This is a genomic window from Gemmatimonadaceae bacterium, from assembly GCA_035533755.1.
Taxonomy (GTDB): domain Bacteria; phylum Gemmatimonadota; class Gemmatimonadetes; order Gemmatimonadales; family Gemmatimonadaceae; genus JAGWRI01.
Map to the genome: position 1 here is coordinate 1 of DATLTC010000064.1, position 44,298 is coordinate 44,298.

36 protein-coding genes are annotated in these 44,298 nt (G+C 70.5%); 10 read left to right on the plus strand and 26 right to left on the minus strand.

The annotated features are described in order from the left end of the window. Positions 1 to 87: 87 nt before the first annotated feature. The 6 genes from VNE60_10100 to VNE60_10125 all read right to left on the minus strand — a co-directional run bounded on the left by VNE60_10100 (position 88) and on the right by VNE60_10125 (position 3,426). Positions 88 to 531, minus strand: coding sequence for a cytochrome c maturation protein CcmE (locus tag VNE60_10100; protein HVB31864.1), 444 nt, complete (start codon positions 529 to 531; stop codon positions 88 to 90). Then, on the minus strand, positions 528 to 686 hold the full coding sequence (locus VNE60_10105; GenBank protein ID HVB31865.1) for a CcmD family protein: 159 nt from the start codon (positions 684 to 686) through the stop codon (positions 528 to 530). Before VNE60_10105 ends, VNE60_10100 begins: the two co-directional genes overlap by 4 nt. Then, on the minus strand, positions 686 to 1,396 hold the full coding sequence (gene ccsA, locus VNE60_10110; protein HVB31866.1) for a cytochrome c biogenesis protein CcsA: 711 nt from the start codon (positions 1,394 to 1,396) through the stop codon (positions 686 to 688). Before ccsA ends, VNE60_10105 begins: the two co-directional genes overlap by 1 nt. Before the next feature lie 9 nt (positions 1,397 to 1,405). Continuing rightward, on the minus strand, positions 1,406 to 2,092 hold the full coding sequence (locus VNE60_10115; GenBank protein HVB31867.1) for a heme exporter protein CcmB: 687 nt from the start codon (positions 2,090 to 2,092) through the stop codon (positions 1,406 to 1,408). Then, positions 2,092 to 2,793 (minus strand): heme ABC exporter ATP-binding protein CcmA, encoded by a 702-nt coding sequence (gene ccmA / locus VNE60_10120; protein HVB31868.1) that lies wholly within the window; start codon positions 2,791 to 2,793, stop codon positions 2,092 to 2,094. The genes VNE60_10115 and ccmA overlap by 1 nt, the downstream gene beginning before the upstream one ends. Positions 2,794 to 2,994: 201 nt before the next feature. Next, positions 2,995 to 3,426, minus strand: a complete 432-nt coding sequence (locus VNE60_10125; GenBank protein HVB31869.1) for a fasciclin domain-containing protein — start codon at positions 3,424 to 3,426, stop codon at positions 2,995 to 2,997. 161 nt (positions 3,427 to 3,587) lie between these two features. Here VNE60_10125 and VNE60_10130 point away from each other — a divergent pair, with 161 nt between their 5' ends. Further along, on the plus strand, positions 3,588 to 4,475 hold the full coding sequence (locus tag VNE60_10130; GenBank protein ID HVB31870.1) for a cobalamin-dependent protein: 888 nt from the start codon (positions 3,588 to 3,590) through the stop codon (positions 4,473 to 4,475). Here VNE60_10130 and VNE60_10135 read toward each other — a convergent pair. Beyond that, a complete protein-coding gene (locus VNE60_10135; protein HVB31871.1) occupies positions 4,472 to 7,117 on the minus strand; it encodes an HAD-IC family P-type ATPase in 2,646 nt (881 codons plus the stop codon). The two genes, VNE60_10130 and VNE60_10135, sit on opposite strands and share 4 nt — an antisense overlap. A 258-nt stretch (positions 7,118 to 7,375) precedes the next feature. Here VNE60_10135 and ligA point away from each other — a divergent pair, with 258 nt between their 5' ends. Then, positions 7,376 to 9,403 carry an NAD-dependent DNA ligase LigA gene (gene ligA, locus VNE60_10140; protein HVB31872.1) on the plus strand — a complete coding sequence of 676 codons (2,028 nt, stop codon included), beginning with the start codon at positions 7,376 to 7,378 and terminating at the stop codon, positions 9,401 to 9,403. Positions 9,404 to 9,420: 17 nt separating this feature from the next. Here the strand turns inward: ligA and polX are convergent, their stop codons facing one another. The 16 genes from polX to VNE60_10220 all read right to left on the minus strand — a co-directional run bounded on the left by polX (position 9,421) and on the right by VNE60_10220 (position 28,012). Then, on the minus strand, positions 9,421 to 11,142 hold the full coding sequence (polX, locus tag VNE60_10145; protein HVB31873.1) for a DNA polymerase/3'-5' exonuclease PolX: 1,722 nt from the start codon (positions 11,140 to 11,142) through the stop codon (positions 9,421 to 9,423). Between the two features lie 4 nt (positions 11,143 to 11,146). Then, positions 11,147 to 11,479, minus strand: a complete 333-nt coding sequence (locus VNE60_10150) for a metalloregulator ArsR/SmtB family transcription factor (protein ID HVB31874.1) — start codon at positions 11,477 to 11,479, stop codon at positions 11,147 to 11,149. 88 nt (positions 11,480 to 11,567) lie between these two features. Then, positions 11,568 to 11,768, minus strand: coding sequence for a DUF2892 domain-containing protein (locus VNE60_10155; GenBank protein ID HVB31875.1), 201 nt, complete (start codon positions 11,766 to 11,768; stop codon positions 11,568 to 11,570). A 57-nt stretch (positions 11,769 to 11,825) separates the two neighbouring features. After that, on the minus strand, positions 11,826 to 12,116 hold the full coding sequence (locus VNE60_10160; protein HVB31876.1) for a hypothetical protein: 291 nt from the start codon (positions 12,114 to 12,116) through the stop codon (positions 11,826 to 11,828). Further along, entirely contained in the window at positions 12,113 to 15,286 is a 3,174-nt protein-coding gene (locus tag VNE60_10165) for an efflux RND transporter permease subunit (protein ID HVB31877.1), read from the minus strand. The genes VNE60_10160 and VNE60_10165 overlap by 4 nt, the downstream gene beginning before the upstream one ends. Before the next feature lie 2 nt (positions 15,287 to 15,288). Further along, complete coding sequence (locus VNE60_10170; GenBank protein ID HVB31878.1) at positions 15,289 to 16,320, minus strand: efflux RND transporter periplasmic adaptor subunit; 1,032 nt, start codon at positions 16,318 to 16,320, stop codon at positions 15,289 to 15,291. 19 nt (positions 16,321 to 16,339) lie between these two features. Further along, positions 16,340 to 17,707 (minus strand): TolC family protein, encoded by a 1,368-nt coding sequence (locus tag VNE60_10175; GenBank protein HVB31879.1) that lies wholly within the window; start codon positions 17,705 to 17,707, stop codon positions 16,340 to 16,342. A gap of 108 nt (positions 17,708 to 17,815) precedes the next feature. Then, on the minus strand, positions 17,816 to 18,289 hold the full coding sequence (gene trxA, locus VNE60_10180; protein ID HVB31880.1) for a thioredoxin: 474 nt from the start codon (positions 18,287 to 18,289) through the stop codon (positions 17,816 to 17,818). Positions 18,290 to 18,589: 300 nt separating this feature from the next. Continuing rightward, positions 18,590 to 21,709, minus strand: a complete 3,120-nt coding sequence (locus VNE60_10185; protein ID HVB31881.1) for an efflux RND transporter permease subunit — start codon at positions 21,707 to 21,709, stop codon at positions 18,590 to 18,592. After that, entirely contained in the window at positions 21,706 to 22,848 is a 1,143-nt protein-coding gene (locus VNE60_10190) for an efflux RND transporter periplasmic adaptor subunit (GenBank protein HVB31882.1), read from the minus strand. The genes VNE60_10185 and VNE60_10190 overlap by 4 nt, the downstream gene beginning before the upstream one ends. Beyond that, positions 22,845 to 24,314 (minus strand): TolC family protein, encoded by a 1,470-nt coding sequence (locus tag VNE60_10195; protein ID HVB31883.1) that lies wholly within the window; start codon positions 24,312 to 24,314, stop codon positions 22,845 to 22,847. Before VNE60_10195 ends, VNE60_10190 begins: the two co-directional genes overlap by 4 nt. Then, positions 24,311 to 24,727 (minus strand): hypothetical protein, encoded by a 417-nt coding sequence (locus VNE60_10200; protein HVB31884.1) that lies wholly within the window; start codon positions 24,725 to 24,727, stop codon positions 24,311 to 24,313. The genes VNE60_10195 and VNE60_10200 overlap by 4 nt, the downstream gene beginning before the upstream one ends. 26 nt (positions 24,728 to 24,753) lie before the next feature. After that, positions 24,754 to 25,158: a hypothetical protein gene (locus tag VNE60_10205; GenBank protein ID HVB31885.1), complete on the minus strand. Its 405-nt coding sequence runs from the start codon at positions 25,156 to 25,158 to the stop codon at positions 24,754 to 24,756. After that, positions 25,155 to 25,823 carry a sigma-70 family RNA polymerase sigma factor gene (locus VNE60_10210; GenBank protein HVB31886.1) on the minus strand — a complete coding sequence of 223 codons (669 nt, stop codon included), beginning with the start codon at positions 25,821 to 25,823 and terminating at the stop codon, positions 25,155 to 25,157. Before VNE60_10210 ends, VNE60_10205 begins: the two co-directional genes overlap by 4 nt. Positions 25,824 to 26,099: 276 nt before the next feature. Next, positions 26,100 to 27,383, minus strand: coding sequence for an MFS transporter (locus VNE60_10215; protein HVB31887.1), 1,284 nt, complete (start codon positions 27,381 to 27,383; stop codon positions 26,100 to 26,102). Continuing rightward, on the minus strand, positions 27,380 to 28,012 hold the full coding sequence (locus tag VNE60_10220; GenBank protein HVB31888.1) for a hydrolase: 633 nt from the start codon (positions 28,010 to 28,012) through the stop codon (positions 27,380 to 27,382). Before VNE60_10220 ends, VNE60_10215 begins: the two co-directional genes overlap by 4 nt. 227 nt (positions 28,013 to 28,239) lie before the next feature. On the opposite strand from VNE60_10220, the gene VNE60_10225 reads away from it, so the two are divergent. Then, positions 28,240 to 29,097, plus strand: a complete 858-nt coding sequence (locus tag VNE60_10225; GenBank protein ID HVB31889.1) for a glycosyltransferase — start codon at positions 28,240 to 28,242, stop codon at positions 29,095 to 29,097. A 4-nt stretch (positions 29,098 to 29,101) separates the two neighbouring features. Then, positions 29,102 to 29,935 (plus strand): ChbG/HpnK family deacetylase, encoded by an 834-nt coding sequence (locus VNE60_10230; GenBank protein HVB31890.1) that lies wholly within the window; start codon positions 29,102 to 29,104, stop codon positions 29,933 to 29,935. On the opposite strand, the gene VNE60_10235 is transcribed toward VNE60_10230, so the two are convergent. Then, complete coding sequence (locus tag VNE60_10235) at positions 29,879 to 31,063, minus strand: glycosyltransferase family 87 protein (protein ID HVB31891.1); 1,185 nt, start codon at positions 31,061 to 31,063, stop codon at positions 29,879 to 29,881. The two genes, VNE60_10230 and VNE60_10235, sit on opposite strands and share 57 nt — an antisense overlap. A gap of 100 nt (positions 31,064 to 31,163) precedes the next feature. Here VNE60_10235 and VNE60_10240 point away from each other — a divergent pair, with 100 nt between their 5' ends. Continuing rightward, positions 31,164 to 33,929 carry an insulinase family protein gene (locus VNE60_10240; protein HVB31892.1) on the plus strand — a complete coding sequence of 922 codons (2,766 nt, stop codon included), beginning with the start codon at positions 31,164 to 31,166 and terminating at the stop codon, positions 33,927 to 33,929. Here VNE60_10240 and VNE60_10245 read toward each other — a convergent pair. Beyond that, on the minus strand, positions 33,926 to 36,979 hold the full coding sequence (locus VNE60_10245) for a fused MFS/spermidine synthase (protein HVB31893.1): 3,054 nt from the start codon (positions 36,977 to 36,979) through the stop codon (positions 33,926 to 33,928). The two genes, VNE60_10240 and VNE60_10245, sit on opposite strands and share 4 nt — an antisense overlap. A gap of 84 nt (positions 36,980 to 37,063) precedes the next feature. After that, complete coding sequence (locus VNE60_10250) at positions 37,064 to 37,987, minus strand: serine hydrolase (protein ID HVB31894.1); 924 nt, start codon at positions 37,985 to 37,987, stop codon at positions 37,064 to 37,066. Positions 37,988 to 38,098: 111 nt separating this feature from the next. Between VNE60_10250 and VNE60_10255 the strand changes: the two genes are divergently transcribed. From VNE60_10255 to VNE60_10275, 5 genes are all read left to right on the plus strand, one after another. Continuing rightward, positions 38,099 to 38,599, plus strand: a complete 501-nt coding sequence (locus tag VNE60_10255; GenBank protein HVB31895.1) for a DUF2127 domain-containing protein — start codon at positions 38,099 to 38,101, stop codon at positions 38,597 to 38,599. Between the two features lie 294 nt (positions 38,600 to 38,893). Beyond that, positions 38,894 to 39,880, plus strand: coding sequence for a hypothetical protein (locus VNE60_10260; GenBank protein ID HVB31896.1), 987 nt, complete (start codon positions 38,894 to 38,896; stop codon positions 39,878 to 39,880). Between the two features lie 9 nt (positions 39,881 to 39,889). Next, the gene (locus VNE60_10265; protein HVB31897.1) at positions 39,890 to 41,320 is read left to right on the plus strand and encodes an NAD(P)-binding domain-containing protein; all 1,431 of its coding nucleotides are present in this window, start codon (positions 39,890 to 39,892) and stop codon (positions 41,318 to 41,320) included. Beyond that, a complete protein-coding gene (locus VNE60_10270; GenBank protein ID HVB31898.1) occupies positions 41,321 to 43,330 on the plus strand; it encodes a cytochrome c3 family protein in 2,010 nt (669 codons plus the stop codon). Further along, positions 43,327 to 44,298, plus strand: a 972-nt coding sequence (locus VNE60_10275; GenBank protein ID HVB31899.1) for a hypothetical protein, incomplete at its 3' end; no start/stop codon positions are given. The genes VNE60_10270 and VNE60_10275, both read left to right, overlap by 4 nt.

Here is a 44,298-nt window from a genome sequence, read left to right on the forward strand (position 1 = left end):
GGCCGCGAATGCCCAGCGTTCCGATGATGGCGCCGAACAGCACCGCCACCATCGCCACGAGCAGCGCGTCATGCGCGAGAAGCCCGGTCATGGCGTGGATCCCTTGATCAGGGTCTTGTACATCTCCTCCGGCTTCTCGCCCGGCTTGGGCGGATGATACTCGTTGGAGTGCTTGACCATCAGGTTGGTGGCCTGGAACACGTTGTCGCGGCCGAATTTCCCTTCGACCACGACGCCCATCCCGGGCTGGAACATCTGCGGTGGCGCGCCCACTTCGTGCACCGCCACCGTGCCCGAATCGTCGCTGACCTCGAACTGCAGGTGCATGGTCTTCTCGTCCCACTTCACCGACCCCGGCTTGACCATCCCGCCCAGCCGCACCGGCATGTCGTAGCCGTCGGCGCCCTTGGCCAGCAGCTCCTTGGGGGTGAGGAAGAACACCACGTTCTTGTTCAGGCCGCCGTAGAGCAGCCAGCCGAACGTGGCCACCAACACCACCGCGGCGAGGATTCCCCAGTTGCGCTTGCTCATGCCGCCCCTCCGGCTTCCGGCCGATGTCCCGTGACCCGCTCGTACTCCGCGCGCGCCTGCTGGACCGCCCGATGCACGTGCAGCAGATAGCCCAGGATCACGACCCACGTGATGACGTACGATGCCGTCACGAATGCCCAGTTGGATGCTACCATCACTCCAGTCCTCCAAGTGCCGTCGCCTGCGCCGCGTGTTCCGCGGCCCGGATGAGGCACGCTGCTTCATACCGTCGACGAATGAAATAGATCATGATCAACAGGAACGCGACGGCGTTGGTCCACAACCCCGCCAGATACGCCGGCGCCATGGTCTGCGCGCTCGACGGCGTCTGATGGAGCGTGCGCCACCACGTCACCGACATCCACACGATCGGCACGTTGATCGCGCCGAGGATGCCGACCGCGGCGCTCCACTGGCCGCGCCGCTGGGGATCGTCCACGAACGCCCGCAGCGCCAGATACCCCACGAACACCAGAAAGAGCACGAGCGTGGACGTCAGCCGCGCGTCCCAGGCCCACCAGACCCCCCATGCCGGCTTGCCCCAGAGCATGCCCAGGACCAGCGTGAGCCCATTGAATGTAGCGCCCACCTCGGCCGCGGCGGCCGCGAGCAGGTCGTCCTCCTCGCGCCCCTTCCAGAGGAAGCGGAGGCTGTACACCATCACGATCACGAAACACACGAACATGATCCACGCCGCCGGCACGTGGACGTACATGATCTTCTCCAGCTGCCCCATGTTGGCATCGGGCGGCGAGGTGACGAAAGCGAACACCTGCGTGAAGATCAGGACGGCGAAGGCCACGACGCCGAACAGGGTCCAGCGGCCGGAGCGGGGCACGTCGATGGGATGAGCGACAGCGGTCATAGGGTAACCTCAGACCTCGATCACGTATTCGAACGCGAGTAGAGTGGCGATCAGGAAGATCACGTCGTACGCCGTGAGCAGCTTCACCCACGCGCCCGCCTCGTGCATCATGTCACCGTTCAGGAGTGCCTTGGACGCCGACATCGCGGCCAGCAGCACCGGGACGAGCATCGGGAATAGCAGCAGCGGCAGCAACACCTCGCGGGCCCGGCTCCGGCTCGCCATCGCGGCGTAGAACGTGCCGAGCACCACCAGCCCCACCGCGCCCAGCACCAGCACGCCGATCAGCGACGGCCAGGCGGCCGGGATCCGGATCTGGAACAGCGCGATGCCGGCCGTGACCACGATCACCAGCATCAACCCCACGAAGATGGAGTTGGCGGCCAGCTTGCCCACGTAGATCACCCAGCGCGAGCCCGGATACTGCAGCAGCTGATCCAGCGCGCCGCTCTCGAGCTCCACCTGGTACGAGCGATTGAACGCCAGCACGCCGGCGAACAGCGCCGACAGCCAGAGGGCGCCGGGCGCCGCTTCGCGCAGGGCCTGCGCGTCGGGGCCCAGCGCGAACCCGAACAGCACCAGAATCGTGACCCCGAGAGCGGCCACGCTGTTGAACCCGGCCTTGGAGCGTCGCTCCGTGGTCAGATCCTTCCAGGCGATGGCGCGAATGCGCCGCACGTCGTCGCGGAATGCCATCAGCCCGCTCCCGCCACGATGCGCACGCGCGGCGCGGGCGCCGGCGCGGACTCGGCCACGCGGCCGTTCACGATCGTGATCGTGCGGTCGAGCACTCCCGCCGCCGGCGCCAGTTCGTGGAGCACCACGAGCGCCCCGCCGCCCGCATGGCCGGCTTCGACGATGATGGAATTCATGAGCGCGATGCCCGCCGAGTCGAGGTTGCTGTACGGTTCGTCGAGCAGCAGCAGCCGTGGGCGGCGCAGCAGCAGCCGCGCCAGCGCCAGCCGGCGCTGCATGCCTGCCGAGAATCCGCGCACGCGTTCGTTGGTCACGTGGGTGAGCCCCACGCGCTCCAGCGCCGCATCCAGATTGGCGCCCACCGGCTGCCCGAGCATCTCGGCGGCGAAGCGGAGATTCTCGCGCGCCGTGAGATCGTCGTACAGTCCCGGCGTGTGGGCGAGGAATCCCAGGTCTTCCCGCACGTCATTCGGCTCGCGCACGATGTCGTGGCCGTAGATGCGGGCGGTGCCGGCGCTGGGCTTGAGCAGCGTGCCGAAGATGCGGAGGAGCGTGGTCTTGCCGCTTCCGTTGGAGCCCAGCAGCCCCACGATCTCCCCGGGTCTCAGCTCGAGTGTTATGCCCCGAAGCACCCATCGCGCGCCGAACCGGCGCGCCACACCATGGGCCTCGATCGCCAACTCAGATTGAACAGTTGCCATGGGTTCGGGATGCGTTGATTGCCCACCAGGGATAGGCTGAGGCTAAGGCTCGACCCGCAGCCTCGCCATCAGCAAGCACCCGAGCCCGTGTGGGGGAATCACCGACTAAAAGACTGGGGGTAGGGGCGGCGTCGTTAGCCAGAACCCCCACCCCCGTATTCTATAGGAAGAGGCGCGGCGGCCCCACCCCCGACCACCGACTTACGCCTTGGGCATCACCACGGCGTCGATCACGTGGATCACCCCGTTGGAGGCCGGAATGTCGGCCCGCACCACCCGGGTGCCGTTCACGTATACCCGCCCGTGGCGGGCTTCGATGTCCAACTCCTGTCCGGTCAGGCTGGTCGCGCGCGAGCGGCCGGCCGCCACCATCTGGGCCGCCAGCACCGTGCGCGGCAGCACGTGGTAGCCGAGCACGCGCGACAGTCGCGTCTTGTCGGCGAGCAGCGCTTCGAGCGCCCGTTTGGGGAGCCTGGCAAAGGCGGCGTCGGTGGGAGCAAAGAGGGTGAACGGGCCCCGGCTCTGCAGCGCGCCCCAGAGGTCCGCCGCCTTCATGGCGGCGACCAATGTCCGGAAGGTGCCGGCGGGGAGTGGGATGGCGGCGAGGCCCCGCATGGAATCGGTTGTGCGCATCGAATCCGTCTCTGTCCAGTGTGTGTCCAGAATATACGGCGCATGGACGTTTCTTGTCAATGAATTGTCCAGATAAATTCATTGACGATAGCTGGACAATATGCGACATTTGACCGATGACTCACCCTGATCAGCCTGCGGGTCGGCACCCAATCGGCGTGGTGGCCGAACGCACCGGGCTCACCACCGACGTGCTGCGCGTGTGGGAGCGTCGGTATGGCGCCGTGCATCCCGACCGGACCAGCGGCCGGCAACGATTCTATTCCGACGCGGACATCGAGCGTCTGAGGCTGCTGCGCCTGGCCACGCTCCGCGGGCGGAGCATCGGCCAGGTGGCGCACCTGACCACGGCAGCGCTGGCGCGGATGGTGGAGGAGGACGCGCTCGGGCGCGCGCGCGCCGGCGGCCGGGAATCGGACGTCACGCATGCCGCCGGCGAGTACGTGGACCAGGCGCTCGAGCTGGTGCGCGGTCTCGACGCGCTGGGGCTGGAGTGGCTGCTCCGTCGCACCTCGGCGGTGCTCGGGCTGCGCCCATTCCTGGAGTCGATCGTCGCGCCGTTGCTGCGGCGGGTGGGCGACGAGTGGCACGCCGGGCGGCTGACCGCGGCGCAGGAGCATCTGGCCACGGCCATGGTGCGGCGGGTGGTCACCGCCATAACGCAGACGATGAGCGTGGCCGCCGACGCGCCGGGGGTGGTGGTGGCCACGATGGCCGGCGAGCGACACGAGATCGGGGCGCTGCTCGTGGCGGCGACGGCCACCGCCGAAGGGTGGCGCGTGACCTACCTGGGCAGCGATCTCCCGGCCAAGGACATCGCCGAGGCGGCGCTCGCCACCGCGGCACGGGCCGTGGCGGTGAGCGTGGTGTACCCGGCGGACCGGCGCCAGGTGATGCAGGAGCTGACCGAGATCCGCGGCCTGTTGCCGGGAGAGGTGCGCATCTTCGTGGGCGGGGCCGGCGCCGCCGCGATCTCACCCGACCTGACGCTCGCGGGCGTGCGGATGGTGGAGGGGCTGGCCGATCTGGCGGCGGTGCTGGCGTCCTAGCGGCGGCGCCGCGCCCATTTGTCCGCTTCGGCCGCGGCGATCACCGTGAGGCCCACGCCCAGGATGGCCGCCCACTGCGCCGCGCTGAGCGGTACGGTGCGCAGCATGCGCTGCAGGAACGGCGTGTAGATGGCCGCCACGTGGGCGAGCGTCACGGCGATCGTGCTCAGCACCAGGAACGGGTTGGTCCATACGGGCGTGCTGAACACCGATCGGTCCAGGGAGCGGCAGTTGAACACGTGGTAGAACTGGAACACGACCATCTGCGTGAGGGCCACGGTGCGGGCCATGGGGAGGTTGCCCGTGGTGTGCAGCGTCCACCAGAACATGGCGAACGTGCCCAGCGTGAGCACGAGTCCCACGCCGCCCAGGCGGAGGTAGAGGGCCGGCGTGAGCGCGCCTTCGGCGCGCGGCCGCGGCGGCTGGGTAAGCAGGGCGGGCTCTCCCCGCTCGAACGCGAGGGCCATCACCTCGAGGCTATCGGTGACGAGGTTGATCCAGAGGATCTGCGCCGCGAGGAGCGGCAGCGGCCATCCCATGACCATCGCGCCCAGGATGACGGCGATCTCGGCCACGGCCGTGGACAGGAGAAAGAACGTGGCCTTGCGAACGTTGGCGAACACCACGCGTCCCTGCTCGATAGCGGCGGTGATGGTCGCGAAGTTGTCGTCGGCGAGGACCATGTCGGCCGCCTCGCGGGCCACGTCCGATCCGCTCGCGCCCATGGCGATGCCGAGGTGCGCGGCGCGCAGCGCGGGGGCGTCGTTCACGCCGTCGCCGGTGACGGCCACCACGTCGCCGCGCGCCTTGAGGCACTGGACGAGGCGCAACTTCTGCTCCGGCGACACGCGGGCGTAGACGTTCACCTCGCCCAGGGCGTGGATCAACTCGTCGTCGATCATGCCGTCCAATTCGCGTCCGCTCAACACCGCGTCGCCCAGGCCCAGGCGCCGCCCGATGACGCGCGCGGTGTCGGCGTGATCGCCGGTGATCATCAACACGCGAATGCCAGCCGTCCGCGCGCTCTGCACGGCGGCGGCGGCGTCGGGGCGCAGCGGGTCTTCGAGACCCACGAGTCCCGCGAACACGAACCCCTGGGCCAGCGAGTCGGGGACGATCTCGGGATGCGTCGTGGGCCGGTACGCCATCGCGAGCACGCGCAGGCCGTCGGCGGCGAACCGGTGCGCCATCGCGTCGGCGGCGGCGCGATCGAACGGCTCCTCGCCGGCGTCGGCGCGCTGGCGCGTGCACCGCGCGAACACCGCCTCGGGCGCGCCCTTGAGATGTTCCAGCATTTCCGCGCCGTTCCCGCGCAGCGACACCATGAATCGCCGCTCCGATTCGAAGGGCAGCACGTCCAGTTCCGGGTTCCGTTGATGGAGATCGGCGGGAGACAGGCCATGGCGCGCCGCCACGGCGAGCAGCGCGCGCTCCATGGGATCGGCGCTCCCGCCGTCCACCGCGCCGGGATCCGCCTCGCTGGCCAGGACGCCGATGCGCAGTGTGGCGAGGAGCGCCGGTTGGTCCGGCGGCTGGACGTGGCCGGCCGGCGAGATCTCGTAGCGCCGGCCGCCCGCCCAGAGCGCGCGCACGGTCATCTCGTTCCTGGTGAGCGTGCCCGTCTTGTCGGAGCCGATGACCGTGGTGCTGCCCAGCGTCTCCACGGCGGGCAGCGCGCGCACGATGGCGCGGCGGCGGGCCATGCGGCGCGCGCCAATCGCGAACGTCACCGTGAGCACCACGGGCAGTCCCTCGGGGATGGCCGAGACAGCCATCGCCACCGCGGTGAGGAAGACGTCGGCGGGCGCCATGGACCGGGCCAGGCCGATGAGGAGCACGAGCGCGGCCAGCGCGAGAATCACCAGTCCCACGCGGCGGCCGAATTGCGCGAACGACTCCTGGAGCGGCGTGGGGACGGGTTCGGTGGCGCGCACGGTCTGCGCGATGCGGCCTAGTTGCGTATCGGCGCCGGTGCGCACCACCAGGCCGCGGCCCCTGCCGCGCGCCACGGCCGTGCCAGTGAATGCCATGTTGAGCTGGTCGCCCGCGAGCAACGTCATGTCGGGCAGCGGATCGGTGCGCTTCTCCACGGGCACCGATTCGCCGGTGAGCAGGGATTCGTCGACGGCGAGGTGCTGGGCCTGCACGAGGCGCAGGTCGGCGGGCACGCGGGCTCCGGAGGCCAGCACGACCAGATCGCCCACCACGAGCGCCGGGCTCGGCACCGCGCGCTGCGCGCCGTCGCGCACGACCACGGCGAGCGGCGACGTAAGCCGCGCCAGGGCGCGCATCGCCTTGCGGGCGCGATACTCCTGCGTGAACCCGATCAGCGAGTTCAGGATCACCACCGCGAGAATCACGATCGCGTCGCTGTCATCGCGCAGCACCACGCTCACGCCTGCCGCGGCCAGCAGGATGTAGATGAGCGGATCGTGCAACTGCCGGAGCAGCAGCATCCACCACGGGGTCTCTGGCTCGTCCTCGATGCGATTGGGCCCGAGCGCCGCCAGGCGCGCGGCGGCCTCGCGCGGCGACAGCCCGCGCGGGCCCGAGCGGAGGGCGCGCTCGACGTCGGCCGCCGGGCGCGTGTGCCAGGGCGGTCCAGCGGCCCCTGGACCGGGCGGTCTAGGGTCGGTGCGCATCGGCGCCTCCGCGCGACGCGGAACGTGACGCGCGCGAGGCCTCGAGCGCGTGCGAGCGTCGTCTCCGCTCCATGGCGGGAGCGGCGGCGGTGCGTGCCTCGGATAGTTGCGGGGGATAGGGCGTCCGAACTGCCGGGCGTCTCACCCAACCGATGCCCGGTGATGCCCGACACGACGGCATGGCGCGCGGCTCGGGAACTCGCGGCGGCGGGGGCAGCGGCTCAGATTACCGGATGACCCCACCCGGGTGAGGCGGACGTGATCGATCGAGCGCGCCGCGACCGCGCATTGGCCGAGCGGCTCCGCGAGGAGATTCGCCGGCACGACTACCTGTATTACGTGCGCGACAAGCCGCGCGTCTCCGACGCCGCGTACGACGCGCTGGTCCGTCGCCTGCGCGCGCTGGAAGCTCGCGATCCGGCGCTGGTCACCCCCGACTCGCCCACGCAGCGCGTGGCGGGGCGGCCGAGCGGCAAGTTCGAGACGCAGCGCCATGCGGCGCCGATGCTGAGCCTGGACTCCACGCGCGACGCCGGCGAGGTGGCGCGGTTCGATGCCCGCATACGCAAGCTCGTGGGCCCGTCGGTGCGCTATCTGCTCGAGCCCAAGCTCGACGGCGCGTCGATGGAGCTGGTGTACGAGCGTGGGCGGCTGGTGCGCGCCGTGACCCGCGGCACCGGCATCCAGGGCGACGCGGTGACCGCCAACGTGCGCACCATCCCGTCGGTGCCGCTCACGCTGCGGGCGAGCGAGCGGCCGGCGCCTCGCGTGCTGGTGGTGCGCGGCGAGGTGATGATGGGGTTGCGCGGCTTCGAGCGTCTGAACAAGCGGCTCGTGCAGCGGGGCGAGGAGCCGTTCGCCAATCCGCGCAACGCGGCGGCGGGGTCGCTGCGCCAGCTCGACGCGCGGATCACCGCCGAGCGTCCGCTGCGCATCGTGACCTACGAGATCATGGCCGTGGACGGCGTGGCGTTGGCGCGCGACGAGGACGCGTTGCAGGCGTTGCGCGCCTGGGGGCTGCGCACCACCGAGTACACCGAGGTGGCCCGGAGCGCGGCCGACATCGAGCGCTATCACGCGGCGATGGCGGCGCGCCGCGACCGGCTGGGGTACGAGATCGACGGCATCGTGATCAAGGTGGACGACCTGGCGGCGCGGCGCCGCCTTGGCGCCACGGGCCATCACCCGCGCTGGGCGCTGGCTTACAAGTTCGCGCCGCGCGTGGAGATCACGCGCGTGGAGGACATCACGGTGCAGGTGGGGCGCACGGGCCTGCTCACGCCCGTGGCGCTCCTGCGCCCGGTGGACGTGGGCGGCGTGACCGTATCACGGGCCACGCTGCACAATGCGTCGGAGGTGAAGCGGCGCGACATCCGGGTGGGCGATATGGTGCGCCTGTATCGGGCGGGCGACGTGATTCCCGAGATCGTGGAGCGGCTGCCGTCACGCCGCGGCACGCGCCACGCGGCGTTCCGGATGCCGGCGCGCTGTCCGGCCTGCCGGGCGCGGGTGGTGTCGGAGGGGCCGATGACCTGGTGCCCCAACCGCTTCGGGTGTCCGGCGCAGCTCAAGCGCTCGCTGCAGCATTTCGCCTCGGAGGGCGCGCTCGACGTGCAGGGCGTCGGCGAGGAGACGGCCAACGCGCTGGTGGAGCACGGCCTGGTGCGCGCGCTGCCCGATCTGTTCCGGCTCCGCGCCGGCGATCTGGAATTGCTGGACGGGTTCGCCGCCAAATCGGCGCAGGCGCTCGTGGATGAGATCCGGAACGCGCGCGCGCTGGAACTGCACCGCTTCCTGTACGCGTTGGGCATCCCGGGCGTGGGGAGCACGGTGGCCCGCGATCTGGCCGAGCAGTTCGGCACGCTGCCGGCGCTGCGCCGCGCGACCACCGCCGAGCTCCTGCGCACGCCGCGGTTGGGCGCCGTGCGCGCGGCCGCCGTGCGCGCGTTCCTGGCTGATCCGCGCAATCGTCGCACCATCGCGGCGTTGCTCGCGGCCGGCGTGCGGGTGACCGCCGAGCGCCCCCGGGGCGGCGTGCTCTCGGGCAAGCGCGTGGTGTTCACCGGCGGCCTGTCGTCGCTCGCGCGGCCCGAGGCGAAGGCGCTGGTGGAGGCGATCGGCGGCCGGGTGGGTGAGACCGTGGGGCCGGACGTGGACTTCGTGGTGGTGGGGGATCGGCCGGGGGAGAAGCTGGAGCGGGCCCGGCGCTCCGGCATTCGCGAGATGACCGAACGCGAATTCCTGGCGCTGGTCAGGCGCGCGGGGGCGACGCCGCGGGCGCGCTGAATCGGGGCCGGCGGTGCTCAGCGGGCGGCGTGCAGCAGCTTCACGAACCGCGAGAGGGACCGCGTGTTGGCCACGTCGGACTTCTCCGCCCAGCCCCGCCGTGCCTGATCCACGCCCCAGCGCATGAACCGCAGCTCGTTGGGCGAGTGGGCGTCGGTATCGACGATGATCATGGCGCCCGCGCCGATGGCCGAGCGCACCGCGGAGTCGTCGAGGTCCAGCCGTTCCGGTTGCGCGTCCACCTCGAGCATGACGCCGTGATCGCGGCAGGCCTGGGCCACGCGATCGAAGTCGAACCGCGCACCGCGCCGGCCGTTGATCAGCCGCCCCGTAGGGTGCGCGAACACATCCACCGACGGATGGGTGAGCGCCTTGAGCACGCGCTCGGTCTGCTTGGCCGGGTCGAGGTCGAGCTTGGCATGCAGCGCCACGAACACGATGTCGAGGGCCGAGAGCGTGTCGGCGCGGAGGTCGAGCGTGCCGTCGGCGTGGATGTCCACCTCGGCGCCGGCCAGCACGGTGAGCTTGTTGAGCCTGGCGTTGAGCTTGTCGATCTTCTTGCGCTGGCGGCGGAAGCCGGCGTCGTCGAGCCCGCGGACCATGCGCAGCATGGGGCCGTGGTCGGTGATGGCGATGTATTCGTAGCCCATCGCCTGGGCCGCCTCGGCCATCTCCTCCAGGGAGCCGCGTCCATCGCTGTCGGTGCTGTGCATCTGAAGATCGCCGCGGATGTCGCCGAGTTCGACGAGGCGCGGGAGCGATTTCTGCCGAGCGGCCTCGATCTCGCCGCGATCCTCGCGCAACTCCGGCGGAATCCAGGGCAGGCCCACGGCCCGGAACACGTCGAGCTCGTGCCTGCCGCCGGTCTGGCGCGCGCCGCGGAACACGCCGTACTCGTTGATCTTGAGCCCGCGCTTCTGGCCCATGCGGCGCACGGCGATGTTGTGCGCTTTGGAGCCGGTGAAGTAGTACAGGCCGGCGCCGTACGACCTGGCGTCGAGCACGCGGAGGTCGATCTGCAGCCCCGAGTTGAGCACCACCGAGGCGCGCGTGGCGCCCTGGGCCAGCACCTCGCGCACTTCGGGGTAGGCCACGAAGTGATCGGAGACGGCCTGACCGTTGGCGCATTCCACGAGAATGTCCAGATCGCCCACCGTCTCGCGCCCGCGGCGGAAGCTGCCCGCGATGTCGGCCCGCTTCACCCCTCTGAATTCGCGGAGGTAGGCCAGCATGGACTCGCCGTACTGGGCGGCCACGGCGCGCGGGAGGCGTGACTCGGTGCCGGCGCGCGCCGACAGTTCGGCGAGGATCTTCAGTTCGGTGGCGGGGCCGAAGCCGGGGAGGGCGCGGATCCTGCCGGCCCTGGCGGCACGGGCGAGGCCGGCGGCCGAGCGGATGCCGAGCGTCTGGGCCAACATGCGAGCGCGGCTGGGTCCGATCCCCGGTACCCGCATCAACTCCACGGCGCCGCGCGGCGCGGCGTGCCGGGCATCCTTGAGTGCCGCAAAGGAGCCCGTGCGCGCGATCTCCTGGATCTTGGCGGCCAGGTCGGGGCCGATGCCGGGCAGTTCCTGCAGGCGCGCGCCATCGTGCGCCACCAACGCCGCGATCGGTTCGGCGTGCTCCTCCACCACCCGCGCGGCGTTGCGGTAGGCCCGGATGCGGAATGCGTTCGCCCCCTCGATCTCGAGCAGCTCCGCCATCTCGCGGAAGAGGCGGGCGATCTCCGCATTCTCCATGGGCCTACCGTCGCGCCAGTAACTTCCGTCGCTGCGTGCTCATCTCTTCGAGCCGGCCGCACATCAGGTCGCAGATGCGGAACACATCGTTGTCCGACAGCCGGTAGATCACGTACAGCCCGTCGCGATGGCGGTCAACGAACCCGCCGTCGTGGAGGCTCCGGAGGTGCTTGGACAGATTGGCCTGTCCGAGTCCCGTGTCGTGGGCCAGGTCGCTCACCGAGCGTTCGCCAGCGCGTAGGGCCTGTAGGATCTGCAATCGCGCCGGCTCCGCCAACACCTTGAAGCGGTCGGCAATGAGTGCGAGCAGTTCCGGGGTCATCTTGGCGTTGCTCATGTGAGGACAGTGTGGCCGGTGTGAGTTGACCATCCGCGGATATGGTTGATCATGCACTGGAAGTACGTCCACGATCAACCCCACGGTGCTAAGGCCGGGTACAACCGGCCAGGCCAAACCGCCCCAGGACGCGCTCCAGGGGGCAGAACTTCGTGAAACTGGATTGGAGCAGGTTGAAGCCCACGAAGGCCGTGAACAGGAGCCACCAGGGCGACACCCACCACCCCAGGGCCACCGAGGCCATCACGAAGACGCCGGCAAACCGGCGGATCACCATGTCATCACACATCGAAATCTCCACGTAGGGTGCGCCGGGCCGGGCCCCGGACGGGGCCCGGCGGCGCGGTCAGATGAACGACTCGGTCTGCATCACGGAGGCGTGCAGGTGCTCGCCCGGCTCGAGGTGGGCTTTCATGTCGGCCAGCGCGGCCACCAGGATCGCGGCCTGGTCCTCCGGCGTGATCGTGAGCCAGAGGGTGGCGTGGCCGGGCCAGGCCCGCGTGCCCTCCAGCCGTCCGGTGGATCCGGCGCCGATGCCGCGGCCGATCTGCGTGTAGCCGCGGGCCCCGTGCTTCTCCAGCAGTTGAGGGATGCGGTGCTCATCGGCGCCCGCATGGATAATGAAAATGGTCTTCACTTGGCGTGCGCCTCCTGGCGCGAGCGAAGTTCCCAGTACAACAACGGCACCACCACCATCGTCAGCAGCGTGGCCACCACGGCGCCGCTCATCAGCGCCACCGCGAGCCCCTGGAAGATCGGATCGAGCACCATCACGATCCCGCCCACCACCACCGCGGCCGCGGTGAGCGCGATGGGCCGGAACCGCACCGCGCCGGCTTCGATCACCGCTTCACGCAGCGAGCGCCCGCGGTCCTCGGCCAGTTGGATGAAGTCCACGAGCAGGATGGAATTGCGCACGATGATGCCCGCCAGCGCGATCATCCCGATCATCGAGGTGGCGGTGAAGAACGCCCCCGTGAGCGCGTGCCCCGGCAGGATGCCGATGAGCGTGAGCGGAATGGGCGCCATGATCACCAGCGGCACCGTGAACGACTGGAACCAGCCCACCACGAGGACGTAGATCAGGATCAGCACGACGGCGAACGCCAGGCCCAGATCGCGGAACACCTCGATTGTCACCTGCCATTCCCCGTCCCACTTCACCGCCGTCTCGTCCAGCGTGGCCGGCTGCACGGCGTTGTAGATGTGGATGGGCTGTCCATCCACGCGCAGCGTGTCGAGCGCCTTGTTCATCTTGAGGATGGCGTACACCGGCGCTTCCACGGCACCCGCCACGTCGCCGGTCACGTAGATCACCGGCCGCAGATTCTTGCGCATGCGCTGCGACTGCAGCACCTCGGGCACCACGTGCACGAACCGGGCCAACGGCTGCGGCCCGTGGGCCGTGGCCACCGGAATGCTCAGCAGCGCATCCACCGACGACCGGCGGTCGCGGGCAAGACGCGGCACGATCTCCACGCCCTCGCGCGCCGTGGGCTCGGCCATCAATCCGGCCGGCGCGCCCGACAGGGCCAGGGCCAGCGTCTGGGTGATCTCGTCCACGCTCGCCCCGGCTTCGGCGGCCTGCGCGCGATCCACGCGGAAGGCGCGTTTGGCCTGCGGCGCCTGCAGTGTCCAGTCCACGTCCACCACGCCGGGCGTGGTCTCGAACACGTGGCGCACGTCGATGGCCGTCTTGAGCCGCGCGCTGTCGCTGGGGCCATACACCTCGGCCACGAGCGTGGCCAACACCGGCGGACCGGGCGGGATCTCGGCGATCTTGGCCGAGGCGTGATACCGCTGGGCAATGGAGTCGATGCCGGGGCGTACCGCCACGGCGATCGCATGGCTCTGCCGGCTGCGCTCTCCCTTGCCGACCAGATTCACCTGCACGTCGGCCACGTTGTCGCCGCGGCGCATGAAGTAGTGGCGCACCAGCCCATTGAAGTTGAACGGCGCCGCCGTGCCCGCGTACACCTCGGCGCTCTCCACCTCGGGCACGTGGCGGACGTAGGCCGCGACCTGTTCGGCGGCGGCCGCGCTCGTCTCGAGCGAAGCGCCGGCGGGCAGGTCGAGCACCACCTGGAATTCGTTCTTGTTGTCGAACGGCAGCATCTTCACCTTCACGGCGCCGATGAACAGCAGGGCCACCGAGCCGATCAGGAGCAGCACCGTGCCGGCGTAGAACGCCATGCGCAGGCGGGTGCGTTCGATGAGCGGCGTCATGATGCGGGCGTACCAGTGCGCCGGCTTGGTGGCCTCTTCGGGCTCGTGCAGCGCGTCGTGCGGCACGGTGGTCTTGGCCACGTGGCCCTTGAGCAGCCGGTACGAGACGTACGGCGTGATGATGAACGCCACGCCGAGCGAGGCGAGCATGGCGAACGACGCGCCCACCGGGATGGGACGCATGTACGGGCCCATCATGCCGGAGACGAACGCCATCGGGAGGATGGCCGCGATGACGGTGAACGTGGCGAGGATGGTCGGATTGCCCACCTCGTCGACGGCCTCCACCGCCGCCACGTCGGGGGGGCGATCGCCCAGCCGCAGGTGGCGGTAGATGTTCTCCACGACCACGATCGCGTCGTCGACGAGGATGCCGATGGAGAAGATCAGCGCGAACAGCGTGATGCGGTTGAGCGTGTAGCCCAGCGCGTAGTACGCGAACAGCGTGAGGGCGAGCGTGACCGGCACGGCGATCAGCACGACGAGCGCTTCGCGCCAGCCGAGCACGAGGCCGATGAGCAGCGTCACCGACAGCGTGGCCAGCGCCAGGTGCATCATCAATTCGCGCGCCTTCTCGCCGGCCGTCTGGCCGTAGTCGCGCGTCACGTCCACGGCGACGCCCGCCGGCAGGACGCGGCCGCGCGTGGCGTTCACGCGGTCGATCACGGCGCGCGTGATGACCGTGGCGTTGGAGCCGTGGCGCTTGGAGACGGCGATCGTGACCGCGCTCTCCGGCGTGCTGTCGCGGGCCGCGTGCGACACGTAGTTGGTGCGTTCGGCGAAGCCTTCCTGGACGTCGGCCACGTCGCGCAGGTAGATCGGGTGTCCGCCGCGGGTGGTCACGACGACGCTGCCCACGTCGGCCGGCGTCACGAGCGGCGCGCCGACGTCCACGCGGAACACCGAATCGTCGGCCGTGAACTCGCCGGCCTGGAGCCGGGCGTTGGCGCCGCCCAGCGCCATCGAGACCTCGCCGGGCGTCACGCCGCTCGCGGCGAGGCGCACCGGATCGATGGTGACGCGCATCTGCTTGGGTTCGCCGCCGACGACGAAGGTCTGCGCCACGTCGGGCACGGTGCGGATCTCGGCCTCGAGATGCAGCGCCATCTGGCGCAGCTCGTTGGAGCCGTAGCCGCCGCCGTGCAGGGTGAGCGTGAGCACCGGCACGTCGTCGATGGAGTGGGGCTTGATCAGCGGCGGCGAGACGCCCGGCGGCGCCTGGTCGGCGTCGGCGAACAGCTTGGCGTGCACCTTGGAGACGCTCGTCTCCTGGTTCTCGCCCACCTTGAACCGCACCGTGACCAGCGACATGCCTTCGGTGGACGTGCTGTACACGTAGTCCACGCCCGGGATCTCCCACATCCGCCGCTCGATGGGGCGGCTGACGAGGTTCTCCACTTCGGTCGGCGAGGCGCCGGGCATGGTGGAGATGACGTCGATCATCGGAACGGAGATCTGCGGCTCCTCCTCGCGCGGCGTGGCGATGATGCCGATGGCGCCGAGGATCAGCGACGCCACGGCGATCAGCGGCGTGAGCTTGGAGTGCAGGAAGGCGCGCGCGATGCGACCGGCGATACCCATGCTCAGGCTCCCCCGGCCGTGGTCGGCGCGACGACGATCGTCGTGCCGGCGCGCAGTCCGCTCGTCACCTCGACGAACGCGCCCCGCACGGCGCCCAGGCGCACCCAGCGCAGCGCGTCGCCCGTGGCCTCACGCACGATGACGCCGGTGAGGTCGCCCTCGCGCCTGATCGCGGCGAGCGGCACGAGCACGGCCGTGCGGCGTCCCTGCGGAATGGCGATCGACGCGGCGCCGCCGGCGGTGAGCCGGTGGCGCGGATTGTCGACGATGGCGTTGACCGTGTAGACGTTGCCGGCGGCCGGCACCACGCCTTCGACGGTGGCGGTGACGGTGGTGTCCTCGATCGTGGCCTGCACGCGCGCCCCGCGCTTGAGTCCGCGAACGTCCTCGGGCGCGGCGTTCACGCTCACGCGCAGGCGCGATGTGTTCTGCACGGTCACGAGCGGCGCGCCGGGCGCGGCGAAGGCGCCGGGATCGACGAACCGCTGGGTGACGATGCCGGCGAACGGGGCGCGCACGTCGGCGTAAGCACGGGTGGCGTCGAGTTCGCGGGCGCTGGCGTTGGCGGCGGCCACGCCGGCGTTGGCGCGGGCCAGTCCCGTCTCCACGGCGTCGAGCTGGGCGCGCGTGGCGGCGCTATCGGCGTAGAGGGCGCGGATGCGCGCGGCCTGCGTCTGGGCATCGTGCTGCATGGCCTCGGCGCTGGCGATCGCGGCCCGGACCTGCGCGTCGCGGGCCACGAGGTCGCGGGCGTCGATGTGCACCAGCGGCTGGCCGGCGGCCACGACGTCGCCCTCGTGCACGAGGACGTCGGTGACCGTGCCCATGAGCTTGGTGGACAGCGTGGCTTCGGTGAACGGCTGCGCGGTGCCGGCGGCGTCGAGCACCGATTGGATGGTCGAATCGGCCACCACATACGCGGTGCCGGCGGCGGGCGCGGTTCTGGCCGCGGTATGCTGCGGGGCGGGGCCGGAGCAGGCCGCGGCGACGAGGAGGCCGCCGGTGGCCATCGCGCGAGCGAACGAAATGTGCATCAGGTGAGTCCTCTGCATGTCAGCGAGTCGTGGGCGACGCGGGGGCGTCGAGGTCGGCAAGGGAACCGGGGTCGCGCCCCAGCGCCTGGCGGCGCGCGGCGTCCGCGGCGATCACGGCATAGCGGGCCGCCGACAGCTCCACGGCGGTCCTGGCCTGGGCGGCCGCGGCGTCGAGCAGCTCGACGATCGTGGCCAGCCCGCCTTCGTACTTTCGGGTGACGAGGCGGTGCGCTTCCACGGCCTGCGCCGCTGCCAGCTCGGCGAGGTCCATGCGCTGCAGCGCCACGACGAGTTCGGTGCGCGTCTGGGCTTCTTCGAGCTGCGCATTGGCGTTGGCGGCATCGGCGGCGGCGTTGGCCACGGCGCGTTGGGCGGCGGCGTGCCGGACGTCGGAGAGGGTGCCGCCGCCACTGAACGGCGACCAGGACACCATCACGCCGGCCGTCCAGCTGGGCAACCCATCGTAGGGATGCGACAGCGAGTGCCAGTCGTAGCGGCCGAAGGCATTGAGGCGCGGCAGATACGCGGCGCGGGCGCGGCGCGCATCGGCGCCGGCGGCGTCGGCGCCGAGGGTGGCGGCGCGGAGGTCGGCCCGACTGGCGGCGCCGGCGTTGGCGGTATCGGGGGCGGCTGCGTCGCGCAGGGTCTGGGCGCTGGGAATCCGGGCGTCCACGGTGACGGCCTGGCCGGGCATGGCGAGCAGGGTGCCGAGTTGGCGGCGGGCGAGGAGCACGTTGCCCTCGGCGGCGGCGCGTTGCGCGTCGAGTTCATTGGCGCGCACCGAGGCGAGGAGCACGTCGGAGCGGGTGACCATGCCGTTGCGTTCCATGGATTGGGCGGCGCGGACGTGGGCGTGCGCGGCGGCGGCGGCGGAATCGAGGGCCACGACCTGCGCGGCGGCGACGGCGGCGCCGAAGTAGGCGCGCACGACGTCGCCGCGCACGGAGCGGCTGGTCCACTCGGCGCTGGCGTCGGCGGCTTGCGCGGCGAGCGAGGCGGCGCGGCGTCCCACCCAGGCGTCGGCGTTGAACAGGGGTTGCGACACCGTGACGTCGCCGGAGTAGTCGCGGACGGCGGCGGGGAAGTTGAGGGCGTGGGGGTCGAAGGCCGCCTGGGTGGTGGAGCGCTGGCGCAGGGTGGTGCCGAAGGCCCCGATGGGATCGGTGGTCTGGAGGTAGCCGGCGTCGAACTGGACGCTGGGGAGGATGCCGCGGAGCGGGGCGATGGCGCTGGCGTGCTGCGCGTCGGCGGCGCCGCGGGCCATGCGATTGGCATAGGCCACGGAGTCGGCGCGCTGGAGCGCGGCGGGGAGGGCGATCGGTGTCTGGGCCGCGAGTGGGGCGGCGGCGGACAGCGCGAGGGCGAGGGCGAGCGAGAGTTTGCGCATTCGGGAATTAATGATTTTCCTGGATGACCATATAGGAATGCATCGGGCGCGACCGGCCGTGGCCCGCTGCGCACCGTGAGCGGTGCGCAGGAGGCCGTGGGCCGTGATTCAGATGGCGGTGAGGAGCGGCTTGAGCAGCTTCTCGATCATCGCCTTGGGGGCGGCGCCCACCTGGCGGGCGGCTTCCTTGCCGTTGTGGAAGGCGATGAGCGTGGGGATGCCGCGGATGCCGAGTCCGTTGGAGACGGACGGGAAGCGGTCGGTGTCGAGCTTGAGGATCTCGAGGCGGCCCTTGTACTGGCGCGCCATGTCGTCGAGCACCGGGGCCATCATGCGGCAGGGGGCGCACCAATCGGCGTAGAAGTCCACGAGCACCGGCACCTTGCTCTCGGCGATGATGCGATGGAAGTCGGCGTCGGTGACCGGCATCGGGCGGTCGATGAGCACGGGTTTGGCGCAGCTGGAGCAGTCGGGATTGCCGGCGTTGAGGTCGGCGGTGGTGAGGGCGCCGCAGAAGGGACAGCGGACCACGCCCGTGGCCGGCTGCTGGTGTGCGACGGTGGAGCTGCTATCGGGTGTCATGGGAGCCTCGTTCATGCGGTACGGGCCGCGGCCATGGCCGGGCGTACCCCGGTCCCGCGGCGACCTATATAACTAAGTGATCATATAGCCATATGCAAGTCCCCGAGGTGGCGCGGGCCAGGGGATCCGGCGCCCGGCGGCGCCGCGGGCGCGCCCGGCGGGCATCAGGATCGTAGGGGGTCCGAATCAGATGATTCAGGATCGAACGGATGCTCCGGATCACGCAAAAAGGGGGCGCCGGCGGAAAGATCTCTCCGCCGGCGCCCCCGCACGTGCACTGCTACATCCGGGCCTCGATGCCTAGTCGGCGCCCACCGGGCCCAGCTCGGCCGGCACGGGCAGGCCGCGGCGCCGCGCCATCCAGCCCCCGGCCCGCCGGCTCACCGCGTCGAGGTAGGTGTACGCCACCGGCGTGATGTACAGCGTGATGAACTGCGAGAAGAACAGTCCGCCCACCACCGCGATGCCCAGCGGACGGCGCGCTTCGGCGCCCGCGCCCACCGACAGCGCGATCGGCAGCGTCCCGAGCAGGGCCGCCATGGTCGTCATCATGATCGGGCGGAACCGGATGAGGCACGCCTGGATGATGGCCTCCGACGCCGGCAGATGCTGCGTGCGCTCGGCCTCGATCGCGAAGTCGATCATCATGATCGCGTTCTTCTTCACCAGGCCCACCAGCAGGATGATCCCCACGAAGGCGTAGATGCTCAGATCCACGCGGAAGATCAACAGCGTGAGCAGCGCGCCGAACGCCGCGAACGGCAGCCCCGAGAGGATGGTCAGCGGATGGATGAAGCTCTCGTACAGGATGCCGAGCACCGTGTAGATGACGAAGATGGCCAGGACGAGCAGCATGAGCAGCCCCGACTGGGCGGACTGGAACGCCTGCGCGGCGCCCGCGAAGCTGGTGCTGATCGACGCCGGCACCACGTTGGCGGCCACGCGCTGGACGGCCGCCGTGGCATCGCCCAGCGCCACATTGGGCGCCAGATCGAACGAGATCGTCACGGCCGGCAGCTGGCCGGCGTGGTTCACGGTGAGCGGCCCGGTGGTCTTGGACACCGTGGACACGGCGCTCAACGGCACGAGCGCGCCGTTGTTGGCGCGGATGTAGAGCAGCGACAGGGCGGCGAGGTCGCGCTGATACTGCGGCTCCATCTCCATCACCACCCAGTACTCGTTGTTGGGCGTGTAGATGGTGGACACCTGGCGCGATCCGTAGGCGTCGTACAGCGCCATCTCCACCTGCTGCGCGGTGACGCCCAGCGACGCGGCGCGCTCGCGGTCGATCTCGATGCTCGCCTGCGGGTTGCCCAGCTGGAGGTCGGTGGAAACGTCCAGCAGCTGCGGCAGCTTCCGGACCGAATCGAGGAGCTGCTGGGAGGCCGCGTACAGCGCCTGGATGTCGGAGCCCTGCAACGTGAACTGATACTGCCCCTTGGCCACCCGCCCGCCGATCTGGATGGCCGGCGGGTTGGACATGTACACGACCATTCCCGGCACCTTGCCGAGCTTGGGGCGCATCTCGGCCATGAAATCATTGGCGCTCAGGCGGTGGCCCAGCGCCTTGAGGCTGATGAACATCCGCCCCTGGTTGGACGACTGCGTGAACCCGCCGGCGCCCACGGCCGACATGAACCCGGCCACGTTCGTGTCGCGCTGGACGATGGCCGCCAGCTGCTGCTGGTGCGCCACCATGTCGTCGTACGATGCGCCCTGCGCGGCCTCGGTGGTCACGCGGATCTGGCCTGTGTCCTCGTCGGGGATGAACCCCTTGGGGATGATCACGAACAGCGCGGCCGTGCCGGCCAGGATGGCCACCGCGAACACGACCATGGCCCGCCGGTGGCGCATGACCACGTGGAGCGACGCCTCGTACCGCGCGAGGATCCACTGCCATCCGCGTTCCGTGAAGTTGAACAGCCGCCCGTGCTGCTCGGCGCCGTGCGGTCGCAGGAACAGGCTGGCGAGCATGGGCGTGAGGCTCAGCGACACGAATCCCGACACCAGGATGGCCACGGCGATCGTCACCGCGAATTCGTGGAACAGCCGGCCCATGATCCCGCTCAGGAACAGGATGGGGATGAACACGGCGGTGAGCGACAGCGTCATCGACAGGATCGTGAATCCGACCTCGCGGGCGCCGGCGAAGGCCGCCTCCATGGGCGCTTTGCCCATCTCCATGTGGCGGACGATGTTCTCCAGCATCACGATCGCGTCGTCCACCACGAAGCCCACGGCCAGCGTGAGCGCCATCAACGACAGGTTGTCCAGGCTGTAGCCGAGCAGGTACATCACGGCGAAGGTGCCGATGACCGAGATCGGCAGCGCCAGGCTGGGGATGGCGGTGGCCGAGACGTTGCGCAGGAACACGAAGATCACCATCACGACCAGGAACAGCGTGAGCACGAGGGTGAACTTCACCTCGTGCACCGACTGGTCGATGGACAGCGAGCGGTCGTACAGGGTGTGGATCTCCACCGCGCCCGGGATCGTGGTCCGGAGCTGGTTCATGAGATTCTTGACCGCGGTGGCCACGGCCACGGTGTTGGTGCCGGGCTGCCGCTGGATGGCGAGCACGATCGAGCGTTCGCCGTCGTACCACCCCGCGGCCTTGTTGTTCTGCACGTCGTCGAGCACGTTGCCCAGGTCGCCCAGCCGCACCGGCGCGCCGTTGCGATACGTCACGACGAGCCGCTGGAACCCGGCGGCGTTCTGCATCTGGCCGTTGGCCTGCACGGTATAGGCGCGATTGGGGCCCCAGAGCACGCCGGTGGGCAGGTTCACGTTCTGCGACGCGATCGCGCTGGCCACCTCGTCGATCCCGATCTTGCGGTAGGCCAGGGCGTTGGGATCGAGTTGCACGCGCACGGCGTACTTCTGCGACCCGAACACCTGCACCTGGGCCACGCCGCTGACCATCGAGATCCGCTGCGCCATCACGGTCTCGCCGTATTCGTCGAGCTGCGAGAAGGGCAGGAGCTTGGACGTGAGCGCGAAGTAGATGATGGCCTGGTCGGCCGGGTTGACCTTCTGGTACGACGGCGGGAGGATGCCGGCCGGGAGTTGGCCCAGCACCTTGCCGATGGCCGACTGGACGTCCTGCGCCGCGGCGTCGATGTTGCGGTCGAGCGAGAACTGGATGGTGATGGACGTGGAGCCGAGTCCGCTCGTGGACGTCATGTTGTCGATGCCGGCGATGGTCGAGAACTGCTTCTCGAGGGGTGTCGCCACGGCGGCGGCCATCGTCTCCGGGCTGGCGCCCGGCAGATTGGCGTTCACGGTGATGGTCGGGTAATCCACCGTGGGGAGATCGCTCACCGGCAGCTGCCGGTAGGCGCTGATGCCGAACACGAGGATCCCGATCATGACGAGCACCGTCATGACCGGCCGGCGAATGAACAGATCCGAGAGGCTCATGGCGTGACCTTGGCGGGCGTCGCGGCGGGCGCGCCCACCGCGGGCCGGGCGTCCACCTTGGTGCCGGGCACGAGTCGCGACTGGCCGTCGGTCACGACGGTCTCGCCGGCCACGAGGCCGCTATCGATGACGGTGAGTTCGCCCACCGCGCGGCCGGCGACGATCGGCCGCACGCGCGCGCTCTGCGCGCTGTCGACCACGAACACGTAGTTCCCGTTCTGGCCCGAGACGACGGCGGAGTTGGGGACGGCGAGGGCGTCGGCCTGCGTGCCCAGTTGGACGGTGACTCCCACGTACTCGCCGGGCCAGAGCGCCCGCGCCGCGTTGGCGAAGCGCGCCTTGGCCATCACCGTGCCGGTGAGCGAATCCACGGCGTTGTCGATGAAGCTCAGCGTGCCCGACTCGGCCAGCGAGACGCTGTCGGCCGTGGCCACGCGCACCGGCACCGGGCCGGCGGCCATGCGGGGCTCGAGGGCGAGGAATTGCTGCTGCGTGACGGGGAAGCGGACGAGGATCGGATGCAGCTGGTTGATCACCACCAGCGCCTGCGCGTTGGCCTTGACGAGATTCCCGCGGCGCACGAGCAGGCTGCCGGTGCGGCCGTCGATCGGCGAGCGGACGGTGCAGTAGGCCAGATTGAGCCGCGCCGTTTCCACGGCGGCGCTGTCGGCCTGGAGGGTGGCGCGCAGCGCCACCGCCGAGGCCGTGGCCTGGTCGGCCTGCGACTTGGTGACGTAGTCCTTGGCGACGAGGGCGCGGTAGCGGTCGGCGTCGCGTTGGGCGTTCTCGGCCTGCGCGGCGTCGCGCGCCAGGGCCGCCTGCGCCTGGCGCAGCGTGGCCTGGAAGGGCCGGGGGTCGATCTGGAACAGCACCTGTCCGGCGCGCACCTCATCGCCTTCATGGAACGCGACGTTGTCGAGAATGCCGCCCACCTGGGCTTCGACGGTCACCGTCTGCAGGGGCTCGACGACGCCGTTGGCGAGCACGATGTAGGGAGCGGTGATCCGCAGCACCTTGGCCACGCGCACGGGGACCGTGGCGGGATGGTCGGCGGGCGGCTTGCCGCAGGCGGCCAGCAGAATCAGCGGCAGGGCAAGCAATGCACCGCGCGAGGCGCGGGTACGGAGCGGCGTGATCATCGATCGTTGTCGGGAGCGGAAGGAAGAAGGGGCGCGAGGGCTTCGCCGTGGATGCCGAGCACGCCGACGTCGTGGGCGAGCTGGGCCAGCGAGGTACGCCACTGCCAGCGGGCCTGCACGGCCTGGGCGCGGGCGCTGGCCAACGCGGCCTGCGCCACGAGGAGGTCGATGATGCTGCCCACCCCCTCGGTGTAGCGCCCGCGGGCCACCTGCTCCGATTCCGTGGCGCTGGCCAGGAGGTCGGCGGAGGTGCGCACGCGCTGGCCGGCGGTGCGCATGGCGTAATACGAGGTGAAGACCTGCAGCGCGATCTGCTGTCTGGTGAACTCGGTGCGGGCCTTGGCGGCGGCGAGCTGCTCGGCGGCGGCGTGTTCGTCGTACTGGCGCGTGAACCCGGAGAACAGCGGGATCGAGACGCCGAGGTCCACGGTGTAGGAGCGGCCGGCGAATCCGGCGAGGTCGGACCCGGTGTAGCCGGTGGTGGCGCCGAGGGCGAACGACGGCAGCCGGGCCGCGCGGGCCTGCTCGAGCTGGGCGGCGGCGATCTGCGCCTGGGCGCGCACCTGGGCGAGGTCGGGGCGGTGGCGCGTGGCCACGTCGATGAGCGAATCCACCGAGGCGGTGACGGCGCCGATGGCGGCCGAATCGGGGGCCGGCTCGTCGGGCAGGTCGAGCGACGTGCTGGCCGGCAGCCCCATCGTCACGGCGAGCGCGCCGCGCGTCACGTTGAGCTGGCCCTCGAGCGTCTCGAGATCGAGCTCGGCCTGGGAGCGCGCCGTGCGCGCCTGCAGCACGTCGGCGATCGTGGCCAGTCCCACGTCGTGGCGATCGCTGGCGGCGGCGAGGTTGGCGGTGGCTTCGGCCAGCGCCGTGCGCTGCGCGTCGCGCAGGGCACGCGTGGAGAGATACGAGAACACGGATGCCTCCACCTGGAGGATCGTGTTCTGCACGGTGGCGTTGTGGGCGAGGTCGGCGGCGATGGCCGTCTGGCGCGCGGCCTCGATGGCTCCGGCGCGGCCGCCGAAGTCGAGCACGAGGTACGACAGGTTCAGCGCCGGCCCGTATTGCGTGCGCTCGCCGGCCAGGCGCCCCGGCACGGCGATGGACAGCGACCGGGTGATGGTGCCGGAGGCCGAGAGGGTGGGCAGCAGGCTGCCGCGGCTGGCGCCGTAGAGATCGGCCGCGGCGCGGGCCTGGGCCCACGAGATGCGCGTGGCCGGATTGTTGGTGAGCGCCACGTCCACCGCGTCGGCCAGGGTGAGGCGGCCGAGGGCATCGGCGGTAATCGCGGCGGCCGGGGGCGCGGGGGGCGCCGGGCGCCGGGCCGCGGCGATGACCGAGGCGGGCGGCGTCCAGTACGCGTTGGGCTGCGGGGGCGCGGCTGCCACGCCCTCGATGCCGGGGGGCGCGCTCACGCAGGCCGTGAGCGCGCACGCGGCCGCCACTGCGAACAGCCGCCGCGTCATCGCAGGCCGCCGGAATCGCGCGCCGGTTGCATGCGGAGGAACTGCTCCCGCTGCGCGGGCGTGAGCACCTGCTCGATGCTGGCGTGCACGGTGTCGACCAGCCCCTGGACGCGCGGGCGGATCTCGGCGCGGAGGGCGCGGAACTCGCCCGAGCGGCGGGACATGATGCTGTCGATGGTATCGGCCTGGGACGGCGAGAGATGCAGCGTGGCCGTCAGCTCGGCGCGAATGGCGCGGCGGTCGGCGTCGGTGGGAGAGCGCAAGATCGATTCGATGGGGTGAAACGACGTGTCGGGGAAAGCCGGCGCGCGCACGCGGGCATGGAGCACCACGCGGTCGATGGCGATGCCGGCGAGCGCGCTGCCAAGGGCGAGCGCGCAGAGGACGGCGACGGCGAGCGAGCGGGGCGGCATCCGTACGGCGCCGCGACGGCTACGCGTCACTCATGCCCCGGCGCGGGCGCCACGCGGCCGCCGGTGGGCGTGACGAGGAAATCCACCAGGTGCTGCGACGTGCGGTCGCGCGGCACGGCGCCGACGAGCGAATCCGGCGCCGCCACCGGGACCATGGCGTTCCGCGCCGCGGTGTGCGACGCCCAGAGGATGGCGCCGGCGGCCACGAGGGCCGTGGCCACGCCGAGTGGGATGAGCGTGCGGGCCCAACCGGCGGTGAACTCCCACCATGACGGGGCGGTACGGCGGCGCGCGGCCAGGATCGGCGACGCGCCGGCGGCGATGCGCCGGGCCAGCGCCTGGCGGCCGGCCGGCGTGACGGCGCTCGCCGGATCGAACCGCCGCAGCATGTCGCGCAGCGCCGGGTCGGGGGAGAGATCGTCGTGTCTCATGAACCTTCTCCACGAAAGGGCGACAGCGCCTTGCGCAACTGACGGCGCGCCGCGTGCAGATGCCAGCGGATGGTAGCCGGCGAGGATTCCAGCAGCTCGGCCAACTCGGCTACCGTGTATCCGTCCAGTTCGAACAGTTGCATGATCAGCTTGCGGCGCGGGGGCAGCAGCGCCAGTTCGTGACGGAACCGCGCGAGGATCTCGGCGCGTTCGGCCGCGTCGGCCGGGCTCTGGGCGGGATCGAATACGTCGTCGGGCAAGGGCTCGGTGGCGCGCACGGAGCGCGCCGCCGCGAGATCCAGTCCGCGATTCACCAGGATGCGCGCCAGCCAGGGCCAGAACGGGCGCTCGGCATCGAACGCGTCGAGATGTTCGAGCGCGGCGAGGAAGGCGTCCTGCGTGAGATCCTCCGCGTCCTCCCGGTGGTGGAGGATGCGGATGCTCAGCGCGAGCGCACGGGCGAGGTGGCGCTCGACGAGCGACCCATAGGCCTCACGGTCCCCGTTGCGAATGCGCGCAACGAGTTGGCGTTCTTCCTGGACTGGGTTTGGTGGGCGATCTGGCGCGGCGTTATCGCCGCGGTCGCCGTGGTCTGCTTTTGCCGTATTCGTTCCAACGCTCCAGAGCTCGAACCACGGACCCGGACGGGCGGGAATCCCCCCCAAACACGCACCTGAAAGTACGCTGACCCCGCGCACGCCGGATCCGGGTTGTCCTACAACTACACTGTACGGCTGAGCTCCTGAAACTGTTTGCTGCGTTGTGGAACGTACGGTTCGAGACCTTGCGGTCAGGCATCGGGCCCGTCTGGCCGGCCCATTGCCTTTCTATTCCTTCCACGCACCAGACCCCCCCACTGCTGGGATCGGTCACTCGAATTTTTCGCAAAGGTGTCACTCACGTTTCCTTTACGCCCCGTGGAGCCCCCGGCGCGGCGCCGGTCAGGCGGCGGGGGCGGGCCCGGTGGGGGGCAGAATCCCCCGCGCGATGTAGATCGGGCGGACGTGGGCGCGGAACCGTGGCAGCCAGAGGGCGAACGCGCCGCCGCCGAGCACGCAGGCCGTGCCGCCCAGCATGAGCGTGGCCGGCACGCCGATGCGTTCGGCCACGAACCCGGCGATCAGACTGCCGATGGGGGCTGTGCCCTGGAACGACATCGCGTAGAACGCCATGACGCGGCCGCGCATACGCTCCTCGACCAGGGTCTGCAGCAGCGTGTTGGTGGAGGCCATGGTCACCATCAACCCGGCGCCGGCCAGCGGCAGGAGGAGGAGCGACAGCCAGAGGGCCCGCGACAGCGAGAACGCCACGATGCCGGCCCCGAAGGTGCACGCGGCCACGGCGATCACGCGCCCGAGGCCGACGACCGACGTGCGGGACGCGAGGTAGAGCGCGCCGCAGAGGGCGCCCACCCCGGCGGCCGTCATCAGGAAGCCCAGCGTGTGCGGCCCGCCGTGGAGGATCTTCGATGCCACGGCCGGCATCAGCACCATGTAAGGCATGCCCATCGTGCTCACCAGCGCCAGCAGCAGGAGCACGCCGCGCATGGGGGCGGAGCCCGACACGTAGCGGAAGCCGTCGCGCAGTTCCTCGAGCAGGTGCGTGCTCGCGCGGGGCGGCCGCTCGCGCGACACGCGCATCGCGATCAGCGACACGATGACGGCGAAGTACGACACGGCGTCCACCAGGAAGCACCAGCCCTCGCCGAACGCGGCGATCAACATGCCGCCGATGGCCGGGCCGACGATGCGGCTGGCGTTCACCATCGTCGAATTGAGCGCGATCGCGTTGGAGAGATCGTTGCGGTCGTCCACCATCTGGATCACGAACGCCTGGCGGGCCGGCGTGTCGAACGCATTGATCATCCCCTGCGCCAGTTGCAGGGCCAGGATCTCGGTGACGGTGATGACGTGGGCGAGGGCGAGCACGGCCAGGGCCAGCGACTGCAGCATCGACAGCGTCTGCGTGATGACGAGGATGCGGTGCCGGTTCCAGCGGTCGACGAGCACGCCGGTGAACGGCGCCATGACGAGGGTCGGGATCTGGCCGGCGAATCCCACGAGGCCGAGCAGCAGGGGCGAGCCGGTGAGCCGGTAGACGAGCCAGCTCGTGGCGATCCGCGTGATCCACGAGCCGGTGAGCGAGACGATCTGCCCGCTGAAGAACAGGCGGTAGTTCCGATGCCCGAGCGCGCGGGCGATCGTGGGGGTGCGGAACGCCCTCACTCCAGCGCGGCCAGGACGTCGGCTGTGGACCGCACGCGCCCGATGGTGGGGAAGAACCGGGTCACGGCGTGCGTATGGAGATCGGCTTCGCGCGCCGCCATCGCGTCTTCCACGAACACCAGCGCATACCCCGATTCGTATGCGACACGGGCCGTGGCCTCGACGCCGACGTTGGTGGAGATGCCGCCGATGACGATGGTGCGCACGCCGCGGCGGCGGAGCTGCACGTCGAGGTCGGTGCCGAAGAATGCGCCTGGCTGGTGCTTGGTGACCACGATGTCGCCCGGCTCGGGGCCGAGCGCGGGCACGATCTCCGTCCAGTCGGCGGGCATCGGACCGGACCGGGGCGGGCGCGGCGCGTCCACGGGCGCGTTGGGAAACAGCTCGCCGTTGGGGCCAGGGTCCACGCGCACCAGCACGACCAGCGCGCGGCGGGCACGGAACCGCGCGGCCAGCGCGCGCGCGCGCTCGATCACCTCGCTCGCGGGGTGGGGCGCGGTCGACGTGGACGTGATACCGCGCTGCAGGTCGATGAGCACGAGCGCGGTGGTGGCCGGATCGAGGTCGAGCGAGGACATCATGTGGCTCCGCACGTCGTTGTGCCGCATGGGGTTAGCATTGGCGACCATGGAAAGTACTTACAGATTCTTAGGTCGTCCGGGTTGTTGGGGTGCGCTACATTAGATACTAGGCGAACCGCGGCTCACGGGCCACGGTTCCGGCCCGGGGCGGTGCCGCGGGCCGCAAGCAATGCCCCGCCGCTGGCGCCCACATCGTGCGGGCGCAACGACATGGCGGAGTACACCTCCGGTCAGCAACGTTCGGAATCATCGATCGTTAAGGCAACAGTTCACAGATGACGTCCGGCCCCCAGCTCTCGCTCATCATCCCGGCGTACAACGCCGGCGCTCAACTCGCAGGAACTCTGGCCGCGCTCGACGAGTTCCGCGCGTCGGCGCCGGTGTCGGTGGAAGTCGTGTTGGTGGACGACTGCAGCACCGACGGCGAGACGGCCGAGGCGTTGGTGCGCTACGCGCAGGCGCGCGAGCGGGTGCGCGTGCTGCGCAATCCGGTGAATCGGGGCAAGGGATACGCCGTGGCGCGCGGGATGATCGTTGCGACCGGCGCGTACCGCGTGTTCACGGACTTCGATCTCGCGTACCCGCTGTCGCAGACGCTGAAGATCCTGGCGGCGCTGGAGGCCGGCAAGGACGTGGCGATCGCGTGCCGGGTGCTGCCCGAGTCGCGGTACGTGATGAGCCCGAGCTTCTTCCACTATCTGTACACGCGCCATCTGATGAGCCGGGCGTTCAACGCGGCGGTCCGGGTGCTGTTGCTGCGCGACACGCTCGATACGCAGGCGGGGCTGAAGGGATTCACCGCCGCGGCGGCCCAGGCGATCTTCACGCGCACGACGATCGCCGGCTTCGGGTTCGACGTGGAGACGCTGTACATCGCGCGCCGCCTGGGGCTGTCGGTGGCGCAGGTCGCGGTGGATTTCCGCTATGACGAAGAACCGACGACGGTGCACTTCGTGCGCGATTCGATGCGGATGGCGCGGGATCTGGTGAGGATCCGCTGGCACGGCTGGACCTCCCGCTATCTCGACACGGCGGGCACGTTCGACCTCGAGGCGCCGGACGCGGCATCGGACGGCTCGCCGTTGACCGCAGCCGCGGCGGCGGCCGTCGACGCGTCCGCTCGCGCGTCGTAACCCGGTGGGCGCGCCCCGTCCGCTGCTGATCGTCAACGCCGACGATTTCGGCCTCACGGAGAGCGTCAACCGTGGGATCATCGAAGCGCACGACGCCGGCGTGGTGACGTCCACGTCGATGATGGTCAACATGCCGGGGTGGGAGGACGCCCTGGAACGGCTGCGCCCCAGGCGCGCCATGCTCGGCGTGGGGCTTCACCTGAACCTGATCGCCGGCCGGCCGCTCACGCACGCGCCGTCGCTCACCGATGCGAACACGGGGAACTTCCACTCGTTCCGATCGCTGGCCTGGCGCGCCGCGTTCGGCCTGGTGCGTCTGGTGGAGGTGCAGGGCGAGTGCGCGGCGCAGTTGAGCCGGATGGTGATGGCGCGCGTGCGGGTGACGCACGTGGACAGCCACCGCCACACGCACTGTTTTCCCGGATTCTTCACCGCCGCGCGCAATGCCGCGCGGCTGGTGGGAGTGCGGGTGATCCGCGTGCCGCGCGAGCCGATGGCGGCGGGCCCGCAGCGCGCCGCCGTCCGCCTCAAGAAGCGGCTGCTCGATGCCGGCGTGTGGGCCAGTGGGGCGCGTGGCGACGACGTGCGGGCCGAGTTCTTCGGCGTGTCGCTGCAGAATTCGCCGGCATTCCTGGACGGCGTGTTGGCGCGCCTCGATGCGTTGCCCGCCGGGCCGAGCGAACTCGCGGTGCATCCGGGATACTCGTCGCCGGAACTGGCGGCGTTGGATGCCTACACCGACGTGCGCGAGCGCGAACTGCGCGCCCTCACCTCGCCCGAGCTACGCGCCCGCCTGGCCCGCGGCGACATCGCGCTCGGGCACTTCGGCATGCTCTGAGCCGGACCGCAGCAGGAGCACCTGCAGGGCCAGCCACACGACGAAGATCGGGATCGTCTTGAAATAGTAGGGGGCGAAGAAGTCGCGCCGCAGCGTGGCGGGCATCAGGCTGCTGTTCACCGCGGTCGTGCCGAGCAGCACGAAGGCGAGCAGGGCGCGGTTCCACGCCGTCGCTGGCGTCGAGGCGAACCATATGCCCACGCCGCAGAGCGCGAGGACGAACGTCGGGCTCTCGGCCTGGTGGTTGAACAGCACGCAGAAGATGAGCAGCGAGGCGAGGAACAGCCGCTGGAACGTGGGGTCGTCCAGCCGGTCGCGGCGCGCGGCGAGCGGGAGCATGAGGATCGCCACGCCCGCCAGCTGCTGCGGCCAGTTGGGCCAGTCGACGTGCAGCCAGAGGTGCACCTGCTGCATGATCGAGAACATGCGATCGGGCGCGTCGTGCGATTCGACGGCGCGCCACCCCTGGTATTGCGCGGCGAGCGTGCGGGCCGGCACGACGAGCAGCGGGGCCAGGGCCACGGCGGCGCCGGCCAGCACGCACAGCCCCACGAACCGCGCGCGCCGCGGATGGAACATGAGAAACACGCCGGCCGCGATCGGGAAGATCTTGACCGCCGTGCCCACGGCCACGCTGACCGCCGCCGCGAATTGCCGCCGCCGCGCCAGTTCGGTGAACGCGAGCACGATGAGGGCCGTGACCAGCGCATTGCTCTGCGCGTTCTGGAGGGAGCCCAGCATGTCGAAGAACACGATGGCCCGCACCACCAGCGCCGGGCGCGGGGGGAGGAGGCGCCCGATGGCGACGTACAGCAGGCCGGCGTTGAGGGCGGTCCACAGGAAATAGCCGAGCCCAAACGGCACCACCGCGAACGGCGCGAACAGGAAGGCGAAGCTCGGACTGTACTTGAATAAATCCTGATATCCCTGGCCGGGCGCGTACAGGTTCTGCCCGTGCACGAGGTGGTCCCAGGCCCCGCGGAAGATCAGGAAGTTGTTGCGGGGGTGGAAGATGCCCTGCACGGTGACCACCGCCACGGCCGCGATCCAGGCGGCGCGCATGAGCCCGGTCAGGACGCGGTCGCGGCGGTCGTGGGGGTGGGCGGTGGAGTCCTGAGCGATTGCCACTGGTGAAGTGGGTTGCAGGTTGTCATATACCAAGGCGTGGGGCGTCGGCGCTCCACGCCTTCCGGACGCTCGTTCACCCCCCAACCTCCGGTTCCGTTCAATGCCGTCAATAATATCGCGTCGTGTCGTCCGCGCCGCCCTCCTCGGGCTCGTCGCGGCCGCCCCCCTGGCCGCCCAGCAGGCGGCCGCCCCCGATCTGGTGCGCGAGGCATCGGTGGAGGGGATCATCGCCTACCGCATCCCCGCCAACGGGCTCCGGGTGCTGCTCTATCCCGATCAGACCAAGCCGCAGACCCTGGTGAACGTCACCTACCTGGTGGGATCGCGCGAGGAAGGGTACGGCGAGACGGGCATGGCGCATCTGCTCGAGCACCTGATGGTCAAGGGGACCACGGCGCATGCCGACATCGCGAAGGAGCTGGAAACGCGCGGCGTCGAGTACAACGCCAGCACGTCGTTCGACCGCACCAACTACTTCGAGCTGTTCGCCGCCGCCGACACGACGCTCGACTGGACGCTGGCGATGGAAGCCGACCGGATGGTGCACAGCCGCATCGCCAGGGCCGACCTCGATCAGGAGATGACGGTCGTCCGCAACGAGTTCGAGAGCGGGGAGAACAGCCCCACGCTGGTGACGATCAAGCGCGTGCTGGGCAGCGCGTACCTGTTCCATGCCTACGGCCGGTTGCCCATCGGGTCGCGGTCCGACATCGAGAACGTGCCGATCGACCGCCTGCAGGCGTTCTACCGGCGCTACTACCAGCCCGACAACGCCGTGCTGCTCATTGCCGGCAAGTTCGACACCACGCGCGCGCTGGCGCTGGTGCGCCGGTACTTCGCGCCGATCGCGCGGCCGGCGCGGGTGCTCGAGCCCACGTACACCGTGGAACCGACCCAGGACGGCGAGCGCGAGGTGTGGGTGCGCCGCGCCGGGGCCGAGCAGGACCTGGTGGCGTTCTTCCACACGCCGGCCGCATCGAGCGGCGACGCGGCGGCGGTGGACGTGCTGCAGCACGTGCTGGTGGACGCGCCGTCGGGCCGGCTGTACAAGGCCCTGGTGCTCACGAAGAAGGCGAGCGCGGTGAACGCGCTCCCGCTCCAGTTGCACGATCCGGGCGGCCTGATGCTCATCGCCACGCTGAGAACGGAGGACACGCTCCCGGCGGCGCGCTCGGCGATGCTCGAGGCGCTCCACGCGATCGCGACCACGCAGCCCCCCACCGTTGAAGAGGTGGACCGGGCCAAGGGCGCCATTGCCAGCGCGTACGCGCTGGCGCTCAACAACACGGCCGGGGTGGGGCTCGCCCTGTCGGACTGGATGGGCGTGGGCGACTGGCGGCTGTTCTTCCTGCACCGCGACCAGGTGGGCAAGGTCACGCCGGCCGACGTGCAGCGCGTGGCGCAGGCGTACCTCAAGCCGTCCAACCGCACGCTGGGGTTCTTCGTTCCCGCGGCGCAGCCCGACCGCGCGGAGATCCCGGCGGCGCCCGACATCGCGAAGCTGGTGCAGGGCTACACGGGCCAGGCCGTGGCAGCCACCGGGGAGGCGTTCGATCCGTCGCCGGCCAACATCATGGCGCATACGACGCATTTCACCACCGGGGCCGGCCTCAAGGTGGCGCTGCTCGCCAAGAAGACGCGCGGCGAGAGCGTGAACGCCATGCTCACGCTCCGGTTCGGCGACGAGAAGACGCTGCAGCATCGCGGCGACGCGGTCTCGATGGCGGCGGCGATGCTCATGCGCGGCACCACGAAGCACACGCGCCAGCAACTCACCGACTCCCTCAACGTGCTCAAATCGCGCCTGTCGATGAGCGGCAACGGCAATTACGTGGCGGTGACCATCCAGTCCACGCGCCAGAACCTGCCGGCCGTGCTGTCGCTGGCCGACGAGATCCTGCGGATGCCGGCGTTCGATTCCACGGAATACTCGGCGCTCATCAGCCAGCAGATCGCGGCCATCGAATCGGCGTCCAAGGAGCCGACTGCGCTGGCCATCAACGCGATGCAGCGGAAGTTCTCGCGCTATCCCGCCGGCGACCCGCGCTACGCGGGCTCGATGGACGAGGAGCTGGCCGATCTGCGCGCGCTCTCGCTGGCCGACGTGCGCCGGGCGTACGTCGATTTCTTCGGCGCCGGCACGGGCGAGGCGGCGGTGGTCGGCGACTTCGATGCCGACGCGGTGCGCGCCCAGCTCGACACGATGTTCGCCGGCTGGAGGACCCGTAATCCCTACGCGGTCATGCGCAACGTGCTGTTCCCGATCGATGGCACGCGCGAGCGCATCGACACGCCGGACAAGGCCAACGCGATGTTCGTGGCGGGCACCGATTTCCCGCTGTCCGATCACGACCCGGACTACGCGGCGATGCAGCTGGCCAACTACATGATGGGGGGCGGCGTGCTCACCTCCCGTCTCACCCAGCGCATCCGCGTCAAGGACGGCCTGAGCTACGCCACGCAGTCCATCTTCGTGGCCGATTCACGCGTGCCGCTGGGGCAGTTCATCGCCATCGCCATCCACGCGCCGCAGAACGGCGACCGGGTCACGCGGGATTTCTTCGACGAGATCGACAGCGCGCGCGCCGGTGGATTCACCGCCGCCGAACTGGAGAAGGCGCGGACGGGACTGCTCGAGTCCAACCGCCTCATGCGGTCGCAGGACGGCGCGCTCGCCGGGCAGCTGGTGACCGACATGCTGCTCGGGCGGACGATGCAGTTCCAGGCGGACAACGAACAGCAGATCCGGTCCGCGACGCTCGCCCAGGTGAACGCGGCGTTCCGCAAGTACATTGATCCGGCGAAGATCGCCGTGGTCTGGGCGGGTGACGAGTCGAAGGCGAAAGCGGGGCCGCCCAAACCCTAGGGCTTCGCCGCTTCCCTGGCCCGGGCCTGGCGCACGACCAGGTCCGCGGCCAGGAGCTGGGCGATGAAGTTGGATTCGTCGGTCTCGGGGGCCAGCGTCCTGAACGCCGCCGTGGCGCCCGCGAAGTCGCCGAGCGAGATCCGCGCGACCACGGCGCCGTTGCGCAGTTCGTTCACGCCCAGCCAGGGCAGGGAGTCGTGGGCGACGTCGGCGATCAGGGTGTCGGCGGCCGCCGAGGCCTGGGGGAAGTTCCACGCCGCCAACCCGTGCACGAAGTCCACGGCGGCGCGGGCGTGCGGCGGTGCGTTGGCCCGGGCGAGGTAGGCATACACGCGACCGTAGAACGCGTCGTCGGCCACTCCCGATGAGCCGTCGTGCAGCAGCGCCTCGACGCGCACGAACGAGTGCATCCAGGAATGCCAGTCGGTGGGCGGGGTGGCGGCGGCCACCTGGCGCTCGAACCGGTCCACGCGATACACGGCGTCGGCCAGCACGGAATCGTACGGCACGCCCACGCGCTGGTCCGGCGTCATCGCGAGCACGCGGCGCAGGCGCACCTGCAGTGCCAGCGCCTCGACGCGCGGAATCTCCGGCGCCACGGCCAGCGGTTCGGTGCCGAAGCCTTGGGGGCGGCCGGCCAGCGCGGCGACGACGTTGAATCGTCCCTTGCCGAGGCTCTCCAACCCGGTGGCCTCCTGGTGCAGGAACCGCGTGCGCTCGGCGTTCAGATCGAGCACCGGGTAGTAGTCGGAGTTCACCTGCGCGTGCGTGATCAGGTAGGGGTGGAGGATGTCGCGTCCCGCCAGGCGCATGGCGTCGAGCGCTTCGGGGCTCATGGGCACGGCGCGGCGCAGGTCGTGGGCGACGCCGGGATACCGCAGCACCTTCCAATCGGGCACGAGGGGCGTCGAGCGGTTGGAGGCGAGGATCAACACGTCGCTGTTGGAGGTGAAGAACACCTCGTACGACTTGAAGTTCTGGTCGATGGCCGCGAGCACGGAGACGACGAGCGAATCGTTCATCTCGTACAGATGCAGCCACTGGCCGAGCACGCCGTTGGCGGTGAGGTTGTTGCGCACGCGGTGGTAGAACTCCTGCGTGAACAGGCCCGAGACGCCGCTCACCCAGGGGTTGGACGGCTCCGAGATGATGAGGTCGAACTTGCGCCCGGTGGCGGCGAAATAGGATTTGGCGTCGTCGATCACGATGCGCGAGCGGGGGTCGTCGAACACGCGGTGATTGGCGGGACGGAAGGCGCGCGACGCGGCGACCATCTCGGGCTCGATCTCCACGGTCACCACCTGCCGCACCTCGGGGCTGCCGAGCAGGAGACTGGACGTCATGCCGGAGCCCTGGCCGATGACGGCGATCTCCCTGGCGTCGGGCACGTGGGCGAGGCCGATGAGGGGGAGCAGAATCTGCGTGGCCTGGTCCTCGGCCAGCGAGCGCAAGGCGCCGGGCTCGATGGTGGAGTCTTCCCAGAACGGATCCATCGACGCGTCGGGCTTGCCGTTGGTGGCGAGCGTGAGGTAGCCGCCGGTGGTGGTGCGGCGCACGCTCACCGTGGCCGTGCGTCCATCCTTGTAGAAGGGGAAGCTGAAGGTGGTGGACGTGGGCAGGAGGCCCTGGCGATACACCCCGCTCGACAGCTTCCACAGATCGAAGCGCACGAGCAGGCCGTTGGCGAGGACGAAACAGACCGTGGCGAGCAGGAACCCGAACCGCGCGCGGGCGCGGTGATCGCGGTCGAGGGGGCTGGGGCGGAGCAGGGCCACGCCGAGCGCGATGTCCACCACGGCGCCACTGATCAGCAGCCACTTGAGGCCGAGCACCGGCATGAGCACGAGGCCGGCGATGATGACGCCGGCGATGGAGCCCAGCGTGTTGACGCCGTACACGGTGCCGATGGCCCGTTCGCCGGCGCCGTTGCGGATGAGGATCCTGGTGATGAGCGGGAGCGTGATGCCGGCGCAGAACGTGGCCGGGAGCATGATCATCAGGCAGATCAGGTATCGCGAGAACACGAACCCGTCGTACCCGGCGTTGGTGGTGTCGAACATCCGGATGAGGCCTGCCATCCATCCGAACGACGCCATGTAGAGCGGGAGCGTGGCCACGGCCAGGGTGCCCATGACCCACTGCACGATGCCGAGAGTTCGCATGGGGTGTTCCATGGCGTCGGCCCGTCCGCGGATCCAGTACGCGCCCAGCGCGATGCCGAGGATGAACGCCGAGAGCATGAGTTCGAACGAATGCGTGGCCGCGCCGAGTACGAGCGAGAGCATGCGGATCCACGCGATCTCGTAGATGAAGCTGGCCACCGCGGTGCCGAAGCTCACGGCGAGGAGGACGCGCCATTCCCGCGGGAGGGTGGCCGATTGTTCGATCGGTTGCGGGAGCGGCTGGGCGTCGGGGCCGTCGGTGGGATAGTACGCGCGCGAGGCGATGCCGACGCCGATGGCGACGAGGAAGTTGAGGACGCCGGCGGCCAGGAGCGTGCCCGGGAGTCCCACTTCGCCGATCAGGAAGAAGCCCGCGACGAGCGCGCCGATGGCGGCGCCGATGCTGTTGGTGAAGTAGAGCAGTCCGAGCACCCGGCCCGGCTCGGCGCGCACGTGGCGGATGGCGCCGGCGCTCATGAGTGGGAAGGTGGCGCCGAGGAGGACCGACTGCGGGAGGATGAGGAGGGCGGCGAGGGTCCACTGGACGGCCATGACGCCCAGCCCGCCGGCGCCGCCGGCCATGTGCGGAAAGACGTGCGCGTAGGCGAAGTCGGTGCTGGCGACGAAGACGTCGTGGAAGACGAATCCGATGGCGCCGACGAGGAACTCGACGCCCGCGTACCAGAGCAGCGGTTGCCGGAGGCGCGACGAGCGGTGGCCGGCGACGAGGGCGCCGAGCGACATGCCGCCGAGGAAGATGACGAGGACGATGATCTGGGCGTATGCGGCGTGGCCGACGAACAGGCCGAGATAGCGCGTCCAGATGGTTTCGTAGATGAGTCCCGCAGCGCCGGAGAGGACGAACGCGAAGGCGAGAATGAGCAGCACGGCGGATGGGTTGTGGGGTAGGGTGCGCGGGCCGGCGGCGGCGAGAGCGGACGGATGAACGGTGACGACGGGGTGGGGGGCGCGCTAGTACGATCCGGCCTCGGGCTTCCGCGGCCAGGCCGCGACGACCGCCGCGCCGATCCTGCCCAGCGCCACCTGGGCCTCGTTGTCCACGACGTTGCGGATGTCGGCGTCCTGCTTGGTGAACCCACACACGACGACGCGCGACTGGAGCGGGAAGAGGGCGCACTCGGTGCGCGACGAATCGATGGATCCGGTCTTGTGGGGCACGACGAGGCCGTCCACGGAGCGCTGCATGGATTCCATATCGGCGTTGTCGGCAAGGATGGCGAGCATGGCCGAATCGGCGGCGGGGCTCACGGCGCGTCCGTTGGCGAGCAGGGCGAACAGGCGCGCCATCTCGTTGGGCGTGCTCACGCCCAGCCCGTACTTCACCGAGCTGTCCATGGCCACGCTGGTGTTCCGGAGGTAGGTCTTGGAGTGGACCTTGGTGTGCGGCAGGCCGAGCGCTTCCATCTTGTCCCACACCGGCCGGATGTCGGTGCGGTCGAGGATGAGGTTGGTGGCCGTGTTGTCGCTGAGGATGATCATGAGATTCGCGGCGTCGCCCACGGAGAGGGTGAGGCCGTCGTGCATGAACTGGAGCACGCCGCTGCCCGGCACCTTGTCGATGTCGAGCAGCGTGAGGGGATCGTCGAGCGAGATCTTCTTGCGTTGGACGAGATCGAACAGCGTGACGAGAATCGGCACCTTGATGAGGCTGGCGGTGGGGAAGGTCTCGTCGCCGCGCAGGGAGAGGCGCTCGCCGGTGTCGAGGTTGCGCACGGAATAGCCCAGCACGCCGTGGAAGGCGTGGGCGACGGAGTCGAGCGTGCGGTGCAACGCGGCGGTGTCGGCGCGGGCGTAGGTCGGGGGCGGGGTCTGGCCCGGCGTCGCGGCGGCGGGCGCGAGGCATAGGGCGGCGGCGAACAGGATGCGGCGAAGCATGGCGGCGGTGGGCAGGAGAGAGGCGTGGCGCGGCGGTGGAACGAGTATGCGCGCATCCGCCGTCCGCAGCCAGATGCGGGCGGGCCAGGGCACGCTACTATATGATGGACGATGGATCGCCTCTCGAAGTCCCGCCCGCCGGCGCCTGCCGGCACGACCCTGCATCGCCTATTCGACCTCGGCGTGATCCTCAAGGGCATCGACGGCGTGCTCGAGGTGATCGGCGGGGCCGTGATCGCGGCCGCGGGTCCGCGCACGCTGAACGCCGCCGTGCTGTTTCTCACGGCGCACGAACTCTCCGAGGATCCGCACGACGTGGTGGCGAACCTGCTGCGCCACGGCGTGGCGCAGCTCTCGTCGAACACGACGCTGTTCGCGAGCGCGTATCTCGTGGGCCACGGCGTGGTGAAGCTGATCCTCGTGGCCGGTCTGCTCCGGGAGCGGCGGTGGGCATTCCCGGCCGCGCTCTGGTTCATGGGCGCGTTCGTGGTGTACGAGGGCTATCGCATCGCGCTCACGCGCTCGCCGGCGCTCATGGTGCTGACGGCGGTGGATCTGGGCGTGCTGGTGCTCATCTGGCGGGAGTACCGGTGGCGCGCGAGGGCGCGATAGCGCCGCACCAACGGCGGATGTCGCGTCTTTAGCGGCCCATTTGCCGGTAGCGTGATGGTACCGTTTCATTCCCGCCGCGCGGGCGCCGCGGTGGTGGGCCGGACATCCGCGCGTTCGCGTGTGTGATGCGCATCACGCGATCACGTTCGCGAGTTACGCGCGGCTGCTTGGCGCGTGTGGACCAATGAGAGGGACGTTGGTGTACACACGGCACGGAAGCTTGCAGCCCCCATCAAGAAACGTACGACGCATGGCCACCGCCAGCGCTGCCCGACGATCCAACCGGTCGGGCGCATGAGACAATCGAACCTCGCCCGCGCGGCCGAGCCGCGCTCCGATGGCGGCCCAGCGGCCGCCGCCGGCGCGCCGGCAGCGAAATCCGCGGCGCCCGCCGTCGCGTCCGGGAAGCGCAGGCTGCGCACGAGCACGATCGTCCTCATCGCCATCAACGTGCCGCTGGTGGCGATCAATCTGCTGGGCCTGCCGTATTACACGGCGTCGCTGGCGGTGCGCGCCCGCCACCCGTGGCGCGACTGGCTGCAGCCGTCGGGGTACATCGGGCAGTCGGCCGGCATCGCGGCCTTCCTCATCTTCGCGTTCCTCTGGGTGTATCCGCTGCGCAAGAAGTGGCGGGGGTTGCGCTGGACCGGATCGATCGGCCGCTGGCTCGACGTGCACGTGACGTCGGCCCTCACCCTGCCGCTGTTGCTGGCCATCCACGCCGCGTGGCGGTCGGACGGCGTGATCGGCCTCGGACTGGGGGCGATGCTGGTCGTGATCGCCAGCGGCATCGTGGGCCGCTACCTGTACACGCGCATTCCCCGCGCGCGCAGCGGCATCGAGCTCACCCGCGACGAGGTGACCGCGCAACGACGCGAGCTCATCCAGCGGCTCGCGGCGGCGACCGGGCTGGAGCCGGACGCGGTGGAGGCGACGCTGGACATCGCTCCCGAGCCGGAGGCGCAGGAGAGCGCATGGCGCATCCTCTGGCGTCTGGTGACCAACGACCTGACGCGGTGGCGCCGCATGCGGGAGCTGCGCGGGCGCTGGACCGCGCTCTCTCCGAACAGTCGGCCGCTGGATCATCGGGCCATGCGCGAGGCGTTGCGGCTCGCCGATCGCGAGATGTCGCTGGCCCAGCAGTCGCGGATGCTCGACGCGACGCAGCGGGTGTTCCGCTACTGGCACGTGGCCCATCGCCCGTTCGCGATCACCGCTCTCGTCGCGGTGGTGATTCACGTGGCCGTCGTGGTCGCCGTGGGCGCGACCTGGTTCCGGTAGCGGACGGCGATGCTGCTCACGACGCTCGGCTTCTTCGCCCTGACCGCGTTGGCGATCTGGCTCCATCTGCGCACCACGGGCGTCGCGCACGCGCCGCCGTCGCGCGCGGGCGCGCCCTGTCCGCGCTGCAAGGCGCTCGTGCCGCCGGGCGCCACCTACTGTCCCAGTTGCGGTGTGCCGCAGCAGATCTTCGAGATGGTGCGGGCGCCGGTGTCCGCCGGCGCCGCGGATCCGGGGGGCGCGCCGAAAGCGCTGGTGCGCGCGGACATGTGCGTGGGCTGCGGCACGTGCGTGGCGTCGTGTCCGGAGCCCGGCGCGATCACGCTGCGCGGCAAGCTCGCCGTGGTGGACGACGCGCTGTGCCAGGGGCACGGGGAATGCGTGCGCGGCTGTCCGGTGGGCGCGATCCTCGTCACCACGGGCGCGGCGGTGAACCGGGTGACCGTGCCGCTGGTGGACGAGCATTTCGAGACCAACGTGCCGGGGCTGTACATCGTCGGCGAACTGGGCGGCCGCGGCCTGATCAAGAATGCCATCAACGAAGGCAAGATGGCAATCGAGCACGTGGCCCGCGCGCTGCCGCCCGGCGAGCGACGGTCCGACGGCCACGACGACGCGGTGGACGTGGCCATCGTCGGTTCCGGGCCGGCCGGGCTGAGCGCCGGGCTCGAAGCGCTCCGCTGCGGACTGAGCTACGTGGTGCTCGAGCAGGGCTCACTCTCCGACACGGTGCGCAAGTATCCGCGTCACAAGCTGCTGCTCGCCGAGCCGGTGCACGTGCCGCTGTACGGCGATCTCTGGGTGGCCGACGGGTCGAAGGAGACGCTGCTGAAAGTGTGGGAGACGATCGTGGCCAACACGGGGCTGGCCGTGCGCACGGGGGAGAAGGTGCAGCAGATCGTGCGCGACGGCGCCGTGTTCCGCGTGGAGACGACGCGCGGGTCACAGGCCGCGCGCCGGGTGGTGCTGGCCATGGGACGGCGCGGCAGCCCGCGCCGGCTCGGCGTGCCCGGCGAGGACCGCGACACCGTGTTCTACGACGTGGTCGAGATGGAGGCGTTCGCCGGGCGGCGCGTGCTCGTGGTGGGCGGCGGCGACAGTGCCGTGGAGACGGCGCTCGGCTTGGCCAACCAGGCGGGCACGGAGGTGCGGATCTCGTATCGCGGCGAGACGTTCGCGCGGATCGCCGACCGGAATCGCGCCAAGGTCGATCGCGCGATCGCCGCCGGGAAGGTGACGCCGCACTTCGGCAGTCACGTGCGCGAGATTCGCGAGGATGTGGTGGTCCTCGGGTCGGGCGAGGCGTCGATCATCCTGCCGAGCGACTTCGTCGTCATCCGCATCGGCGGGGACGCGCCGTACGCGTTCCTCGAGCGGCTGGGTGTGCGCATCGTCGAGAAGGACGTTCCGCTGCCTCCCCGGCAAGACCTGGCCGGATGAATGCGGACGCTTCTCCTGCTGTGCGGCGCCATGCTGCTGGGACTGGCCCCACGGGCGTCCGCCCAGATCTCGCCGGGCCCGCTCGCCCGGGTGCATCGGGACCTGGAGGGTCCGACGAACTGCGCCCAGTGCCACGGGCTGCACCGCGAACCGATGTCGCAGATGTGCCTCGCCTGTCATAAGGACGTGGCGTGGCTCATCAGCCAGGGCCGGGGGCTGCACGCCCGCGAGGTGACGGCGCAGAAGAAGGAATGCGCCAGCTGCCACCCGGACCACGCCGGCGTGAACTTCCAATTGATCGCCTGGCCGGGCGGATCCGAGGCAGGGTTCGACCACCGGCTGGCCGGCTGGGCGCTCGAGGGCAAACACGCTCAGGCAAAGTGCGGGGACTGCCACACGGCCAAGTTCCGCGTGGGCCCGGCCGCGGCGCTGTCCAAGCGCCAGGGATCCGCCGGCTGGCTGGGGCTGGAGACGACGTGCGCGTCGTGCCATCGCGCCGACGACGTGCACCGGGGATCGCTGGGCGCGAGTTGCGAGCGCTGCCACGACACGCGCGGGTGGAAGCCGGCGCCGAAGTTCGATCACGGCCAGACCGACTATCCGTTGACGGGCCGACACGCCGACGTCGCGTGCGACAAGTGCCACCTCGCGCCGCGGCTCGGCATCGCCCCCGGTCCGGACGGCGTGCGGATCCCACGATTCAAGCCCATCGCGTTCGCGCAGTGCTCGTCCTGTCACGAGGATCCGCACCGGGGCAAGCTGTCGGGCCGGTGCGCGGACTGCCATGTGACGCGTGGTTGGGCGATCATCGACCGGGCGGAGTTCAATCACTCGGTCACGCGGTTCCCGCTCCTGGGCATGCACCGCGGCGTGTCGTGCACCGCGTGCCATCGCGCCAATCTCACGCTCAAGGATCCGCCGTTCGCCGCCTGCGCGTCGTGTCACGCCGACCCGCATGTCGGCGAGGCGACGCTGGGCGGCAAGCCGGTGGACTGCGCCGCGTGCCACCGCGTGGAGGGGTTCAGGCCGTCGACGTTCACCCTGGCGCAACACGCGGCGACCCGATATCCGCTCACCGGGCGGCACGCCCTGTTGCCGTGCTCGGCCTGCCACGCCAAGGTGGGCGGCACGGTGAGGCTCCGCCTACCGTTCGCGCACTGCGCGGACTGCCACGCCGATGCGCACGGGGGGCAGCTCGCCGGCCGGCCGGACCGAGGCAGCTGCGAGGGCTGCCACACGGACGCCGGATGGAAGCCCAGCACATTCTCGATCGCCGCGCACGCCAGGTTGCGGGTCCCGCTCGACGGGCGGCACGGGACCATCGCCTGCGCGGCGTGTCACGCGGCGGTCCGGCCCGGCCTCCCGCGACTCACGATGTCGCGGGCGTCGCTCGGCACGGCGCACGTAGTGCTGCGGGTGCCGGAGACCGCGTGCGCGGATTGCCACGTGGATCCGCACGCCGGCCGGTACGCGGCGGGCGGTGCGTTCCCGGTGCCGGGCGGCTGCCGGTCGTGCCACGACACGCGCCGCTTCCGTCCGTCGACGGTGGACGTGGCGATGCACGCGCGATTCTCGTTTGCCCTCGACGGAGCGCACCGCGCCGTCGCGTGCGTGGCGTGCCACGCCGAGATGCGCGCGCCGGAGGCCGCTTCGACCCTCGTGCTGGCGCCCCGGGGCGTGGCGTCGTTGCCGTTCACCCACACGCGGTCGACCACGTGCCGGTCGTGCCACGAGGGCGACAGTCCGCACGGGGCGCAGTTCGCGAGTCGCAAGGACGGCGGCGCGTGCGAGAGCTGCCACGGCACCGACTCGTTCGCGCCGGCGTCGCGGTTCGATCATGACCGCGATGCGTCGTTCCCGCTCGCCGGCGCCCACGCCAACGTGCCGTGCGCCGCGTGCCACAGGACAGAAACCACCGGCGCGGGCAAGGCCCGCGTCGTCTACCGGCCGCTCTCCGGAAGGTGCGAGAGCTGTCACGCCCGCCACGGGGCGACGAGGAGTACGCCATGAGACGGTCGTACCGAAGGCTGGCCGCGCTCGCGTTCGCGGTGTGGTCGCTGCCGGCCGCCGCGCGCGGCCAGGACAACCCGCACGGTCCCACGATCGGCGCGTGCAGCGCCTGCCATCGCCCCGACGGGTGGACGCCGGTGTCGATCAGCAAGACGTTCCGCCACGCGCCGGCGACCTTCCCGCTCGAAGGAGCGCACGCGCACACGCCGTGCACGGCGTGTCATCGCACGCTCGATTTCGCGAACACGCCCACCGCGTGCGCGTCCTGCCACACCGACGTGCATCACGGCGAATTCGGCACGCAGTGCGCGCGGTGCCACACGCCGCGCAGTTTCATCGACCCACCGGCCATGCGGCGGATGCACGAGACCACGCAGTTCCCGCTGCGCGGCATCCACGCCGTGGCGGCCTGTGAATCGTGCCACCTTCCGTCGCTGCCCGGCCGGAGCGCGTACGTGAATCGTCCCACGACATGCTTCGGATGCCACGCCGCGGAATACCGTCAGGCCAAAGCGCCGGACCACGTGGCGAGCGCATTCCCGCAGGACTGTTCGCAGTGCCACGGGCTGATGACGTGGCAGGGCGCCGGATTCAATCATGCGACCACGGGTTTCCCGCTCACCGGGGCGCACCTCGCGGTGGCCTGCGCCGGCTGTCACGGCGACGGCGTGTACCGGGGCAAACCCACGGCGTGCGTGTCGTGTCACCAGGCGGACTACGCGAAGACGTCGCGTCCGCCCCACGCCGCGGCGGGATTCCCGACCACGTGCGAGTCGTGCCACAGCACCGCCAACTGGACGAGCGCGACGTTCGATCACAACGCCACCAAGTTCCCGCTCACGGGCGCGCACGTGACCCTGGCCTGCAATGCCTGCCATGGCGACGGCGTGTACGCCGGCAAGCCGACCGCCTGCGTGTCATGCCACCTCGCGGACTACAACGGCACGAACAATCCGGCCCACGCCGCG

What these genes read in the sequence shown, in the direction of transcription:
- VNE60_10265 (HVB31897.1), top strand. Translation starts at nt 39,890, where the DNA reads ATGCTGCTCACGACGCTCGGCTTCTTCGCCCTGACCGCGTTGGCGATC.
- VNE60_10200 (HVB31884.1), bottom strand. Translation starts at nt 24,727, where the DNA reads ATGCCGCCCCGCTCGCTCGCCGTCGCCGTCCTCTGCGCGCTCGCCCTT.
- VNE60_10225 (HVB31889.1), top strand. Translation starts at nt 28,240, where the DNA reads ATGACGTCCGGCCCCCAGCTCTCGCTCATCATCCCGGCGTACAACGCC.
- VNE60_10270 (HVB31898.1), top strand. Translation starts at nt 41,321, where the DNA reads ATGCGGACGCTTCTCCTGCTGTGCGGCGCCATGCTGCTGGGACTGGCC.
- VNE60_10165 (HVB31877.1), bottom strand. Translation starts at nt 15,286, where the DNA reads ATGGGTATCGCCGGTCGCATCGCGCGCGCCTTCCTGCACTCCAAGCTC.
- ccsA (HVB31866.1), bottom strand. Translation starts at nt 1,396, where the DNA reads ATGACCGCTGTCGCTCATCCCATCGACGTGCCCCGCTCCGGCCGCTGG.
- VNE60_10190 (HVB31882.1), bottom strand. Translation starts at nt 22,848, where the DNA reads ATGATCACGCCGCTCCGTACCCGCGCCTCGCGCGGTGCATTGCTTGCC.
- VNE60_10170 (HVB31878.1), bottom strand. Translation starts at nt 16,320, where the DNA reads ATGCACATTTCGTTCGCTCGCGCGATGGCCACCGGCGGCCTCCTCGTC.
- trxA (HVB31880.1), bottom strand. Translation starts at nt 18,289, where the DNA reads ATGACACCCGATAGCAGCTCCACCGTCGCACACCAGCAGCCGGCCACG.
- VNE60_10205 (HVB31885.1), bottom strand. Translation starts at nt 25,158, where the DNA reads ATGAGACACGACGATCTCTCCCCCGACCCGGCGCTGCGCGACATGCTG.
- VNE60_10260 (HVB31896.1), top strand. Translation starts at nt 38,894, where the DNA reads ATGAGACAATCGAACCTCGCCCGCGCGGCCGAGCCGCGCTCCGATGGC.
- VNE60_10155 (HVB31875.1), bottom strand. Translation starts at nt 11,768, where the DNA reads ATGTGTGATGACATGGTGATCCGCCGGTTTGCCGGCGTCTTCGTGATG.
- VNE60_10125 (HVB31869.1), bottom strand. Translation starts at nt 3,426, where the DNA reads ATGCGCACAACCGATTCCATGCGGGGCCTCGCCGCCATCCCACTCCCC.
- VNE60_10185 (HVB31881.1), bottom strand. Translation starts at nt 21,709, where the DNA reads ATGAGCCTCTCGGATCTGTTCATTCGCCGGCCGGTCATGACGGTGCTC.
- VNE60_10250 (HVB31894.1), bottom strand. Translation starts at nt 37,987, where the DNA reads ATGCTTCGCCGCATCCTGTTCGCCGCCGCCCTATGCCTCGCGCCCGCC.
- VNE60_10100 (HVB31864.1), bottom strand. Translation starts at nt 531, where the DNA reads ATGAGCAAGCGCAACTGGGGAATCCTCGCCGCGGTGGTGTTGGTGGCC.
- VNE60_10255 (HVB31895.1), top strand. Translation starts at nt 38,099, where the DNA reads ATGGATCGCCTCTCGAAGTCCCGCCCGCCGGCGCCTGCCGGCACGACC.
- ccmA (HVB31868.1), bottom strand. Translation starts at nt 2,793, where the DNA reads ATGGCAACTGTTCAATCTGAGTTGGCGATCGAGGCCCATGGTGTGGCG.
- polX (HVB31873.1), bottom strand. Translation starts at nt 11,142, where the DNA reads ATGGAGAATGCGGAGATCGCCCGCCTCTTCCGCGAGATGGCGGAGCTG.
- VNE60_10240 (HVB31892.1), top strand. Translation starts at nt 31,164, where the DNA reads ATGCCGTCAATAATATCGCGTCGTGTCGTCCGCGCCGCCCTCCTCGGG.
- VNE60_10220 (HVB31888.1), bottom strand. Translation starts at nt 28,012, where the DNA reads ATGGTCGCCAATGCTAACCCCATGCGGCACAACGACGTGCGGAGCCAC.
- VNE60_10195 (HVB31883.1), bottom strand. Translation starts at nt 24,314, where the DNA reads ATGACGCGGCGGCTGTTCGCAGTGGCGGCCGCGTGCGCGCTCACGGCC.
- VNE60_10150 (HVB31874.1), bottom strand. Translation starts at nt 11,479, where the DNA reads ATGAGCAACGCCAAGATGACCCCGGAACTGCTCGCACTCATTGCCGAC.
- VNE60_10135 (HVB31871.1), bottom strand. Translation starts at nt 7,117, where the DNA reads ATGCGCACCGACCCTAGACCGCCCGGTCCAGGGGCCGCTGGACCGCCC.
- VNE60_10175 (HVB31879.1), bottom strand. Translation starts at nt 17,707, where the DNA reads ATGCGCAAACTCTCGCTCGCCCTCGCCCTCGCGCTGTCCGCCGCCGCC.
- VNE60_10105 (HVB31865.1), bottom strand. Translation starts at nt 686, where the DNA reads ATGGTAGCATCCAACTGGGCATTCGTGACGGCATCGTACGTCATCACG.
- VNE60_10115 (HVB31867.1), bottom strand. Translation starts at nt 2,092, where the DNA reads ATGGCATTCCGCGACGACGTGCGGCGCATTCGCGCCATCGCCTGGAAG.